Source organism: Streptomyces sp. WM6378 (assembly GCF_001279695.1).
GTDB lineage: Bacteria > Actinomycetota > Actinomycetes > Streptomycetales > Streptomycetaceae > Streptomyces.
This window is the reverse complement of the sequence record NZ_LGDD01000290.1, coordinates 1-57,671: the sequence shown is the minus strand read 5'-3', so window position 1 is coordinate 57,671 and position 57,671 is coordinate 1. Positions and strand designations below refer to the sequence as shown.

22 protein-coding genes and 3 pseudogenes (1 of these 25 running past the window's edge) are annotated in these 57,671 nt (G+C 72.1%); 22 read left to right on the top strand and 3 right to left on the bottom strand.

Translation table 11 applies throughout. The features are described 5' to 3' along the window. From ADK54_RS22440 to ADK54_RS22395, 10 genes are all read left to right on the top strand, one after another. A protein-coding gene (locus ADK54_RS22440; protein WP_053727524.1) for an LmbU family transcriptional regulator crosses the window boundary here: on the top strand, nt 1-482 show its 3' portion. 259 nt of this gene lie to the left of the window's left edge; 482 of the gene's 741 nt are visible here — the last part of the coding sequence; its start codon lies off the left edge, out of view; it ends in the stop codon at nt 480-482. 93 nt (nt 483-575) lie between these two features. Further along, on the top strand, nt 576-2,156 hold the full coding sequence (locus tag ADK54_RS22435) for an amino acid adenylation domain-containing protein (protein WP_053727471.1): 1,581 nt from the start codon (nt 576-578) through the stop codon (nt 2,154-2,156). 34 nt (nt 2,157-2,190) lie between these two features. Then, nucleotides 2,191-2,421, top strand: a complete 231-nt coding sequence (locus tag ADK54_RS22430) for an acyl carrier protein (protein WP_053727523.1) — start codon at nt 2,191-2,193, stop codon at nt 2,419-2,421. Nucleotides 2,422-2,652: 231 nt separating this feature from the next. Further along, complete coding sequence (locus ADK54_RS22425) at nt 2,653-3,840, top strand: NAD(P)/FAD-dependent oxidoreductase (protein WP_053727470.1); 1,188 nt, start codon at nt 2,653-2,655, stop codon at nt 3,838-3,840. Between the two features lie 39 nt (nt 3,841-3,879). Then, nucleotides 3,880-11,667, top strand: coding sequence for a non-ribosomal peptide synthetase (locus tag ADK54_RS22420; RefSeq protein ID WP_053727469.1), 7,788 nt, complete (start codon nt 3,880-3,882; stop codon nt 11,665-11,667). Then, complete coding sequence (locus ADK54_RS22415; RefSeq protein WP_053727468.1) at nt 11,664-19,331, top strand: non-ribosomal peptide synthetase; 7,668 nt, start codon at nt 11,664-11,666, stop codon at nt 19,329-19,331. Before ADK54_RS22420 ends, ADK54_RS22415 begins: the two co-directional genes overlap by 4 nt. Before the next feature lie 11 nt (nt 19,332-19,342). After that, nucleotides 19,343-23,155 carry a non-ribosomal peptide synthetase gene (locus ADK54_RS22410; protein WP_053727467.1) on the top strand — a complete coding sequence of 1,271 codons (3,813 nt, stop codon included), beginning with the start codon at nt 19,343-19,345 and terminating at the stop codon, nt 23,153-23,155. A gap of 79 nt (nt 23,156-23,234) precedes the next feature. After that, entirely contained in the window at nt 23,235-23,954 is a 720-nt protein-coding gene (locus ADK54_RS22405) for a thioesterase II family protein (protein WP_053727466.1), read from the top strand. Nucleotides 23,955-24,068: 114 nt separating this feature from the next. Next, nucleotides 24,069-25,022, top strand: coding sequence for an ATP-binding cassette domain-containing protein (locus ADK54_RS22400; protein WP_053727465.1), 954 nt, complete (start codon nt 24,069-24,071; stop codon nt 25,020-25,022). Next, nucleotides 25,019-25,783, top strand: a complete 765-nt coding sequence (locus ADK54_RS22395; RefSeq protein WP_053727464.1) for an ABC transporter permease — start codon at nt 25,019-25,021, stop codon at nt 25,781-25,783. The genes ADK54_RS22400 and ADK54_RS22395 overlap by 4 nt, the downstream gene beginning before the upstream one ends. A 262-nt stretch (nt 25,784-26,045) precedes the next feature. On the opposite strand, the gene ADK54_RS22390 is transcribed toward ADK54_RS22395, so the two are convergent. Continuing rightward, a complete protein-coding gene (locus ADK54_RS22390; protein WP_107090596.1) occupies nt 26,046-27,557 on the bottom strand; it encodes an FAD-dependent monooxygenase in 1,512 nt (503 codons plus the stop codon). A 398-nt stretch (nt 27,558-27,955) separates the two neighbouring features. Between ADK54_RS22390 and ADK54_RS22385 the strand changes: the two genes are divergently transcribed. From ADK54_RS22385 to ADK54_RS22335, 11 genes and pseudogenes are all read left to right on the top strand, one after another. Further along, nucleotides 27,956-28,270, top strand: coding sequence for an acyl carrier protein (locus ADK54_RS22385; RefSeq protein ID WP_053727463.1), 315 nt, complete (start codon nt 27,956-27,958; stop codon nt 28,268-28,270). Then, a complete protein-coding gene (locus ADK54_RS22380; RefSeq protein WP_053727462.1) occupies nt 28,267-29,517 on the top strand; it encodes a cytochrome P450 in 1,251 nt (416 codons plus the stop codon). Before ADK54_RS22385 ends, ADK54_RS22380 begins: the two co-directional genes overlap by 4 nt. Next, nucleotides 29,514-30,251 (top strand): thioesterase II family protein, encoded by a 738-nt coding sequence (locus ADK54_RS22375; RefSeq protein WP_053727461.1) that lies wholly within the window; start codon nt 29,514-29,516, stop codon nt 30,249-30,251. Before ADK54_RS22380 ends, ADK54_RS22375 begins: the two co-directional genes overlap by 4 nt. Nucleotides 30,252-30,303: 52 nt before the next feature. After that, complete coding sequence (locus ADK54_RS22370; RefSeq protein WP_234392160.1) at nt 30,304-33,399, top strand: type I polyketide synthase; 3,096 nt, start codon at nt 30,304-30,306, stop codon at nt 33,397-33,399. Between the two features lie 45 nt (nt 33,400-33,444). Beyond that, nucleotides 33,445-38,964, top strand: a pseudogene (locus ADK54_RS22365) (SDR family NAD(P)-dependent oxidoreductase); the annotation flags it as partial. Between the two features lie 60 nt (nt 38,965-39,024). Continuing rightward, nucleotides 39,025-45,525, top strand: a complete 6,501-nt coding sequence (locus ADK54_RS22360) for a type I polyketide synthase (RefSeq protein WP_420717353.1) — start codon at nt 39,025-39,027, stop codon at nt 45,523-45,525. Between the two features lie 4 nt (nt 45,526-45,529). Further along, nucleotides 45,530-48,643 carry a type I polyketide synthase gene (locus ADK54_RS22355; RefSeq protein WP_053727458.1) on the top strand — a complete coding sequence of 1,038 codons (3,114 nt, stop codon included), beginning with the start codon at nt 45,530-45,532 and terminating at the stop codon, nt 48,641-48,643. A 128-nt stretch (nt 48,644-48,771) separates the two neighbouring features. Next, entirely contained in the window at nt 48,772-52,053 is a 3,282-nt protein-coding gene (locus ADK54_RS22350; RefSeq protein ID WP_324610192.1) for an amino acid adenylation domain-containing protein, read from the top strand. 55 nt (nt 52,054-52,108) lie between these two features. Further along, entirely contained in the window at nt 52,109-53,464 is a 1,356-nt protein-coding gene (ccrA, locus tag ADK54_RS22345) for a crotonyl-CoA carboxylase/reductase (RefSeq protein ID WP_053727457.1), read from the top strand. A gap of 1 nt (nt 53,465) precedes the next feature. Next, complete coding sequence (locus ADK54_RS22340) at nt 53,466-54,455, top strand: 3-oxoacyl-ACP synthase III family protein (RefSeq protein ID WP_053727456.1); 990 nt, start codon at nt 53,466-53,468, stop codon at nt 54,453-54,455. Beyond that, on the top strand, nt 54,452-55,336 hold the full coding sequence (locus tag ADK54_RS22335) for a 3-hydroxybutyryl-CoA dehydrogenase (RefSeq protein ID WP_053727455.1): 885 nt from the start codon (nt 54,452-54,454) through the stop codon (nt 55,334-55,336). The genes ADK54_RS22340 and ADK54_RS22335 overlap by 4 nt, the downstream gene beginning before the upstream one ends. 64 nt (nt 55,337-55,400) lie before the next feature. On the opposite strand, the gene ADK54_RS22330 is transcribed toward ADK54_RS22335, so the two are convergent. Both ADK54_RS22330 and ADK54_RS47640 read right to left on the bottom strand, forming a co-directional pair. Then, on the bottom strand, nt 55,401-56,162 hold the full coding sequence (locus ADK54_RS22330) for a thioesterase II family protein (RefSeq protein ID WP_053727454.1): 762 nt from the start codon (nt 56,160-56,162) through the stop codon (nt 55,401-55,403). Between the two features lie 304 nt (nt 56,163-56,466). Continuing rightward, nucleotides 56,467-56,961 (bottom strand): annotated as a pseudogene (locus ADK54_RS47640) (hypothetical protein); the annotation flags it as partial. Between the two features lie 482 nt (nt 56,962-57,443). Here ADK54_RS47640 and ADK54_RS22320 point away from each other — a divergent pair. Continuing rightward, nucleotides 57,444-57,671 (top strand): annotated as a pseudogene (locus ADK54_RS22320) (2-oxoglutarate ferredoxin oxidoreductase subunit alpha); the annotation flags it as partial.

Here is a 57,671-nt window from a genome sequence, read left to right as displayed (position 1 = left end):
GGCGCTACAAGGAGGCCATCGAGCGCACCGGGCTCGACTACCAGACCCTGCGCAACTACGCCTGGGTGGCCCGGCGGTTCGAGCACCACCGCAGGCGGGACAACCTCAGCTTCGCCCACCATGCCGAGGTCACCCGCCTCTCGCCTCCGGAGCAGGACTACTGGCTGCGCAAGGCCGAACAGCAGAAGTGGTCGCGCAACGAACTGCGCAGGGCGGTCCGCGCCAGCCTGGCCGTGCAGAGCGACACCACCGAACTCACCCCGGGCAGCGACGCCGAGCAGCGGGGGGTGCCCCAGCTCGCCAAGTCGGCGGCCGCCGAGCGGCGCCAGCAGAAGGTCACCCGGCTCACCATCGAACTGTCCGCGGGCCAACTGGAGTACTACTCGAAAGCGGCCGCCGCACACGGTCTGCCCGTCGACAAATGGGTGGCCCAGATGCTCGAAGCCGCCGATCAGCGAACCCCCGATCAGCGGACCGCCTAGCGGCGCATCGCCCGTACGTGCCGGCCCACTCCCGTCTCCCGAGGTGCGCCGGCGGCCCGTATGACCGGACACCTCTCACATCGGAGTCAGTTGATGATCCTTCAGGGAAAGCGGGTCGACCTGCCCTCGGCGCCCGTCGTCCACCAGCAGGTCGAGGCGCACGCGCGGAACACCCCCGACGCCATCGCCGTCTTCTATGCCGGGGAGCGGGTGACGTACGCGGAACTGAACGCCAGGGCCAACCGGTTCGCGCACCACCTCATCTCGCGCGGGCACGGCCGGGGCGCGAAGGTCGGTGTCTGCCTCGACTACTCGGTCGACCTGCTCGTCGCCATCCTCGGCACGCTGAAGGCGGGCGCGGCTTACGTACCCTTCGACCCGGCCTACCCCTCGGCGCGGCTCCAGCTGCTCCTCGGCCAGGTGCCCGACCTCGCCCTCATCGTCGCCTCCCCGGCGACGGCCCCCCTGGTGGAGTCGGCGGCCGTCGACGTCATCGACCTCGCGCCGCTGGCCGATCACCTCGCGGGCCTCCCGGACACCGACCCCGGCGTCCCGGTCACCGGGGACGACGTGTGTTACGCGGTCTTCACGTCCGGCTCGACCGGCACGCCGAAGCTGACCGCGGTGCGGCACGAGGGCTGGTTCAACCTGATGAACTGGCTGAAGCTCGAATACGGCCTGCACAGCGGGTCCAACAACCTGGTCGTCAGCGCGTTCGGCTTCGACCTGTCCCAGCGCGCCCTGATGACACCGCTGTTCTGCGGCGCCACCCAGCACCTGATGGCGACCCGCAACTTCGACGCCATGATGGCCTACCGGATGCTGAACGAGCACGACATCCGCGTCGTGCACTGCGCCTCCAGCACGCTGTACCTGCTGGTGGACTGGGAGACCGCACGGGGTGGAGACGCGCTCACCCGGCTCGACTACGTGCTGTTCGGCGGGGAGGCCCTGAAGGCCGAGCGGCTCACCAACTGGGCGCGGCGCGAGGGCAACACGTGCACCCTCCTGCACCAGTACGGCGTCGCCGAGTGCACGGACGTCGCCACCTCCTACGACCTCGCCGACTACCGGCCGGGCGAGCACGACATCGCACCGGTGGGCAGGCCGGCCTACAACACCGACATCCACCTCCTCGACGAGGACCTCAACGAGGTCGGTCCGGGGGAGCAGGGCGAGATCTGCATCTCCGGTCTCAGCGTCGGCGCGGGCTACCTGGGCGGATCTGGCCCCGAGAACGCGAAGTTCACGACGCTCGTGGTCGACGGCGTGGAGCGCAGGGTCTACCGCACGGGCGACCGCGGCCAGGTGAACGAGGCCGGCGAACTCGTCGTCCTCGGCCGGATGGACGCGCAGGTGAAGGTGCGCGGCATGCGCATCGACCCCACCGACATCGAGCGCGCGCTCGGCCGGCTCGTCGGCGTCCGGGAGGCCGCCGTGGTGGTCACCCACAACGACGCCGGCGAGGCCGAACTGACCGCGTTCGTCGTCCCGACCGGCGGCGACCTCGCCGAGGACGACCTGCGCACCCGCCTCCTGTGGACGCTGCCGCGGAACATGGTTCCGGCCCGGTTCGTGAACATCCTGCGCATTCCGCTCAGCCCGCACGGAAAAGTCGACCGCAAGGCGCTTGCCGAGGTGTGCCGCAACCAGTTCGCCGGCGCCGCGGCATAGTCGCCGGACCTTGATGAGAACCGAGAGGACTGTGATGATCGCCGACAGTGTGCGGGCCATTTGGTGCCGGGAATTCAAGCGCGACGACATATCCGACGACGATGATTTCTTCGCCCTGGGCGGCCAGTCCCTGATCATGGTCAGGATTCAGGGCGCCTTCTTCGAGGAACTGGGCGTCGAGGTCCCGATGGACCAGATGTTCCTCAACCCGACGGTGGCCTCGATCTCCGCGTACATCGAGTCCCTGACCGCGGTGGCCCAGTAACGACGGGCGAGTTGGCGCCGTGGTGTGTCCCGCCGGCGAGACACACCACAGCCCCGGCGCCGACTCCGCGCGGTGCCGAACGTGTTTTTCCCGCCGGTTCGCGCGGCTAGCATCATATTCGTGCTCCGCAGCATTCATTTCTTTCGCTGCGTCGATAGCGCGCCCCATTGCAATGGAATTTACGGCTGCAGCCGCATTGGCTCAAAAACTACCTGGTAAGAGAGGCGCGCCATGTACGACGTGATTGTCATAGGTGCCCGTTGTGCGGGTTCGCCGACGGCCATGCTCTTCGCGCAGCAGGGATACCGCGTCCTGCTCCTGGAGAAAGCACGATTCCCGCAGGACACGCTGTCCTCGCACTACATCCACATGCAGGGCGTGGCACTGCTCAACCGGTGGGGGCTGCTCGACAAGATCCGCGACACGGGCTGCACGCCGATCACCCACGAGAGCTACGAGGGCCCCGGCGTCCGCATCGACGGCTTCTCCCTGCCGATGGACGGCCAGACGACCACGTACGCGCCCAGGCGCTACGTGCTCGACCCGATCCTCGCGGCCGGTGCCGCGGCGGCCGGCGTGGAGTTCCGTGAGGGCTGCGCGGTCAACGACCTGCTGTGGGAGGACGACCGGGTCGTCGGCGTGCGGTACACGACGCCCGGCGGCGCCGAGGCGACGGACCGGGCACGCCTGGTCGTCGGCGCGGACGGCATGCGCTCGCTGGTGGCCCGCAAGGCCGGTGCGCCCTACGTCATCGAGCACCCGCGGGCGACCTGCGTCTACTACAGCTACTGGTCCGGGGTGCCCTCCAGCTTCGAGCTGTACGAGCGGCCGGGGCGCTGGGTCGCCGCCGTCCCCACCAACGACGACCTCAAGCTGATCATGACGTACTTCCCGCAGGCCGACTACAACGAGGTCCGCAAGGCCGTGGAGCCCGCCTACCTCGAAGCCGTCCGCACCACGGCCCCCGACCTGTACGAGCGGATGTCCGAGGGCACCCGCGAGGAGCAGATGTACGGCACCGGGCACCAGGAGAACTTCTTCCGCAAGGCTTACGGGCCCGGCTGGGTCCTGGTCGGCGACGCGGTGAACCACAAGGACTCCATCACGGCCCGCGGCATCACCGAGGCCTTCGTGCAGGCCCAGTCCCTCACCGACCACATCGGGCAGCGCCTGCACGAGGACGCGCCGCTCAAGACCGCGCTCAGGCGCTACGAGAACGACCTCAACGGCGAAGCCCTCAGCCACTACCAGGGCGCGCTCAACGTGGCCGAACTCAAGCCCGAGGGCCGCACCGACATGCTGCGCAAGCTCGTCGGCCACCAGGAGCACATCGACCGGTACTTCTCGACGCTGTCGGGGGCGTGCTCCATCGACGACTTCTACAACGAAGACCTCTTGACCCTGCTCGACCAGAGCTGACTTACGACCTGCTCCCTGGTTTGCCGATTTGGAGACACAATGATCCCGTTGTCCTTCGCGCAGCGCCGGCTGTGGTTCGTGGACCGGTTCGAAGGCCCTTCGCCGACCTACAACGGCGCTTTCGCCCTGCGGCTGACCGGTGAGTTGAACGTCGGAGCCCTTGAGGCGGCGCTCCGCGATGTCATCGAGCGGCACGAGGTCCTGCGCACGGTGATCGTCGAGGACCACGACGGCGTCCCGCACCAGCAGGTGCTCGCGGCCGGGGAGAAGCCGTTCGACCTGCCGGTCGTCGACGTCACGCAGGAGGAGCGGGCGGCGGCGGTCGACGCGGTGGCCAAGCAGACCTTCGACCTGGCCGTCGACGTGCCGATCCGCGCCGGCCTGGTGCGGACCGGACCGCGCGAGCACACCTTCGTGCTGGTGGTCCACCACATCGCCCTGGACGGGGAGTCGCTCGGGCCGCTGCTGCGTGATCTCACCGTGGCGTACGCGGCCCGCAAGGAGGGCGGGGCCCCGGTGTGGGAGCCGCTCCCGGTGCAGTACGCGGACTACACGCTGTGGCAGCAGGACGTGCTCGGCGACGAGTCCGACCCGGAGAGCCTGGCCGCCCGGCAACTGGCGTACTGGCGCGAGGCGTTGGCCGACATGGCGCAGCCGCTGGCCCTGCCGACGGACCGTCAGCGACCGCGGGTGACGAGCACCCGCGGCGACCTCGTCCAGTTCCCCGTCGCCCCCGACCTGCTCAGGGCCGTGGAGAAGCTGGCCGCCGAGCAGGACATCACGGTGTCGATGGTCATGCACTCGGCGCTCGCGGTGCTCCTGCACCACCTCGGGTGCGGTGACGACATACCCATCGGCGCGCCGATCGCGGGCCGCACCGACGAGGAGCTGCGCGACCTCGTCGGGTTCTTCGTCAACACCTGGGTGCTGCGCGTCGACCTCTCCGGCAACCCGACCTTCCACCAGCTGCTCCAGCGCGTGCGCGACCGGGCGCTGGCCGCCTACGACAACCAGGACATGCCGTTCGAGCGCCTGGTGGAGCTGCTCAACCCGGACCGGTCCACCTCCTACCACCCGTTCTTCCAGGTCATGCTCGCCTGGCAGGAGCCGCTGGGCGCGCTGGACTTCGCCGGCCTCGAAGCCGAGTCCGAGACGCTTGAGACCAAGACGGCCAAGTTCGACCTCTTCTTCAACATGATCCCGGACGGTTCCGGCGGGGCCGGAGTGCGTCTGGAGTACTCCACCGACCTGTTCGACCGGCGCACCGTCGAGAGCCTCGCGCAGCGGTTCGTGCGCGTTCTGGGCGAGCTCGTGGCCGACTCGGCACGTGCCATCGGCGGCATCGACGTGCTCGACCCGGCCGAACGGCACCTCCTGCTCGACCGGTTCAACGACAACGCCACGGCGCCGTCCGAGCTGACCGTTCCGGACCTCTTCGAGGCCCAGGTGGCCAGGACCCCCGACGCGCCGGCGATCGAGTGCGACGGACGGACGCTGACCTACCGGGAACTCGACGACCGGTCCAACGCCGTCGCCTGGGAGCTGCTGAGGCGCGGCGCCCGGCCGGAGGACCTGGTGGTGCTCGCGCTTCCGCGCACCGAGGACCTCGTGGCCGGCCTGCTCGGCATCCTCAAGTCCGGTGCCGGATACGTGCCGATGGACCCGCAGTACCTCGCCGGACGCGCGCAGACCGTGCTGTCCGAAGCACGCCCGCGCTTCGTGGTCACCGACACCGCGACCGGTCAGGAGCTGCCGCCGCACGACCTGGCGAGCATCAACCTCGACCTCCGCGCCGAATGGGACACGCCCGCGGGAGCGCCCGACGACGCCGCCCGCCTCGCGCCGCTCGGCCCGGACAACCTCGCCTACGTGATGTACACCTCCGGCTCCACGGGCAAGCCCAAGGGCGCGGCGATCACCCACCGGGGCGTCGTCAACGGCGTGCGGGAACTGGTCCGCGTCCTCGACGCGCAGCCCGGCTGGAGGATGCTGGCCGGCACCTCGGTCAACTTCGACGTCTCCGTCTTCGAGCTGCTGACCGCCCTGTCCACCGGCGGCACCGCCGAAGTGGTGCCCAACGCGCTGGCGCTCGCCGAGCGCGACAGCTGGGACGGCCAGGTCATCAGCGGGGTCCCCTCGGTCCTCGGCGAACTGGTGGGCCACCTCGACAGGACGACCGACGTGCGCACGATCGTCTTCGCGGGCGACGTGCTCCCGGCCCGGCTGGTGCGCCAGGTGCGCGAAGCCCTGCCCGGCGTGCAGATCGTCAACTCCTACGGCCAGAGCGAGAGTTTCTACGCCACCACCTTCTCCCTCGCCCCGTCCCAGGAGTGGGCGCAGAGCGACGTGGCACCCATCGGCACCCCGCTGGGGAACATGCGCGCCTACGTCCTCGGTCCGGGCCTCGCCCCGGTTCCGCAGGGCGTGATCGGTGAGCTGTACGTGGTCGGCACCTGCCTCGGCCGCGGCTACCAGGGGCGCGCGGGCCTGACCGCCGAGCGCTACGTGGCGAGCCCGTTCGGCACCGGCGAGCGGATGTACCGCACGGGCGACCTCGCCCGCTGGAACGAGGACGGCCAACTGGAGTGCGTGGGCCGCGGAGACGGCCAGGTCAAGGTGCGCGGCTTCCGCATCGAGACGTCCGAGGTCGAGGCGGCGCTCACCGCGCACCCCGGCATCAGCGAGGCCGTGGTGATCAGCCGCGAGGTGCCCTCGGGCGGCAAGCGGCTCGTCGCGTACGTGGTGCACATCGGCGAGGGAGCCGTCGGTGACGACGGCGCCGGCGGCATCGGCGACGTGGACGTGCAGGCCGGAGCCTCCTCCGCCGAGCTGCGCAAGTTCGTCTCGGCCCGGCTGCCCGACTACATGGTGCCGTCCGCGTTCGTGGCCGTCAGCCGGCTGCCGCTGGGACCGACCGGCAAGCTGGACCGCTCGGCGCTGCCCGAGCCGGAGTTCCTGGGCGAGGCCTACCGGGAGCCGCGTACCGAGGCCGAGAAGATCGTCACCGCGGCCTACGCCGACGTGCTCGGCGTGGACCGCGTCGGCATCGACGACGACTTCTTCGCCGTCGGCGGCGACAGCCTGCGATCCATCCAGGTCGTGGCGCGCGCCCGCGCCCGGGGCCTGAACCTCACCACCCGCGAGATCTTCGAGTGCCGCACGGCGGCCCGCCTCGCCGAGGTGGCCGCCGACCGGCGCGACCAGGTGCCCGCGCTCGCCGAGCTCGAAGGCGGCGGCGTCGGAGAGCTGGCGCTGCAGCCGGTGGCGCGGCACGTGTTCGAACACGGCGGCGGGATGAACCGGTTCGCCATGTCGATGGTCCTCGAACTGCCCACGGGCATCGACGCCGACGGCCTGGCCGCGACGCTGGACGCCGTGCTCGACCGGCACGACCTGCTGCGCGCCCGGCTGGTGCGCGGCGCCGAACTCGCCCTCGACGTGCGCCCGCAGGGCGCCGTGCGGGCGGCCGACCTGATCCGCCGGGTCGACTGCGACGGCCGGTGGGACGAGTCGTCCTCGCTGGAGGCGGCGCAGGCGGAGCTGTACGACGCGGTGGGCCGGCTCGACCCTCAGGCCGGGACCATGGCGGACTTCGTCTGGTTCGCGGCGCCCTCCGGAGAGGGCCGACTGCTCGTGGTGCTGCACCACCTGGCGGTGGACGGCGTCTCCTGGCGCATCCTCATGTCGGACTTCGCCGAGGCGTGGCAACAGGTCCGCTCCGGCACGACCCCCGAGCTGCCCGCGGTGGGCACATCGGCCCGCCGCTGGGCGTCGGCGCTCCAGGACGAGGCGTTCTCGCCCGAGCGGGAGGCGGAACTGGCGTACTGGCGCGACCTGCTGGAAGCGCCGGACCCCCTGCTGGGCACGCGGGCGTTGGACCCCGCGGTGGACGTGTGGTCCACGATCGACACCGTACGCGTGGAGCTGCCCGCCGAGGTCACCGAGGCGGTGCTGACCAAGCTGCCCACCGCGTTCCGGGGCACCGCGAACGACGTGCTGCTCGCCGCGCTCGCCCTGGCGGTGAACCGGTGGCGCGACGCGGACGGCTCGACCCTGGTCCGTCTGGAGGGCCACGGCCGTGAGGAGGACATCGTCCCCGGGGCCGACCTCTCCCGGACCGTCGGCTGGTTCACCAGCATGTACCCGGCCCGGGTCGACGTGCGGGGAGTGGACCTGGCCGACGCGCTGGCCGGCGGCCCCGCCGCCGGGAAGGCGATCAAGCTGGTCAAGGAGCAGCTGCGCGGCATCCCGGACAAGGGCATGGGGTACGGACTGCTGCGCTACCTCAACCCGGAGACCGCCGAACAGCTCGCCGAGTACGCGGCGCCGCAGATCGGATTCAACTACCTCGGCCGGATCTCCGACGCCGACGTGCCCGAGCACCTGCGCGCGCAGGGGTGGGGACCGGCGTCCTGGTCCGCCGAGCTGATCGCGCTGCCCGACCCGGACCTGCCCGCGCTGTCCGCCCTTGAGGTCAACTCGGTCGCCACGGACACCGCCGACGGCACCCGGTTGCAGACGGTCTTCATGTTCCCCACCGGACTGCTGTCCCGCGAGCGGACCGTCGAACTGGCCGACCTGTGGGTGGAGGCGCTGCACGGCCTGGCCGCGCACGCCGCACGGCCGGGGATCGGTGGCCTCACCCCCTCCGACGCCCCGCTGGTCTCGGTCGGGCAGGACGAGATCGACGGCTGGGAGGAGCGCTACGGCAAGCTCGTCCAGGTGTGGCCGCAGGCCCCGGGACAGTCCGGCATCCAGTTCCAGGCGGCGCTCGCCGAGGACACCTTCGACGTCTACCACATGCAGTTCCTGCTGCACCTGTCCGGACACGTGGACCCGGAGCGCATGCGGGCGGCCGGACAGGCGCTCCTGGAGCGCTACCCCAATCTGCGCTCCGCGTTCGTCGCCGGCGCCGACGGCGACCCGGTCCAGATCGTGGCCGAGCACGTCCCCGTGCCCTGGCGGCACATCGACCTGACCGGGCTCGGTGAGGCCGAGCAGACCGCGGCCGTCGACCAGGCGCTCGCCGACGACCGGGCCGACCGGCTCGACCCGTCCCGGCCGCCGCTGATCCGCCTGGCCCTGCTCACCTGCGGGCCCCAGAAGGCCAAGCTCATCCTCACGGCGCACCACACGCTGTTCGACGGCTGGTCGTCGCCACTGGTCATCAAGGACCTGGTCCGGCTGTACGCCGGGGACGAGGAGCTCGCTCCGGTCCGCAGCTACGGCGACTACCTGGGCTGGCTGTCCCAGCAGGACCGGGACGCCTCCGCCGCCCGGTGGAAGGACGAGCTCGCCGACTTCGAGCAGCCGACGCTCATGGCCGCGGACCTCGCCGAACAGGGCGAGGCGAAGGCACTCGGCCGCGTCGAGGTGCCGCTGTCCATCGACAAGGGCCGCGAACTGTCCCGGCGCGCCGCGGAACTCGGCGTCACCCTCAACACGCTCCTCCAGGGCGCGTGGGCCATCCTCCTGTCGAAGCTGACCGGACAGCAGGACGTCGTGTTCGGCGCCGCCGTCAACGGCCGCCCGGCGGACCTGATCGGTTCGGACGAAATGGTCGGCCTGTTCATCAACACCCTGCCGACCAGGGTGCGTTGCCGGGCCGAGCACACCGTGGGCGACGTCATCACCGACCTCCAGGACCGGCAGATCTCGCTGCTCGACCACCACTACTACGGGCTGGCCGACATCCAGCGCGGCGTCGGGCTGCCCTCCCTGTTCGACACGATCGTCGTCTTCGAGAACTACCCGATCGACCGCGAGGGCATCGTCGAGGCCAACGAGTCGGCGGGCATCACGATCGACGCCATCCGGCCGTTCGCGGGCTCGCACTACCCGCTCACCCTCAACTCCTCCGACCCCTACCTGCGCCTGTCCCTCGACTACCAGACCACCCTGTTCACCCGCGACGCGGCCGAGGTGATCGCCGCCCGGCTCGTCCAGGTCCTGGAGCAGGTGCTCGAAGACCCGAAGACGAGCGTCGGGGCCATGGAGGTGCTGTCGGCAGAGGAGCGCGACTGGCTGGTGAGGGGGATCAATGACACCGCGCATCCCGTGGCGGCGGACACTCTGCCGGGTGCGTTCGAGGCTCAGGCGGACCGTGAGCCCGACCGCCTGGCGCTGATCGGCGAGCAGGAGAGGCTGACGTACGGCGAGTTCAACCGCCGCGCCAACCGGCTGGCCCACTGGCTCGTCGAGCAGGGCGCCGGCCCCGAGCAGCTGGTCGCCGTCCGCATCCCGCGCTCCGTGGACCTGATGGTCGCCCTCTACGCGGTGGTCAAGGCCGGCGCGGCCTACGTGCCGATCGACACCGAACTGCCCGAGGACCGGGTGCGCCACGTGCTCGACGCCGCCCAGCCGCTGCTCGTGCTCGACGCGGACCTGCCGGACGTCCTCGGCTACCCGGAGACGAACCCCGAGCGCGCCCTGACGCCGGACAACGCCGCGTACGCCATCTTCACCTCCGGGTCCACCGGCCGCCCCAAGGGCGTTCAGGTGGCCCACCGTTCGATCATGAACCGCCTGAAGTGGGGCCTGGCGCACTTCGACGTCGGCGTCGAGGACCGCGTCCTGCTCAGCACGACGGCGAGCTTCGACGTGTCGGTGCCGGAGATCTTCGCGCCGCTCCAGGTCGGCGCCGCCGTGGTCATCGCGCGCCCGGACGGCCGTCGCGACCCCGCCTACCTCGCCGACCTGATCCAGCGCGAGGGCGTGACCGGCGCGGACTTCGTGCCCTCTCTCCTTGAGGCCTTCGTCAACGAGCCCTCGGCCAAGGAGTGCGACAGCCTGCGCTGGATCGAGGTCGCCGGCGAGGCGTTCCCGCCCGCGCTCGCCAACCGCTTCGCCGAACTCCTTCCGGGCTGCGGGGTGCACAACCTCTACGGGCCCACCGAGGCCTCCGTCGAGGTCACCGCCCACCAGCACGTGCCGGGCGCGGACCGGGTGCCGATCGGCGCCCCGGTGTGGAACACCCAGGTGTACGTCCTGGACGCAGCGCTGCGTCCGGTGGCGCCCGGCGTCGCCGGCGAGCTGTACCTGGCCGGTGCCGGGCTCGCCCGGGGCTACCTCGGCCAGACCGGGCTGACCTCCAACCGCTTCGTCGCCTGCCCCTTCGGCGAGCCGGGCTCCCGGATGTACCGCACCGGGGACCTGGTGCGGTGGAACCGGGAAGGCCAGGTCGAGTACATCGGCCGGACCGACTTCCAGGTCAAGATCCGCGGCTTCCGCATCGAACTGGGCGAGATCGAGACCGTACTGGCCAAGCACCCCGACGTCGACGGCGCCGTGGCCCTGGTGCGCGAGGACCGCCCCGGTGACCAGCGCCTGGTCGGCTACGTGGTGGCGGGCAACGGCAAGAATCCGGCCCAGCTGGACCTCACCGCCCTGACGGACCTGGCCCGGCAGAACCTGCCGGAGTACATGGTCCCCTCGGCCCTCGTGCCGCTCGCCGAGCTCCCCTCGACGCCGAGCGGGAAGCTCGACCGCAAGGCGCTCCCCGCCCCGGAGTACACCGAAGCCGCGGTCGGACGAGAGCCGCGCACCCCCAGGGAAGAAGTCCTGTGCCGGCTGTTCGCCGAGCTGCTGGGTGTGGCGGAGGTCGGCATCGACGTCGACTTCTTCGACCACGGCGGGCATTCGCTGCTGGCCACCCGGCTGATCGGCCGCATCCGCAACGAGCTCAATGTCGACGTGAAGGTCACCACGGTGTTCCGCAACCCGACCGTCGCCCAGCTGGCGGTCGAGATCGAGGAACTGGCCACGTCGAACCGGCCCCAACTGCGCCCCAAGCTGGGCCAGATGACCGTTCAGGAGACGCGTCGATGATTCCGCTGTCCTTCGCCCAGCGCCGGATGTGGTTCCTCCACCATCTGGAAGGGCCGACCTCGACCTACAACATCCCGTTCGTGCTGCGCCTGGAGGGGCCGCTCGACACGGCGGCCCTGGCCGCGGCCGTGACGGACGTCGCCAACCGGCACGACAGCCTGCGCACGCTGATCGCCGAGGACGCGGACGGCACGCCGGAACAGCTGATCCTGCCCCCGCAGGACACGGCCTCCCAGTTCCAGGTGGTCGACGTGGCCGCGGACGCGGTGGACGCCGCCCTGGACGAGGAGGTGTCCCGGGGCTTCGACCTGGAGACGGAACTCCCGCTGCGGACCACCGTCTTCCGCGTCTCCCCGCAGGAGCACGTCCTGGCGTTCGTGTTCCACCACATCGCCGCGGACGGCTCGTCGATGGCACCGTTCCTGCGCGACCTGGTGTCGGCGTACACGGCCCGCCAGAACCAGAGCGCCCCGCAGTGGACGCCGCTGCCGGTGCAGTACAAGGACTACACCCTGTGGCAGCGCCAGCTGCTCGGCGAGGACGGCGGCGAGGACGGCGTCGCCGCTCCCCAACTCGCTTACTGGCAGCGGGAGTTGGACGGTGTGCCGCAGCCGGTGGAGCTGCCGCTCGACCGGCCGCGGCCGCGGGTGATCAGCCACCGCGGCGGCCACGTCGAATTCCTCCTGGAGACCGACGTGGTCACCGGGCTCGGGAAGCTGGCCGCCGAGCACGGCGCCACCCTGCCGATGGTGGCCCAGGCCGCCCTCGCCGTGCTCCTGAACAAGCTCGGCGCCGGCGAGGACGTCACGATCGGCAGCCCCATCGCCGGGCGCACCGACGAGGCCCTGGCCGATCTGATCGGGTTCTTCGTCAACACCTGGGTGCTGCGTGCCGACCTCTCCAGGAACCCGTCGTTCGGCGACGTACTGGAGCAGGTGCGCGACAAGGCGCTGGCCGCCTACGACAACCAGGACGTCCAGTTCGAGCGGCTGGTGGAGCTCCTCGACCTGGAGCGCTCCACCGCCTACACCCCGCTGTTCCAGGTGATGCTGGCCTGGCAGTTCGTGTGGCCGGAGATCGAGATCCCGGGGCTGCGGGTCACCCCCGTCGCGCTGGGCACCGACACCGCCAAGTACGACCTGTACTTCAACATCGTGCCGGACGCCTCCGGCCGCGCCCACGGGCGGCTCGAATACGCGGCGGACCTGTTCGACCCCGCCACCGCCGCCGCCGTCGTCGACCGGTTCGTGCGCATCGTGGAGCAGGTCGTCGCCGAGCCGGACGCCCGGCTCGGCGACGTCGACGTGCTCGACGAGGACGAGCACACCTGGCTGCTGCGTACCGCGAACGACACGGTCGAGCCCACGCTGGAGACCGGCCTGGTGGAGTCGGTGTCCCGACGGGCCCGGCAGACGCCGCAGGCGCTCGCCGTCGCCGCCGAGGACAGGTCGCTGACCTACGGCGAGCTGGAGACGCAGGCGAACCGGCTCGCGCACTGGCTGATCGACCGCGGTGTGGGCCCCGAGTCGCTGGTGGCGGTCCGCCTGCCGCGGTCCGCGGACCTGGTGGTCGCCCTGCTGGCCGTGCTGAAGGCGGGCGCGGCCTATCTCCCGATCGACCCGGACCACCCCGGTTCCCGGATCGACTACATCCTGGCCGACGCCCGTCCCGCGCTCGTCCTCGACCCCGACGTGCTGGCCGGCGCGGACCGCTCCGGCTGCCCGGACTCGGCGCCGGCCCCGCGCGTCACGCCCGACAACACCGCGTACGTCATCTACACCTCGGGCTCGACCGGAAACCCCAAGGGCGTGGCGATCCCGCGCGGCGCGCTGGCGAACTTCCTGGCCACGATGGGCCGGCGGGTCCCGCTCTCGCCCGCCGACCGCTGGCTCGCGGTGACGACGGTCTCGTTCGACATCGCCGCACTTGAGCTGTACCTGCCCCTGATCTCAGGAGCGGCGGTGGTGCTCGCGGGCAAGGACACCGTCACCGACCCCTCGGCCGTAGTCGAGGTGCTGCGCCGTCACGAGGTCACCGTCGTCCAGGCGACCCCCGCCTTCTGGCAGATCCTGGCGATGCACGCGCCGGACGCCGCCAAGGGCCTGCGGGTCCTGGTCGGCGGCGAGGCGCTGCCGCCCCGGCTCGCCGAGACCCTGGCCGACCGGGCCGCCGACGTGCTCAACGTCTACGGCCCGACCGAGACGACGATCTGGTCGACCATGGCGCCCGTGCGCGCGGGCACCGGTGTGGCCATCGGCGCGCCGATCGGCAACACCCAGGTGTACGTGCTCGACGCCGCCCTGAAGCCGGTCCCGCGCGGGGTGCAGGGCGAGCTGTACATCGCCGGCGACGGACTGGCCCGCGGCTACTTCGGCCGCCCCGAGCTGACCTCGGAGCGGTTCGTGGCCTGCCCCTTCGGCCCGGCCGGCGCTCGGATGTACCGCACCGGAGACCTGGTGCGCTGGGGCAAGGACGGCCGCCTGGAGTACGTCGGGCGCACCGACTTCCAGGTGAAGGTCCGGGGCTTCCGGATCGAACTGGGCGAGATCGAGCACGCGTTGGCCGGGCACCCCGGGGTGGCTCAGGCCGTCGTCGTCGTACGCGACGAACCGGACGGCAAGCGCATCGTGGGCTACGTGGTCCCCGAGTCCGACGACCCGGACGCCGTGGCCGCGCTGCTCGCCGAGCTGCCCGCCCACCTGCGCGGACGGCTGCCGGACTACATGGTGCCCACCGCCATCGTGCCGCTCGCCGAGATGCCGCTGTCGCCGGCCGGAAAGGTCAACCGCCGGGCGCTGCCGGCCCCCGACTACGCCCGGCCCTCGGCCGGCCGGGCACCGCGCAACCAGCGCGAGGAGGACTTCTGCGCGCTGTTCGCCGACGTGCTCGGCCGGGCCGCGGTCGGCGTCGACGACGACTTCTTCTCCATCGGTGGAGACAGCATCCGTTCCATCCAGGTCGTCGTGCGCGCCAGGGCGCTCGGCTACCCGGTCAGCACCCGCGAGGTCTTCGAGCACCGCACGGTGGCCCGGCTCGCGGAACTGGTCGAAGGACGCAGCGAGGAGCGCGTCACCCTGGCCGAGCTGCCCGGCGGCGGCGTCGGCTGGGCCCCGCTGCCGCCGATGGCGGCCCACGTCCTCGCCCTGGGCGGCGGCATCGGCCGCTTCTCCATGGCCGGCCTGCTGCGCCTGCCCGAGGGCATCGACCGCGCGGAACTGCTCGCCACCGTGCAGGCCGTACTGGACCGGCACGACGTGCTGCGCTCCCGGCTCGACCGGCCGGTGCCCGGCCTGCAGATCGCGGCGCCCGGCACCGTGGACGCCCGCGCACTGCTGCGGGAGGTCCCCGCCGACAGTGACGTACAGACCGAACTGGACGCGGCCGCAGGCCGGTTGGACCCCGACGCGGGTGTCATGGCGCAGTTCGTGCGGTTCACCTCCGACACGGACCCGGACCGGCTCCTGATCGTGCTGCACCACTTGGCCGTCGACGGCGTGTCCTGGCGCATCCTGCTGCCGGACCTCGTCTCGGCCTGGCAGCGGATCCGGCAGGGCAGGCAGCCCGAACCGGACCGCGCGGGCACCTCGCTGCGCCGGTGGACGCACGCCCTCGTGGACGCCGCGGCCGACCCGGAGCGGGTGGCGCGCGAACTGCCGCTGTGGCAGGAGATCCTGCGCGGGGACGAACCCGCGCTCGGGGCCCGTGAGTTGGACCCGGCGCGCGATGTCGCCTCCACCGTGGACACGGTGCGGGTCGACGTCCCGGCCGAGGTCACCCGGACCCTGCTGACCACGCTGCCCGCGGTGTTCCGCGGGGGCGCCGAGGACGCGTTGCTGGCCGGGCTCGCGCTGGCGCTGGCCCGCTGGCGGCACACCCGCGGCGTGCCCGGGGCCTCGACGCTGGTGCGGATGGAGGGCCACGGCCGCGAAGAGCACCTGGTGCCCGGCGCGGACCTGTCGCGCACGCTCGGATGGTTCACCTCGCTGTACCCGGTGCGCCTGGACCTGGCCGGCCTGGACCTGGCCGACGCGTTCGCCGGCGGCCCCGCCGCCGGACGGGCGGTCAAGGCCGTCAAGGAGCAGCTGCGGGCGGTGCCGGACAAGGGCATCGGCTACGGCCTGCTGCGCCACCTCAACCCCGAGACGGCCGCCGCCCTGGCCGCCGGGCGGGCCCCCCAGATCGGGTTCAACTACCTCGGCCGGACCTCCCTGGCCGACCTCCCCCAGGACCTGCGCGGCCTGGGCTGGGCAGCGGACACCACCCACCGCGACCTGGTCGCCGCGCCGGACGGCGACATGCCGGTGCTGTCCGCGCTGGAGATCAACGCGGTGTGCACCAGTGCCCCTGACGGCGACCGGCTGACCGCCTCCTTCGGCTTCCCCACCGGGGTGCTCTCCCGCACCGAGGTGACCGAGCTGGCCGGGCTCTGGGTCCAGGCGCTCACCGCCCTGGCCCAGCACGCGGCGACCCCCGGGGCGGGCGGCCTGACTCCGAGCGACGCACCCCTGGTCGACGTGAGCCAGCAGGAGATCGACACCTGGGAGGCCCGGTTCGGCAAGCTGACCGGGATATGGCCGACGACCCCGGCGCAGTCCGGGATGCTCTTCCACACGATGCTCGCCGGGACGGCGTTCGACCCATACCACATGCAGATGGTGTTCCACCTCTCCGGCGACGTCGACCCCGAGCGGATGCGCCGCGCCGGGCAGGCGCTCCTCGGGCGCTACGCCAACCTGCGCGCCGCGTTCGTCGACCGGGCCGACGGCGACGTCGTACAGGTGGTGACGGCGGACGGCATGACGCTGCCCTGGCGGCACCTCGACCTGACCGGCGACGCGGAGCGGACCGAGACGTTCGAGCGGTTCCTCACCGAGGACCGCGCCGCCCACTTCGACACCGCCGCCCCACCGCTGATCCGCCTGGCGCTCGCCGTCCTGGAGCCCGGCCGCGCGGAACTCGTGATGACCTGTCACCACGTGCTGCTCGACGGCTGGTCCATGCCGCTCCTGATGCGGGACCTGCTGCTGCTCTACGCCTCCCACGGCGACCCGGCCCCGCTGCCCGCCACCCGCGACTACGGCGACTTCCTGACCTGGCGCGCCCAGCAGGACGCGGCGGAGTCCGCACGGGTGTGGACGGCCGAGCTCGCCGGAGTCGAGGAGGCGACGCTGCTCGCTCCCGGCGCCGAGGACGCGGGCGAGCAGGGCGTCGGCGAGGTCGAGGTCGCGCTTCCCGTCGACCAGGCGCACGAACTGGCCCGCCGGGCCGCCGAGTTGGGCATCACCGTCAACACCCTGGTCCAGGGTGCCTGGGGGCTGCTGCTCGGCCGGCTCACCGGCCGGTCGGACGTGGTGTTCGGCGCCACCGTCTCCGGGCGCCCGCCCGCGGTGACGGACGTCGACTCGATGGTCGGCAACTTCATCAACACCCTTCCCGTACGCGTCGAGTACGCGCCCGGCGACACCCTCGCCGAGGTCCTGGGCCGGCTCCAGAACCGGCAGGCCGCACTCCTGGAGCACCACCACTACGGGCTCAGCCAGATCCAGCAGGCCGTCGGCCTGCCGTCGCTCTTCGACACGCTGGTCGTCTTCGAGTCGTACCCGATCGACCGGGAGGGCCTCGGCGCCGCAACCGAAGCCGCGGACGGGATCGCCTTCACGGGCCTGCGCCCGTCCACCGCCACCAACTACCCGCTGGCCCTGATGGCGGCGGCCGACCCGCACCTCCAGCTCGTCTTCCAGTACGCGCCGGGCGTCTTCGACCGGGACACCGTCGAGGTGATCGCGGCCCGTCTCGTGCGCGTCCTGCGGCAGTTGGCGGCCGAGCCCGAGCTGTCGCTCGCGCGCCTCGACATCCTGGAGCCGGCCGAGCGCGAGCGGCTGCTCGCCGAGTTCAACGACACGGCCGTCCCCACCCCCGACGTCACGGTCAACGGGCTCGTCGAGGCACAGGCGGCGCGGACCCCCGACGCGGTCGCCCTCGTCACCGACGGCGAGTCGCTCACCTACCGCGAGGTCAACGCGCGGGCCGACCACCTGGCGCGCGAACTCGCCGGACGCGGCGTGGGCCCGGAGTCGGTCGTCGCGGTGTCGCTGCCGCGCACCGCCAACCTGGTGGTCGCCCTGCTCGCGGTCCTCAAGGCGGGCGGCGCGTATCTGCCGGTCGACCCCAAGTACCCCAGCCACCGACTCGCGGCCATCTTCGAAGAGGCACGGCCGCACCTGGTCCTGACCGACGCGCAGACGCTCGCGGCGCTGCCGGAGCACGGGGCGCCGGACGTCCTCCTCGACACGCTCGACCTGTCCGGGGACGATGCCTCTCCCCAACTGCCGCTCCACGCCCATCAGTTGGCGTACGTGATGTACACCTCCGGCTCCACCGGCAAACCCAAGGGCGTCGCCATCACCCACGCCAACGTGGTCAACGGCGTGCTGGAGCTGGCCTTGCGGGTGGGCCTGGAGCCGGGCAAGCGGCTCCTGGCGGGCACCTCGATCAACTTCGACGTCTCGGTGTTCGAGATCTTCACGACCCTCGCCACCGGCGGCGTCGTCGAACTGGTCCGTGACGTCCTGGTCCTGGGCGAGCGCAAGGCCTGGAGCGGCGGCGTCATCTCCACCGTGCCCTCCGCCTTCGCCGAACTCGTCGACGACATCAGCGGCCGCACCGAGGTGGAGACCCTCGTCTTCGCGGGCGAGGCCCTGCCCTCGTCGCTCATCGCGAAGGTGCGGGACGCCTTCCCGGGCGTACGGGTCGTCAACGCCTACGGGCAGAGCGAGTCGTTCTACGCCACCACCTTCACCGTCGGCGCGACACCGGGCCCCGACGGCAGCGCGCCCGTCGGCACCCCGCTCGGCAACATGCGCGCCTACGTCCTGGACTCCGCCCTCGCTCCGGTACCCCCGGGCACGGTCGGCGAGCTGTACGTCGGCGGGAACGTGGGCCGCGGCTACCACGGCCGCCCCGACCTGACCGCCGACCGCTTCGTCGCCGACCCCTACGGCCCGGCCGGCTCGCGCATGTACCGCACCGGCGACCTGGCCCGCTGGAACGACGCGGGCCAACTGGAGTACGCGGGCCGCGGCGACGCGCAGGTCAAGGTGCGCGGCTTCCGCATCGAGCCCGGCGAGGTCGAGGCCGCGCTCACCGCGCACCCCCAGGTCACCCAGGCCGTCGTCGTCGCCCGCCAGGCCGCGGGCAACGGCAAGCAGCTCCTCGCGTACGTGGTGACGTCGGGCGGGACCGACGCGGCGCAGATCCGCCGGTTCGTCGCCGAGCGGCTGCCCGAGTTCATGGTGCCGTCCGCCCTGGTGCTCCTGGACCGGCTGCCGCTGATGCCCAACGGCAAGCTGGACCGGGCCGCGCTGCCCGAGCCGGAGTTCACCGGCGCCCCCTACCGGGCGCCGCGCACCCCCCGCGAGGAGACCCTGGCCCAGCTGTTCGCCGAGGTGCTCGGCCTGGACCGGGTCGGCATCGACGACAGCTTCTTCGAGCTGGGGGGACACTCCCTGCTCGCCACCCGGCTGATCAGCCGGGCCCGCACCGAGTTGGGGACCGAGATCCCCATCCGCAAGGTCTTCGATCTGCCGACGGTGGCCGCGCTCGCAGCGTGGCACGAGGAATCCGCCGTGCCCCGTCGCCCCAGTCTCCGCCAGATGTTCGTTTGAGGAGTGAAGCAATGATTCCGCTGTCCTTTGTGCAACGTCGTACGTGGTTCCTGCACCAGCTGGAGGGTGCGGAGACCTGGAACATCTCGGCGGCGTTCCGGCTGACCGGCCACCTGGACGAGGCCGCCCTGGTCGCCGCGCTCCGCGACGTCGTCGAGCGGCACGAGATCCTTCGCACCACGTATCTGACGGACGACGACGGTGAGCCCTACCAGCAGATCCTGCCGATGGCGGACGCGTGGGAGCAGGTGCGGGTGCCGGTGGTCGAGGTGACGCCCGAGAGCGAGTCGGCCGCGGTCGACGAGGCCGTCGCCCACTGGTTCGACCTGACGGCCGAAATCCCGCTGCGGGCGCGCCTGTTGCGCTCCGGACCCCAGGAGCACGTCCTGGTCCTGGTCATCCACCACATCGCCTCGGACGGCAGCTCCGGCGCGCCCCTCGCGCGTGACCTGGCCGCGGCCTACAACGCCCGCCTCGACGGCCGCGCGCCGCAGTGGGAGCCGCTGCCCGTGCAGTACAAGGACTTCACGATGTGGCAGCGCGAGGTGCTCGGCGACCTGGCCGACCCGGGCAGCCTCGGCGCGCAGCAGGTCGAGTACTGGCGCAAGGAACTGGACGGGGTGCCGCAGCCGCTCAACCTGCCGCTGGACCGCCCGCGTTCGGTGGAGACGAGCACGGACGGCGACGCGGTCGCCATCCCGGTGGCCGCCGAGGTGATGACCGGCCTGCAGAAGCTGGCCGACGGGCGCGGTCTGACCATGTCGATGGTCATGCAGGCCGCACTCGGAGTGCTCCTCAGCAAGCTCGGCGGCGGCGAGGACATCCCGATCGGGACCCCGATCGCCGGCCGGACCGACGAGGCCCTCAACGACCTGATCGGCTGCTTCGTCAACAACCTGGTCATCCGCATGGACCTGTCCGGCGACCCGACGTTCGCCGACCTGCTCGCCCAGGTGCGCAACAAGGCGCTGACGGCCTACGAGCACCAGGACGTCCCGTTCGAGGTGCTGGTCGAGCAGCTCAACCCCGACCGCTCGGCCGCGTACCGGCCGTTCTTCCAGGTGATGTGCGGCTGGCAGAACACCGAGAAGTGGTCCCTCGAACTCGCCGGGCTCGACGTCGAGTACCGCCAGGCCCTCCTGGCGACCACCCAGGTCGACGTGTTCTTCAGCATGACCACGGACGAGTCGGGGGCGCTGCGGGGCGACATCTCGTACGCGACCCAGCTGTTCGACCGGGACACCATGCAGGACATGGCCGCCCGCTACGCGCGGGTTCTTGAGCAGCTGGCCGCCAACCCGGACGTGCCCGTCGGCGACGTCGACGTGCTGATCGCCGGCGAGCGCGAGCAGCTCGTCGAGGACGTCAACGACACCGCGGAGCCGACCCTGGAGGGCGGGCTCGTGGCGGCCGTGCGCCGCCAGGCCGAGGCGGTCCCGGAGGCCCTCGCCATCATCTCCGAGCAGGAGTCGCTCACCTACCGGGAGCTGGAGGCGCGCTCGAACCGGCTGGCGCACTGGCTGGCCGACCGCGGTGTGGGCCCCGAGTCGCTGGTCGCCGTCTGCCTGCCCCGCACCGTGAACCTGCTGGTGGCGCTGCTCGCGGTGCTGAAGTCCGGCGGAGCCTACGTGCCGATCGACCCCGACCACCCGCGCTCCCGGATCGACTTCGTCCTCGACCAGGCCAAGCCCGCGCTGGTGCTCGACGCCGACACGCTGGACGCCGCCGACTACGCGAACTACCCGGACTCGGCGCCCGAGGTGGCCGTCCGCCCGGAGAACACCCAGTACGTCATCTACACCTCGGGCTCGACGGGCACCCCCAAGGGCGTGACGATCCCGCGCGGCGCGGTGGCCAACTTCCTGGCCGCGACGCGGCGCCGGTTCCCCCTGTCGGCGTCCGACCGGATGCTGTTCAGCACGACCGTGTCGTTCGACATGGCCAACACCGAGCTGTACCTCCCCTTCGTCTGCGGCGCGACGATGGTCCTGGCGCAGAAGGACACCGTCACCGACCCGTCGGCCATGGTGGAGCTGCTGCGCCGCCACGAGGTCACCGTGGTGCAGGCCACGCCCGGCTTCTGGCAGCTGCTGCTCACCCACGAGCCGCAGGCCGCGAAGGGCCTGCGGATCATCACCGGCGCGGAGGCCGTGCCGGTCCGGCTGGCCGAGACGCTGGCCGAGCAGGCCGCCGAAGTGGGCAACTGGTACGGCCCGTCCGAGACGACGACCTGGTCGACCATGGCACCCGTGAAGGCGGGCGCGGGCGTCGCGATCGGCTCCCCGATCGGGAACACCCAGGTGTACGTGCTCGACGCGCGGCTGCACCCGGTGCCACGCGGCGTGCAGGGCGAGCTGTACATCGCCGGCGCCGGAGTGGCCCGCGGCTACCAGGACCGGCCGGAGCTGACCGCCGAGCGGTTCGTGGCGAGCCCGTTCGGCCCGGCCGGCACGCGGATGTACCGCACCGGAGACCTGGTGCGGTGGAACAAGGAAGGCCACCTGGAGTACCTCGCGCGCACCGACCACCAGGTGAAGGTCCGCGGCTTCCGGATCGAACTGGGCGAGATCGAGCACGTGCTGGCCGGGCACCCCGGAGTGGCGCAGGCGGCGGTCGTGGTGCGCGAGAACCAGCAGGGCGACAAGCGCATCGTCGGCTACGTCGTGCCCGAGGCCGGTGCCGAGGCTCCCGCCGACGACCTGCTCGCCGAGCTGTCCGAGCACCTGCGCGGCCGGCTGCCCGAGTACATGGTGCCGTCCTCGCTGATTCCGCTCGCACAGATCCCGCTGACGCCGAACGGCAAGCTCGACCGCCAGGCACTGCCGTCGGAGCACACCCCCGCCGTGACCGGCCAGGCGCCGCGCAACTCCTTCGAGGAGAAGCTGTGCGCCGTCTTCCGCGAACTGCTCGACAAGGAACACGTCGGTGTCGACGACGACTTCTTCGCGCTCGGCGGCCACTCGCTCCTGGCCACCCGGCTCAGCGTCCGCATCCGCAAGGAGTTCGAGGTCGACCTGCCGCTCAGGACGATCATCAAGTTTCCCACGGTGGCCGAGCTGGCCGCGCTGCTGCTCGCCGGCGCCGTCCCCGACGAGGTCGCCAACCCGTTCGGCGTCGTCCTGCCGCTGAACAGCGACCCCGGCACCGGCAAGAAGCCGCTGTGGTTCTTCCACGGCGGAGGCGGCCTGGGCTGGGCGTACTTCAGCTTCGTGACGCACGTGAAGGACCGTCAGGCCTACGCCCTGCAGTCCCGCGGCGCCGACGGCACCGCCCCGCTGGTGGAGTCCGTCGACGAGATGGTCGACCACTTCATCGAGGAGATGCTGAAGGTCCAGCCGGAAGGCCCCTTCAACCTGGTGGGCTGGTCCTACGGCGGCACACTCGTACAGGCCATCGCGGAGGGACTCGACCGGCGCGGCCACGAGATCGCCATCACGGCCATCCTGGACTCCCAGCCCGGCGGCCAGGGATGGTCGGAGATCCACCGCAACAAGACGGTGGACGACTACCGGGACGAGCTGGAGGACTTCTTCGGCCAGTACATCGGCACCGGGAACCAGCAGGACTTCCTGGACAACATGTCCAAGGTCCTCGCCAACAACACGAACCTCATGATGGATTGGGAATCGCCGGTCTACCGCGGCGACGTGGTGTTCTTCCACGCGACGCTCAAGGACGAGATGTACGCCCACCTGTGGAAGCCGTACATCCTCGGCACCATCGAGGAACACGACGTGGCCGCCACGCACCACGAGATGAACCTGCCCGGCCCCGTGGCCGAGGTCTTCGAGGTCCTCAACCGCAAGCTGGCGGACCTGGCGTGAGCCGCATCCGGATGCCCGGAGCCAGTGCAACGAACCGTCGAATGGATGATTGGGGTTGGTCGGGGTGACAGAGCCCGGCATGTCCGAGGAACACGGGGACCAGGCAACGCTGTTGTGCGTGCCGTTCGCGGGAGCGGGTCCTTCGTTCTTCCACCCGTGGCGGGACCTGGCCGGAGACCGGTGGCGGCTGGCCTCGGTCGAACTGCCGGGCAGGGAGCGGCGGATCCTGGAGGAGCCGTACCGCAACGTCTTCGAGGCGGCCAAGGGCTCGGTCGACGACGTCGTCGCGGAGCTCGGCGAAGGGGCCCGCACCGTGCTGTTCGGGCACAGCCTGGGCGCGGTGCTCGCCTACGAGCTGGTGCACCTGCTGACCGAGCGCGGCGTGCACGTCGAGCGGCTCGTCGTCAGCGGTTCGCCGGGTCCCTGGACCCAGCGCGAGCGGCGGGCGGCGGGGCTCCCGGACGAGGAATTCCTCGCCAGGGTCGAGGAGTTCGCGGGGTTCCGGCACGAGGCCCTCGACCACCCGGAGATGCGGGAACTGATCCTCCCCACCCTGCAGGCCGACTGCGAGATGCACGAGAGCTATGTGCCGAGCACCGACGTGCCGGTGTCGGTGCCGATCTGCTCGCTGCGCGGCAGCGTCGACGGTCTGGTCACCGCCGAAGAGGCACAGCAGTGGCAGGCGGCGACCACGGCCGACTTCACCTATGTGGAGTTCCCCGGCGACCACATGTACCTGGTCGACGCGGGCCGCGAGGTGCTGGACGTGATCGAGGCACAGGCCACCCGCTCGCGCTAGTGCGGGGGCCGGTCGCCGACCGGAGGGGCGCCGCGCCGGCCGGGAGCGATGCGGTCGAGCGCGGTGTCAGGGGTGTGACAGGTGGGCGACAGGCCCGATGAAGAAGGTGGAGGCATGAGAACTTCGGCGATCGCAGTTTCAGGGCTGCGCAAGGCATATGGGGACAAGGTCGTGCTCGACGGCATCGACTTCGATGTCGCCGCAGGATCGATCTTCTCCCTGCTCGGCCCGAACGGGGCCGGCAAGACGACGACGGTCAACGTCCTGACGACGTTGATGAAGGCCGACGCCGGCACGGTGAGCGTCGCCGGGCACGACGTGGTGACCGCGACCAAGCAGGTGCGCGCGGCCATCGGCGTGACCGGCCAGTTCGCCGCGGTGGACGAGCTGCTGTCGGGCCGGGAGAACCTGCAGCTGATGGCGGACCTGAAGCGCGTGCGCTCCGGCAACCAGGTGGTCACGCGGCTGCTTGAGCAGTTCGACCTGGTGGAGTCGGCGGACAAGATGGCGTCGACCTACTCCGGCGGTATGCGCCGCAAGCTGGACCTGGCGATGACGCTGGTCGGCAACCCGCAGATCATCTTCCTGGACGAGCCGACGACGGGTCTCGACCCGCGCAGCCGGCGCACGATGTGGGGGATCGTCCGCGAGCTGGTGGCCGACGGCACCACCATCTTCCTCACCACCCAGTACCTGGAGGAAGCCGACCAGCTCGCCGACCAGATCGCGGTGCTCAACCAGGGCAGCCTGGTCGCCCAGGGCACCCCCGAGGAGCTCAAGCGCCGGATCCCCGGCACCCACGTGCGGCTGCGCTTCACCGACCTGTACGAACTCGACACGGCGGCGCGGGTCCTGACCGGGGCCACCCGGGACGACCAGGAGCTGACCCTGCGGGTGCCCAGCGACGGTGAGTCGAGGTCGCTGCTGGCCCTGCTGAGCCGGCTCGACGACCACATGATCAACGCCCAGGAGTTCTCCGTGCACACACCGGACCTCGACGACGTCTTCCTCGCCCTGACCGGGCGTGCGAACACGGAGCACACCAGCAAGGAGGCGATCGCGCGATGAGCACCGTCTCCACGTCGTTCGGCGACTCGACGATCATGCTGCGCCGCAACTTCAAGCACACGCTCCGCAATCCGGTCACGGTGTTCAACGCGGTCCTGTTCCCCATCGTCCTGATGCTCATGTTCGTCTACGTCTTCGGCGGCGCCTTCAAGGTCCAGGGCGAATACGTCGACTACGCGGTGCCCGGCCTGATCGTCATGGCCATCACCTACGGGCTCGGCCCGACCGCGGCGGCCGTGAACGGCGACATGACGAAGGGCATCATCAACCGGTTCAAGACCATGGACGTCTCGCACGGCGCGGTCCTCGCCGGTCATGTCGTCGCCACGACGGTGCGCGCACTGATCGCGGACACGGCCATCATCGCCGTCGGCTTCGCCATGGGCTTCCGCCCGCATGCCAACTTCGTGCAGTGGCTCGGCGCGATCGGCATCATGCTGCTGCTCGCCTTCGCGACCAGCTGGCTCACCGTCGCCATGGGCCTGGGCGCCAAGACCGTCGAGTCGGCGGGTCTGGCCACCGTGCCGCTGATCATGCTGCCGTTCCTGAGCAGCGCGTTCGTGCCCGCCGACACCATGGGCACCGGCGTGCGGCAGTTCGCCGAGTACCAGCCCTTCACGCCGATCATCGAGACGCTGCGCGGACTCCTCGCGGGCCACAACCCGTCGAGCGGCGACGCGATCGCGGCCGTCGCCTGGTCCCTCGGGCTCGCGCTCGTCGGGTACGTGTGGGCGGTCTCCACCTTCAAGAAGCGGGCCTGACTCCGACGTCAGGACACCCGCGTGACATCGGCCGGCCCGACCGGCCGGCCCCAGCCCCCTCCCGAGCCGCCTCGGCCAGCCGCGCCGAGGCGGCTCCGCGCTGTCCGCCGAAGGGAGCTCGAAGTCCCCTCCGTACCCGCCGCTGTGGCTTCGGCGGGTACGACGACGGCGGCCGCCAGGACCACTACAGGTCCTGACGGCCGCCGTCGTGCGAGCCCCCCAACTGCCAACACCGGCTCGCGAGCCGGTAGTTGGGGGTGTCTCACCCCTGTGCGGCGGGGCCGCACCAGGTGGTGAGGGCACCGCGGAGCGCGGAGGTGTCGGGCGTATCCGCGGCCGCCCAGGCGACATGGCCGTCGGGGCGGACGAGGAGCGCGGTGGGAGCGGGGATCTCGCCCATGGCCGGCACGGTCCAGAAGTCGTCCTCGGCGCGCGCCTCGACGACGTCGACGCGATCGGCCCAGCCCGCGGCGGCCGCCGCGACCTCCGCGCCGCCGCCCAGGTCGAGCAGGACCGGACGCCCGGCGTGCAGCAGCTCGTAGACGCGGGTGGCGTCGCCGGTCGTCTTGAGGTCGGCGTCGGGGACCCGGCGGCCCACCAGCGGGTGGTCGCCGTCGATCGGGTAGCGGATGTCCAGCGCGGTCAGCATGCCGCGCAGGTACCGGTTGACGTCGTCGAACACCATGAGCGAGCCGAACACCTCGCGCAGCGCGTCCGTCTGCGCGCCGGGCCGGGCCAGGGCCGACTGCGCCCGGGTGTTGTCCAGTACGCGCTCCCCGACGGGGTGGCGCTCGTCGTGGTAGCTGTCCAGCAGGCTCTCCGGCGCCTGGCCGCGCACGACCGAGGCGAGCTTCCAACCCAGGTTGACGGCGTCCTGCACGCCCATGTTCAGGCCCTGCCCGCCGGCCGGGAAGTGGATGTGCGCCGCGTCGCCCGCGAGCAGCACCCGGCCCTGCCGGTACTGCGCGGCCTGTCGCGCGGCGTCGTTGAACCGGGACACCCAGCGCGGGCTGTGCATGCCGTAGTCGGTGCCCGCCAGCCTGACCAGCGACTCCCGGAGCTGCTCGAACGTCACGGGTTCGTCGCGGTCCACGACGCGGTCGTACTCGGAGGTGATCACCCGGAACCAGCCCGGCTCGAAGGCGATCGCCGAGAAGTCACCGCCCGCGCAGCGCCGCACCCAGATGTAGTCCTCGGTCAGCTCGGGGAGTTCGACGTCGCCGATCAGCGCGGTCATCGTCGCCGCGGTGCCGGGGAAGTCGAAGCCCGCCAGCTTGCGCACGGTGCTGCGGCCGCCGTCGCAGCCCACGAGGTAGCGGGCGCGCAGCGTCGCGGGCGACGTCAGCGCCGTACCCAGTTCGACCGTCACGCCCGCCTCGTCCTGGTGCACTCCGCGCACCTCGGACGACCGGAGCACCCGCACGCCGAGTTCGGCGGCCCGCTCCTCCAGGAGCCGCTCGATGGCGGACTGCAGGATCATCAGCGGGTAGGGGTGCCTTGACTCCGACTCGTCGAACTCTAGATAAAGACCGGAGAAATGACCCACCGGCTGCAGTTCACCGGCCGCGAGAAAGCGATCCAGAATTCCGCGCTGGTCCAGCACCTCAAGGGTGCGGGAATGTATTCCGCCGGCGCGCGACTCGCCCGTCCGTTCCGCGAGCCGCTCGACCACCACCACGTCGACGCCCGCCAGCCGCAGCTCACAGGCGAGCATCAGGCCTGTCGGCCCGGCGCCCGCGATCACCACGTCCGTATCGATGCCGCTGTGCCCCACGTCGTTCCCCCTCGCTCCACTGAACCTCTAACGTCCTTGAACCACCCCCACGTTCACCGAACGTGGAACGGCCGGTCAAGGAACGCCGGGGCCGGGGCGGGGCGGGTCGAACCCGCCTGTCCCGCCGGCGGGACACGCCGAATGCCGCGGCGGCGCCGGCGTGCAGGTTCGCCGGTCGGCGCTCAACCCCACCGGCCGCCGAGCACCGTCGCACCGCACCTGCGGTGTGCGCGGATCCGAATTCGGGCGACACTCCATTCGGCCATTCAGAGAATTTGTCTCGCCGGCGGGACTGCGTAAAAAGTTCCCCAGCGGTCGTCATGGCGGTGGTGGCCCCGAGAAGGGCCTAAAGGGACGCGAACGGGATTCCCGGTCGGCGGAGGAAGGAAAGACTGGCAATGGAATCGTCGCCGCAGGTGCTTCACCCGCGAGGTGGACAGGACGAGACGTCGCAGCGGCAGGACGCGCCCTCGGGCGCGCCGGTGTCGCTGGCGCAGGAAATCGCGCAGCTGTGGGCTCACCACCTCAACCTCGGCGAGGTCGCGGTGGACGCCGACTTCTTCGGGATCGGCGGTAATTCGCTGACCGGAATCAAGATCATCGAGCAGGTGGCGGAGGACTACGGAGTCCAGCTGTCGGTGCGCGACTTCTACCTGGCGCAGACCCCGGTCCGAGTCGCCGAGCTGGTCGCGCAGGGGAGGGCGGCGGCGTGAGGCTGACGCCTGGTCCCGGGCGCGACATCGACCTCGACGGCATCAACCTGTTCGACCTCGACCTCTACACCTCGGGCGATCCGCACCCGATCTGGGACGTGATGCGGGCCAAGGCGCCGCTGCACCACCAAGTCCTGCCGGACGGACGCGAGTTCTGGTCGGTGACCCGCTACGAGGACGTCCACCGCGTGCTCGCGAACCACCGCGAGTTCACCTCGGAACGCGGCACGGTCCCCACCCACCTCGGGACGGACGACGTCGCGGCCGGCGTGCTGATGACGTCCACCGACCCGCCGCGGCACACCGAGGTCCGCCGGCCGCTCGGCGCCAAGCTCACGGCGCGGGCGGTGAAGTCCTGGGAGGACTCGATCCGCGCCACGGTCGTGCGCTTCCTGGAGCCCGCGCTCGACGGTGAGGTCTTCGACCTCGCCGAGAAGGCGCTGCTCCTGCCGGCGATGGTCACCGGCCCGCTCCTCGGCATCCCGGAGCAGGACTGGGCGGAACTCGTCCAGCTGACCGCGATGGTGACGGCTCCCTCGGACCCGCACTTCCAGCTGGGCAGCGAAGCCGCGACCCTGGCCATCTCCCACCACGAGCTCGTCACCTACGTCAAGGAATGGGTCAAGACCCGGCGGGCGACCGGTGAAGAGGGCGAGAGCCTGCTCCACCACCTCATGAGCGTGCGCCCGGGCGGCGAGGCGCTGAGCGACGAGGAGATCGCCCTCGACGGCTACAGCATCCTGCTCGGCGCCAACGTGACGACGCCGCACACCGTCTCCGGCACCGTGCAGGCGCTCATCGAGCGGCCCGAGCAGTTCGACAAGGCGGCGGCCGACCTGACGCTGGTCCCGGGCCTAGTCGAGGAAGGGCTGCGCTGGACGTCGGCCGCCTGCAACTTCATGCGGTACGCGGTGGACGACGTCGAGATCGCCGGGGGCACCATCCCGGCCCGCGGCGCGGTCGTGGCGTGGATCGGATCGGCCAACCGGGACGAGTCCCTCTTCCCCGACCCGCACACCTTCGACATCACCCGGGCCGGTGCCAAGCGCCAGGCCGCGTTCGGCTTCGGCACGCACTTCTGCATCGGCGCGCCGCTGGCCCGGATGACGCTGCGCATCTTCTTCGAGGAGCTGCTCCAGCGCTTCGAATCGATCGAGCTCGCCGGCGAACCGGAGCACCTGCGCTCGTACTTCATCGCCGGGATGACCCACCTCCCCGTCCTCGGCAAGAAACGACACACGCCATGACAACCGGCTCCACCATCGCCCCCTCGCCGTGGTTCGTCCGGCCGCTGTCCGACGACCACCCGGCCCGGCTCTTCTGCCTGCCCTTCTCCGGGTCCGGGGCCTCGGCCTTCAGCGCCTGGCCCGCCGCGATCGGCGACGCCGAGGTCTGCCCGGTGCAGTTCCCCGGCCGCGAGAACCGGCTTGCCCACCCCCACTACGGCACCTACGAGAACCTGGCCGACAGCCTGGCCGACGAGCTGGAGCCGCTCCTGGACCGGCCGTACGCGCTGTTCGCGCACTGCGCGGGCGCCATGCCCGCGTACGAGACCGTGCTGCGGCTCGCCGAGCGCGGCCTGCCCGGCCCGGAGCGCCTGTTCGTGTCGGGCCAGCCGGCCCCGCACGACGCCTCGCGCGACCGGATGCTCACCATGACCGAGCCCGAACTGCGCGCCGAGCTGGAGTCGTTCATCCGCGGCCGCGGGATCGAGCCCCGGCCGGACATGATCGACCTGGGCATGTACGTGCTGCTCCGCGACCACGCCGCCGCGGGCGCCTACCGGCGGCCGGAGCCGGTCAAGGTGGACTGCCCCGTCGTCGTCCTGCACTGGCGCGACGACCCGGACGTCAGCCTCGAAGAACTCCAGGGGTGGCGGCAGTACTCGGATGCGGTCGAGATCCAGGTGGTCGAGGGCGGCCACTACGACTTCATGGACGCGCCGGACGAACTGCTCGCCCTGTTGACCCGCCGGCGGTGAAAGCGGTGCCGCCCCCAAGAGCCCTATGCCGAGGGAACCGGAAGGAATTCGTATGAGTGGCGCAGCCGCCGGCATCGCCGTCATCGGGATGGCGTGCCGCTTTCCCGGTGTGCACGACCTGGACGCGTTCTGGCGCTTGCTGTCCGACGGGGAGTCGACCGTCGGACAGTTCCCCGAGCGCCGGGCGGCCGACTCCAACCACCTGTCCCACCCGGACGCCGCCACCTTGAACACGGGCTCGTTCCTCGACTCCATCGACACGTTCGACGCGGAGTTCTTCGGCACGGGCCCGGCGGAGACGGCCGCCATGGATCCCGTGCAGCGGCTGGGACTCGAACTCGCCTGGGAGGCCGTCGAGGACGCCCGGGTCCCGGCGAGCGCGCTCGCGGGCCGCGAGATCGACGTCGTGGTGGGCACCGCGCCCTCCGGGTACGAGCTGCTGCGCAAGCTGTCCGGCAGCGACCAGGACGACCACTACGCCGCGCTCGGCACGAACGGCGCGCTGATCGCCAACCGGATCTCCAGCCTCTTCGACGTCCGCGGCATGAGCTTCTGCGCGGACTCGGGCCAGTCGTCCTCCCTGGTGTCGCTGGCGCTGACCTGCGAACGCATCCGCAGCGGCGCGGTCGACATGGCGATCGCGGGCGGCGTGCACCTGATCGCCGACCCGGCGGCGGGAGCCGCCCTGGCGAACCTGGGCGCCCTGTCGCCCGACGGGCGCTGCTTCACCTTCGACGAGCGGGCCAGCGGCTTCGCCCGCGGCGAGGGCGGCGCGTTCGTCGTCCTGAAGCGGCTCGACCTCGCCGTCGCCGACGGCGACCACATCTACGCCGTGGTGCGCGGCTGGGGCGTCGGCAGCGGTGGCGCGTCCACCCGGATGCCCGACCCCAGCCCCAGCGGTCAGGCGGCGGCCGTGCTTGCCGCGCTCGACAGCGCGGCCGTCGACTTCGACAGCGTCGACTACGTGGAGGCCCACGGCACCGGCACCCGCATGGGCGACCCGGCCGAAATAGCCGGTCTGCGCGAGGTGTTCGGGGCGACCGGCCGCGGCCGTCCCCTGGTCGTCGGCTCGGCGAAGACGAACGTCGGGCACCTGGAGCCAGCCGCGGGCATGGTCGGCTTCGTGAAGGCGGCGCTCTGCGTGGACCGCGCCCACCTGGTGCCGAGCCTCAACTTCCGCTCCCCGAACCCCGACATCCCCGAATTCCACCGGGACTTCGAGGTCGTCCGGGCCGCGCGGCCCTGGCCGGGCGAGCCCGGCCGGCCGCGCCGCGCCGGGGTGTCGGCGTTCGGCATGGGCGGCACCAACGCGCACGTGATCCTCGAACAGGCCCCCCGGGAGCGGACGCTTCCCGGTGCCGCGGGCGAGGACGCGAGCTCTGCGGACGCTCCCCGGGTACTGCCGTGGGTCCTGTCCGCGCACTCGGAGCCGGCCCTGCGCGAGCAGGCGGCACGGCTGCGCGACCGCGTGGCCGCGGACGCGTCGCTGTCGGCGGCCGACGTGGGGCACTCGCTGGCCTCGACCCGCTCCTCGTTCGACCACCGGGCGGTCGTGCTCGGCGGTGACCGCGAGGAGTCGCTGGCCGCCCTCGAACTGCTGGCCGCGGGCGCCGACTCGCCGAAGGTGGTCCGCGGGAGCGCCACCGCGGGAGCCGGCCCGGTCGTCTTCGTGTTCCCCGGCCAGGGCTCGCAGTGGCTCGGCATGGGCAAGCAGCTGTACGCGGAGTCGGAGGTTTTCGCGCGCTCGATCGACGAGTGCGCCGAGGCTCTGGCGCCGTGGGTGGACTGGTCCCTGGTGGACGTGGTGACCGGCGCCGAATCGGCCGCGTCGCTGGAGCGGACCGACGTCGTCCAGCCGGCGCTGTTCGCGATGCTGGTGTCGCTGGCGCGGGTGTGGCGTTCGCTGGGGGTGACCCCGGACGCGGTGATCGGCCACTCCCAGGGCGAGATCGCCGCGGCCTACGACGCGGGCGCCCTGACCCTCGCGGACGCGGCCAAGATCGTGGCCCTGCGGTCCCGCCTGCTGGCGACGGTCGCCGGGCAGGGCAGCATGGCAGGCATCCTGCTGCCCGAACACCGGGTGCGGGAGCTGCTCGGCACGTGGGGCTCCCGGGTCGGGATCGCCGCGGTCAACGGACCGAACTCGACCACCGTCTCGGGCGAGACCTCGGCCGTCGAGGAACTGGTCGCGGCCTGCGAGGCCCAGGGGGCCCGCGCGCGGCTGATCAAGTCGAACGTTCCCGGGCACTCGCCGCTGCTCGACCAGTTCGAGGAGCGGCTCACGGCCGGGCTCGGCGAGATCACCCCCATGCCCGCGCAGGTACCGATCTACTCGACGGTGACCGGCGACCTGATCGACCCGGCGCGCCTTGACACGGCCTACTGGTTCCGCAACCTGCGCGAAACCGTCCGGTTCGAGGCGGCCATGAGCCGTGTCATCGAGCAGGGGCACGGCACGGTCGTCGAGATCAGTCCGCATCCGGTGCTCCAGGTGGCGGTCGAGGAGACCGCCGACGCGCTGGCCGCCTCACCGGTGGTGGTGGGCACCCTGCGCAAGCAGGACGGCGGTGCGGGCAAGGTCCTGGCGTCGCTGGCCGAGCTGTACGTGCGCGGCGTACCGGTGACCTGGGAGGCGGCCTTCGCCGCCGACCGGCCGCGCCGGATCGCCCTGCCGACGTACGCGTTCCAGCGCCGGCGGTACTGGCTGACGGCACCCGACGACGGCCCTGCCGCGAACGGCTCCGCCGAGCGGGCGGGCGGACCGGGCGCGAGCGCCGCGGCCGCGGACCTGGGCTCACCAGCGGCGGTCCTCACGCTCGTGTGCGCCGAAGTGGCGGCGCTGCTCAACGCGAAGGAAGCGGATCTGACGGGCGCCGACCTGGAGGCGAGGTCGACCGAGAGCTTCAAGGTCCTCGGGTTCGACTCCTCGATGGCGGTGGCGCTGCGCAACCGGCTCGCCGCAGCGGCCGGCGTACGGCTCCCGGCCACCGTCGCGTTCACCTACCCCACTCCGCAGGCGCTCGCCCGCCACCTGTTCTCCCTCGTCGAGCCGGAGGAGCCCGATGCCCCGGAAGCGGTGGAGGAAGAGGTTCTGGAAATCCGCAGCGATGACGATTTGTACGCATTGATCGACCGCGGATACGTGTAGCAACACCGTTCGTCCAAACGACTTTTGGGGGAGGCCCTGGTGGAGGATGTCGACAAGCTCCGTTCCTACTTGCGACGCGCCGTCGGCGACGCGCAGGAACTGCGCGACCGCGTGCGCGAGTTGGAGGAGTCCGCACGCGAACCGATCGCGGTCGTCGGTGTGGGGTGTCGCTTCCCCGGCGGGGTGACGTCCCCCGAGGGTCTGTGGGGCGTCGTGGCCGACGGCGTGGACACGATCAGCGACTTCCCCCAGGACCGCGGATGGGACCTGGAGGCGCTGTACAACCCGGACCCCGAGGCACCCGGACGCACCAACACGCGCTCCGGCGGGTTCCTGCACGATCTCGCGGAGTTCGACGCGCCGTTCTTCGGCATCAGCCCGCGCGAGGCGCTGGCGATGGATCCGCAGCAGCGGCTGATGCTGGAGACGACGTGGGAAGCCCTTGAGCGGGCGGGCATCGACCCGGCCGCGCTGCGCGGCTCGGCGACCGGAGTGTTCACCGGGCTCTACGCCGTCGACTACGGCCCCAGGGTGGGCGGCCGGGCCGCCGCCGAGGTGGAGGGCTTCGCGCTCACCGGCACGTACACCAGCGTGGCCTCGGGCCGGGTGGCGTACGTGCTGGGTCTGGAGGGCCCGGCGGTGTCGACCGACACCGCGTGCTCCTCCTCGCTCGTCGCCGTCCACCAGGCCGTGCGGTCCCTGCGTGCCGGGGAGTGCACCCTCGCGCTCGCCGGCGGCGTCTCGACCATGCCGACCCCGGGACTTCTCGTGGAGCTCGGCCGGCAGGGCGGCCTGTCGGACGACGCGCGGTGCAAGGCGTTCGCGGACGCCGCGGACGGCACCGGCTTCTCCGAGGGCGCGGGTGTGCTCGTCCTGGAGCGGCTCTCCGACGCGCGGCGCAACGGACACCGTGTCTGGGCCGTGATCCGCGGCTCGGCCACCAACCAGGACGGCGCCTCCAACGGCCTGACCGCGCCCAACGAACTGGCCCAGCGCCGGGTCATCACGGCGGCCCTGGCCGATGCCGGGCTGCACACGAACGACGTGGACGCGGTCGAGGCGCACGGGACCGGCACCAGGCTGGGCGACCCCATGGAGGCCGAGGCCCTCCTTGCCACCTACGGCCAGGGCCGGGACCCGAAGAGCCCGCTGTGGCTGGGCTCCCTGAAGTCGAACATCGGCCACACCCAGGCGGCCGCGGGCGTCGGCGCCATGATCAAGATGATCATGGCGATGCGGCACGGCGTGCTGCCCAGGACGCTGCACGTGGACCGCCCCTCGACGCACGTGGACTGGTCGGCCGGAGCCGTGGAACTGCTGACCGAGGCCCGCGAGTGGACCAGCGCGCCGGGACGCCCCCGCCGGGCCGGCATCTCCGCCTTCGGGATCAGCGGCACCAACGCGCACCTCATCCTCGAACAGGCCCCCGAGGCCCCCGAGATCCCCGAGGCGCAGGACGCCCCGGCCCCTACGACGGTGCCGTGGGTGCTGTCGGCGCGGTCGGAGCAGGCACTGCGCGAGCAGGCGCTGCGGCTGCGGGACCATCTGGCCGCGGACGCGGACCTGCCGCTCGCAGGCGTGGGCCACGCCCTGCTGACCACGCGCTCGCTCTTCGACCACCGCCAGGTGGTCATCGGCGCCGGCCGCGACGAACTGCTCACCGCCCTGACCGCCGCGGCCACGGGCGACGGGAGCGGCTCCTCGGACGTGGTGTCCGGAGTCGCGAAGCCGGCGGGCAGGACCGTGTTCGTCTTCCCCGGCCAGGGCTCGCAGTGGGTCGAGATGGGCCGCGAACTGTGGGAGTCCTCACCGGTGTTCGCGCGCCGGATGCGGGAGTGCGCCGACGCGCTGGCGCCGTACGTCGACTGGTCCCTCCACGACGTCCTCGGGGACGCCGACGCGCTGGAGCGGGTCGACGTCGTCCAGCCCGTGCTGTGGGCCGTGATGGTCTCGCTGGCCGAGGTGTGGCGTTCGTACGGGGTGGAGCCCGAGGCCGTGGTGGGCCACTCGCAGGGTGAGATCGCCGCGGCGTGTGTCGCGGGCGCCCTCTCGGTCGAGGACGCCGCCAAGGTGGTGGCGCTCCGGTCGAAGGCGATCCTGGCGCTGTCCGGGCGCGGCGGCATGGTGTCGGTCGCACTCCCCGTCGAGGACGTGCGTGCGCGTCTGACGGACGGCCTGTCGGTCGCGGCGGTCAACGGGCCTTCGTCCGTCGTCGTGTCCGGCGACGTGGCCGAGCTCGACGCACTGCTGGCCGCCTGCGCCGCGGACGAGGTGCGAGCCCGCCGGGTCCCGGTGGACTACGCCTCGCACTCCCGGCACGTGGAGGCCATCCACGACGAACTGGGCCGGGTACTGGCCGGACTTGAGCCGCGTACGGCCGACGTCCCGTTCTTCTCGACCGTCACCGCCGACTGGCTGGACACGACGGTGATGGACGCCGAGTACTGGTACACCAACCTGCGCGGCACGGTCCGCTTCGAGGAGGCGACCCGGGCCCTGGCCGCCCAGGACTTCCGCACCTTCATCGAGGCGTCCGCCCACCCGGTCCTGACGATCGGTGTGGAACAGACCCTGGACAGCGCGGGCGTCGAGGCCGCCGCCGTGGGCACGCTGCGCCGCGGCGAGGGCGGCCTCGCGCGCTTCTACCGGTCGGCCGCCGAAGCCTTCGTGGCAGGCGTCGAGGTGCGATGGCAGACGGCGCTCCCGGCCCTGGAGGGCCCGGCGGTCGAACTGCCCACGTACGCCTTCCAGCGGCAGCGCTACTGGCTGAACACCCCCCACGAGACCACCGGCGAGAGCACGTCGGACCACCCGCTGCTCGACGCGGTGATCGATCTGCCCGACGACGGGGAGACCGGCGGCGTGGTGGGCAGCGGGCGCCTCTCCATCGAGCGCCACCCGTGGCTGGCCGACCACGTCGTCCACGGCGCCGTCCTCGTGCCGGCCGCGGTACTCCTGGAGATGGCCCTGTGGGCGGCCCGCAGGACGGGCTGCGACGTCGTCGACGAACTCACCCTGGAAACCCCGCTGGTCCTGTCCCGCACGGCCGGCCGCGAGATCCGCGTCGTCGTCGACGGCAAGCGCGTGGTCGGCGTGCACTCCCGGGGCGAGGGCGAATCCGAGTGGACGCGCAACGCCGTCGGCGTCGTCGGGTCCGACACCGGACGCACCCGTGCCGAGGAAAGCCTCGCCGCCTGGCCCCCCGCGGGCGCGGCCGAGGTGCCCTTCGAGGACGAGTACGACCGGCTGGCCGCCCTCGGACACGGCCACGGGCCCCTGCTCCGCGGTCTGCGCAAGGTGTGGCGCCGCGACGAGGACCTCTTCGCCGAGGTCGAACTGCCCGCCGCCGACGGCGCGGGCGGCCGCTACCGGCTCCACCCCGCCCTGCTCCACGCCGCGCTGCTGCCGGTGGGCCTCGGCGCATTCGTCGACAACGCCCGGCCCGAGGGCTGGCTGCCGTTCCGCTGCACGGGCCTGCGCGTCGACTCCGCCCAGCCGGCCGTCCTGCGCGTCCGGCTGGCGCCCGCGGGGGACGACACACTGTCCGTGACCCTCGCGGACCAGGACGGAGCCCCCGTCGGCGGCGTCGCATCGCTGAGCCTGCGGCCCGCCGACGTCTCGCAGCTGACCGCGCTGAGCTTCGACCACCAGGACGCCCTGTTCCAGGTGGACTGGGCCCCCCTCGCGGTCCCCTCCGGACGCCCGCTCCGGTACGCGGTCCTGGGAGCACCCGAGGCGGTCCCCGCGGCCCTGGCCGAAGGCGCGGACGTCTTCGCCGACCTCGAACAACTCGGCGCCGCCGACGGCGGGATACCCCCGCTCGTCATCGCCCGCGCCGACCTGAGCGGCGCGGACGGCGCCGACGCGGCCGCCGCCGTCGAGCTCGGCCTCCGCCGTGTGCTGCGGTGGACGCGGGCCTGGCTCGGCGACGACCGGTTCGCCGACTCCCGCCTCGTCATCGTGACGCGGGACGCCGTCCACGACGACCAGGTGCGCCGCACCGACCCCGCGGCCGCCGCGATCTGGGGATTCGTGCGCACCGCGCAGACCGAGAACCCGGACCGCTTCACGCTCGTGGACACGGACGGCCGGGCCGAATCCTGGGCCCGCCTACCGGCGGCGGCCGACACCGCGGAACCCCAGCTCAAGATCCGCTCCGGCGAGGTGACCACTCCTGAACTGTCCCGCACCCAGGGCGAGTTGACCGGTCCCGGATCCCCCGGGGCGGAAGAACGTCCCGCTTTCGGATCCGGGACGGTGCTGATCACGGGAGGCACCAGCGGCCTGGGCGCGATGCTGGCCCGGCACCTCGTGGCGCGCCACGGCGTGCGCAGGCTGGTCCTGAGCAGCAGGCGCGGCCCGAACGCCCCGGAGGCGGCGGCGCTGCGGGAGGAACTGACCGCGGCGGGAGCCCGGGTCGAGATCGTGTCCTGCGACGTCGCCGACCGCGACGCCGTCTCGGCGCTGATCACCGCCATCGGGTCCGAGCACCCGCTGACCGCGGTGATCCACTGCGCGGGCGTACTCGCCGACGGAGTCGTCGCGGCGATGACCGAGGACCGCCTGAACACGGTCCTCGCACCCAAGGCGGCCGGAGCCTGGCACCTGCACGAGCTGACCCGGCACCTGGACCTGTCCGCGTTCGTCCTGTTCTCCTCGATCGCGAGCGTGCTCGGCACGGCGGGCCAGGCCAACTACGCGGCGGCCAACGGATTCCTCAACGGCCTCGCCCAGGCCCGCCGGGCCGAGGGACTGCCGGCCACCTCGCTGTGCTGGGGCTTCTGGGCCGAACGCAGCGAGATGGTCGCCGACATCGGCGACACCGACGTCGTACGCCTGCAACGGCAGGGCGTGCTGCCGATGGCGTCCGAGGAGGGCCTCGCCCTCTTCGACCTCGCGGTCTCGCTGGACGAGCCGGTGCTGGTGCCCGCGCGGCTCAACCTCGCGGCACCGGGCGCGGCCTCGCCACTGCTGCGCGCTCTGACCGGCGCCACCGCGGGACCGGCCGGCCGGATCGGCCGGGAGTCCACCGACCCCGGCCTCGCGCAGCAGCTGAGGTCGCTGCCCGCGGCCGAGGCCGAAGCGGCGCTGCTCGGCGTGATCCGCACGCAGACCGCGATCGTGCTCGGCCACCCGGACACCACGAAGATCGGCCCGGCCACGACGTTCAGGAAGCTGGGGATCGACTCGCTCACGGCGCTGGAACTGCGCAAACAGCTGGCCGCGGTGACCGGCCTGAAGCTGCCCGCCACGCTCGTCTTCGACCATCCGAACCCGAGCGACCTCGCGCGGTTCCTGACCGCGAGCATCACACCCGAATCGACCACACCCCCATCTCCGGCCGACCACCTGGCCAAGGAGATCGAAGTACTGGGCGCCCGGCTTGAGGACGCGTTCCTCCAGCTCGCCGAGGACGACCAGACCACCATTTCCACTCTGCTCGGCACGCTGCAGGGCCGAGTCCGTTCGCTGGTGAGCGCCGGTTCTCCGGTCGCCATCGTCGACCAGATCAGTTCGGCCTCGGCGGGAGACCTTCTCGCCCTGCTGGACAAAGAGCTCGGCTAGGGGAGCGCGATGACAAACGACAACAACGCCGAAGTTCTTGACTACCTCAAGCGGACTTCGATCGAACTGATCGAGACGCGCAAGCGTCTCAAGGAGCTGACGGACGCGGCCGCCGAACCCATCGCCGTGGTGGGCGTCGCCTGCCGCTTCCCGGGCGGAGCCACCTCACCGGAGGCGCTGTGGGACCTGGTGCGGGCGGGCACGGACGCCGTGTCGGACTTCCCCGAGGACCGCAACTGGGACCTGGAAGCCCTGCACGACCCGGACCCGGACCGGCCCGGCACCTGCTACACCCGCTCGGGCGGCTTCCTGGACGACGCGGGCGACTTCGACGCCGAGTTCTTCGAGATCAACCCGCGCGAGGCGCTGGCCGCCGACCCGCAGCAGCGGCTGCTCCTGGAGACCGCGTGGGAGTCCCTGGAACGCGCCGGCATCGACCCGGCGACCCTGCGCGGCAGCAACACCGGCGTCTTCGCCGGTCTCGCCTACTTCGGGTACGGGAACCACTTCGTCACCCCCGAGGCCATCTCGGGCTACGCGCAGACCGGTTCGCTGCTCAGCGTGGCGTCCGGGCGCGTGTCGTACGCACTGGGCCTGGAGGGCCCGGCCGTCTCGGTCGACACCGCGTGCTCGTCGTCGCTGGTGACGGTGCATCAGGCGGTGCAGTCGCTGCGGCAGGACGAATGCGGGCTCGCCCTGGCCGGCGGCGTCACCGTCATGGCGATGCCGCAGGTGTTCCGGGAGTTCGCGCGCCAGCGGGGCCTGGCCGCCGACGGCCGCTGCAAGGCGTTCGCGGACGCGGCGGACGGCACCGGCTTCTCCGAGGGCGTCGGCATGCTCGTCCTGGAGCGGCTCTCCGACGCCCGGCGCAACGGGCGCCGGATCTGGGCGGTGATCCGCGGCTCCGCGATCAACCAGGACGGCGCCTCCAACGGCCTGACCGCACCGAGCGGACCGGCCCAGCAGCGCGTGATCCGGGCGGCGCTGGCCAACGCCCGGGTGCAGCCGGACGAAGTGGACGCGGTCGAGGCGCACGGGACCGGCACCACGCTCGGCGACCCCATCGAGGCGCAGGCGCTCCTCGCCACGTACGGCCAGGGCCGGGACCCGAAGAGCCCGCTGTGGCTGGGCTCCCTGAAGTCGAACATCGGCCACACCCAGGCGGCCGGCGGTGTCGGCGGCATCATCAAGATGATCATGGCGATGCGGCACGGCGTGCTGCCCAGGACGCTGCACGTCGACCGCCCCTCGACGCACGTGGACTGGTCGGCCGGAGCGGTCGAGCTGCTGACCGAGGCCCGCGAGTGGACCAGCGCGCCGGGACGCCCCCGCCGGGCCGGTATCTCCAGCTTCGGGGCCAGCGGCACCAACGCACACCTCATCCTGGAGCAGGCACCCGAGGAGGAGACGGCGCCCGACGCCGCCGACCACGGGCCGGCCGGCTTCGCGGGCCCGGTGCCGTGGGTGCTGTCGGCCCGGTCCGAGCAGGCGCTGCACGCGCAGGCGGAGAAGCTGCGCGACTTCGTCGCCGCCGACCCGCAGGCCGACCTCGCCGACATCGGCGCCTCGCTCGTGTCGAGCCGGTCGCTGTTCGAACACCGCGCGGTGGCGCTGGGAGGCGACCGCGACGAACTCCTGAGCGCGCTGACGGCACTGAGCGAGGGCTCTGAAGTTCCCGCGGTGGTCCGCGGCACGGCCGGTGAACTCGGCGGTTCCGTCTTCATGTTCCCGGGCCAGGGCGCCAAGTGGACCGGTGTGGCACGGGAGTTGTACGACACCTTCCCCGTCTTCGCGCAAAGCCTCGACGAGGTCTGCGAACGCTTCGACGCGCACCTGCCCTTCGCCCTGAAGCCCCTGCTCCTGGCCGACGAGCCCGAGGGACACGAGCGCACCGACGTCATGCAGCCCGCGCTGTTCGCCCTCCAGGTCAGCCTGTACCGGCTCCTCGCGCGGCACTGCCCGCGGCCCGACCACCTGATCGGCCACTCCGTCGGCGAGATCGCCGCCGCCCACGTCTCCGGAGTCTTCGACCTGGACACCGCGACCAGGCTGGTCGCCGCCCGCGGACGGGTCATGCAGAGCGTCACCGAGCCCGGCGCCATGCTGGCCGTCCGCGCCTCGCAGGCCGAGGTCGAGGCGCTGCTCGGCACGTACACCCGCGTCGGTGTCGCCGCCGTCAACGGCCCCGAGTCGGTGGTGGTCTCGGGCCTTCGCGACGAGGTCCACGACCTGCGGGACCGCCTGGTGGCCGACGGCAGGTCGGCGAAGCTGCTCCCGGTCGACCACGCCTTCCACTCCCCGCTCATGGACCCGGTCCTGGAGGAGTTCGCGACGGCGCTCCAGTCGCTCCCCGGCGGCGGCGAGCTGTCGATCCCGATCGTCTCGACCAGGACCGGCCGCGAGGCCACGCTCCAGGAGCTGACCTCCGTCGAGCACTGGGTGGACCACGTCCGCGAACCCGTGCGCTTCCACGACGCGGTGGAGCGCGCCCGCGCGGCCGGAGCCACCGTCTTCCTCGAAGTCGGCCCCGGCTCGACGCTCGCAGGCCTCGTCAAGGACGCCTTCGCCGCCCAGGACGTGAGCGACGCGGTGGTCCTGTCGACGTCGCGGCGCGGCCGCGCCGCCGCCGAGGCGCTGACCGGCGCGCTGGCCGAACTGCACGTCCGCGGCGGGTCGGTGGACTGGAACGCCCTGTTCGGCACCCGCCGCCCGGTGGACCTGCCGACGTACGCGTTCCAGCGCCGGCGCTACTGGATGGACTTCCTGACCGGCACTCAGTCGGCGGACGTGGCCTCCGCCGGTCTGACGGCCCCCGGACACCCGCTCCTCGGCGCCCTGGTGGACCACCCCGCCACCGACGAGGTGGTGTTCACCGACCTGTGGTCCCTGCGGACCCACGACTGGCTCGCCGACCACACCGTGTTCGACTCGGTCGTCGTCCCGGCGACCGCCTACCTGGACCTGGCTCTGTCGGTGGGCGAGCACGTCGGATGCGCCGCCGTCGAGGAACTCTCCCTGGAAGTCCCCCTGATCCTGCCCGAGACGGGCGACGTACAGGTGCGGATCGCCGTCGGCGCCGCGGACGAGGCGGGCCGCCGCTCCCTGGACGTGTACGCGCGCCCCGCCGAGGACGCCGCGGCCCTGGGCGGCTGGACCCGTCACGCGATGGGCACCCTGGCAGCGGGCGCCCCGCGCCCCGCCGAGCGTGCCGACGACCCGCGCGCGCTCGCCGCGTGGCCGCCGCCCGGAGCCGAACGGCTCGACTTCGACGGCCTCTACGACTCCCTCGTGGACGGCGGCTTCGACTACGGCCCCACCTTCCGCGGGCTGCGCGAGGTCTGGCGGCGGGGCGAGGACCTCTTCGCCCTGGCCACCCTCCCGGAGGGCGCGGACGGCGAGTTCGCCCTGCACCCGGCGCTGATCGACACCGTGCTCCACGCGGTCGTGGTCGGCGACGTCATCACGGTGACGGACGACCGGGGCTGGATGCCCTTCTCGTGGTCCGGCGTGCACCTCGCCGGGCAGTGCGGCCCCACCGTGCGGGTCCGGCTCACCCCCACCGGCGAAGGCGTGGTGGCGCTGGCCATTGCCGACGAGCACGGCCGCGAGATCGCCCGGGTCGACGCGCTGACGTTCCGGCCGGCGACGGCCGAGCAGGTGCGCTCGGCGCGCGGCGGCCGCGAACAGTCGCTGTACGAACTGCAATGGCGGCCGGCCCCGCAGGCCACGCCGGAAACCGGCCGTGGACCGTGGGCCGTGCTCGGCGCGCACGACGGCCAGGCCGCCCGGCTCGCCGGGGCGGGCGACGGCACCGCCGCGCTCCACACCTGCCTGGACGACGCGCTCGCGGGGGACGCGCCCCGCCACGTCGTCCTGTGCCTGGACGACGCCGTCACCGCCGGACCCGACCCCCTCACCACCGTCGCCACCGCCGACAAGCACGTCCTGGACCTGGTCCAGCGGTTCCTCGCCGAGGAGCGGTTCGGCGCGGCCACGCTGGTGGTGCTCACCCGCGGGGCGCTCGACACCGGCGCGGGCGAGAACGTCGAAAGCCTGCCCGGCGCGTCCGTATGGGGCCTGATCCGGTCCGCCCAGACCGAACACCCCGGCAGGTTCCGCCTGGTGGACATCGACGACGAGCAGACCTCCTGGGCCGGCTTCGCGGACGCGCTCGCCCTCGCCGAGGACCAGGTGGCGCTGCGCGACGGCGCCTGCCTCGTGCCCCGCATGGCACCGGCCGCACCCGCGGACCACCAGCTGGAGCCCCCGGCGGACGGCGCGCACCGGCTGGACATCCCGAAGAAGGGCACGCTGGAGAACCTGACCTGGGTGCCGTGCCCCGAAGCGGAAGCGCCCCTGTCCGACGGGCAGGTCCGCATCGCCGTCGAGGCCGCCGGCCTCAACTTCCGCGACGTCACGATCGCCCTGGGACTCATCGACCGGACGGCCGTCGACGCCGGCCTCGGCACGGAGGGCGCCGGCGTCGTCCTGGAGGTGGCCGACGACGTGACCGGCCTCGCCCCCGGCGACCGGGTGACCGGCATCTTCACCGGCGCCTTCGGCCGCGTGGCCGTGGCGGACCACCGCCTGCTCACGACCGTCCCCGAGGGGTGGAGTTACGCCGAGGCGGCGTCGATGCCGAGCACCTTCCTCACGGCCTACTACGCGCTGTTCCACGTGATGCGGCTCAAGAAGGGCCAGCGGATCCTCATCCACGCCGCGGCCGGCGGCGTCGGCATGGCCGCCGTCCAGCTGGCCAGGCACGTCGGCGCCGAGATCTACGCCACCGCGAGCCCCGCCAAGTGGCCCACCCTGCGCGCCCTTGGCCTGGACGACGCGCACCTGGCCTCCTCGCGCGATCTGGAGTTCGCCCAGAAGTTCCTCGACGCCACGGGCGGCCGAGGCGTGGACGTCGTCCTCAACTCCCTCGCCCACACCTTCGTCGACGCCTCGCTGAAGCTGCTCCCGCAGGGCGGCGACTTCGTCGAGATGGGCAAGACCGACATCCGCGACCCCCAGCGGGTGGCGGCCGAACACCCCGGCGTCACCTACGCGGCCTTCGACCTCTACGCGGCCGGCCCGGACGTGATCCACTCGATGTTCCGCGACGTCATGGCGCTGTTCGCCGACGGACGGATACGGCTGAGCCCGATCTCCATCCGGAACATCCGGGACGCGCGCAGGACGTTCCGCGAGATGAGCCAGGGCCGCCACGTCGGCAAGCTGGTCTTCGAGCTCGGCGACGGCCTCGGCGGCGGAACCGTGCTGATCACCGGCGGGACCGGGGGAGTGGGCTCCCTCGTGGCCAGGCACCTGGTCGCCGAACACGGCGTACGGAGCCTGCTCCTCGCGAGCCGCCGCGGAACGGCCGCCGAAGGCGTCGCCGAACTGGTCGCGGACCTGGAGAGCGCGGGCGCCGCCGTCCGCGTCGCGGCCTGCGACGTCGCCGACCGCGCATCCCTGGCGGCCGTACTCGCGGACATGCCCCCGCACCAGCCGCTGACGGCGGTCGTGCACGCGGCGGGTGTGCTGGCGGACGGCACCGTCGAGTCGCTGACCGCGCAGAGCATCGACCACGTACTGCGCGCCAAGGTCGGCGGTGCGGTCAACCTGCACGAGCTGACCCGGGACCACAACCTGTCGGCGTTCATCCAGTTCTCCGCCCTGGCCGGCACCCTCGGCACCGCAGGACAGGCCAACTACGCCGCGGCCAACGGGTTCCTGGACGGACTGGCGGCGCAGCGCAAGGCCTCCGGCCTGCCCGGCACCTCGCTGTGCTGGGGCTGGTGGGAGCAGAGCAGCGGCATGACCGAGGACCTGGACCAGGCCGACCTCTCCCGGCTGCGGCGCATGGGCATCGAAGCGATGCCGACGGCCGAGGCCCTGGCCCTGTTCGACGCGGCGTGCGCCTTCGACAAGCCCGTCCTCATCCCGGCCCGGGTGGACGTCGCCGGGCTGCGCGGCAAGAGCGCTGACGAACTGCCGCTGCTCCTGCGCGGCCTCGCCGAGGGCGGCCGCCCCCGCCGCAACAAGGCGGGCACGGCCAAGGACGGCGGCTCCTCGGGGCTGTTCGCCCAGCTGGTCACCCTGCCCGCCGACGAGGCGGAGGCAGCCCTCCTGGACTGGGTCCGTGACCAGGTCGCGGTCGTCCTCGGACACCCCTCCGGCGCGGTCGTCGACGCCGACCAGGCGTTCACCCAGCTCGGCTTCGACTCGCTGACCGCGGTCGAGCTGTGCAACCGCCTGGCCGCGGCCACCGGACTGCGCCTGGCATCCACCCTCGTCTTCAGCTACCCCACCCCCCGCGAGCTGGGCCGGCACCTGCTCGGCCTGCTGCGTCCCGAGGCGGACCCGCACCCGGACGAGGACGCGCAGATCCGCGAAGCACTGCGGAACGTCTCGATCGAAAGCCTGCGCAGTGCGGGCCTCCTGGAGCTGGTCCTGGCCTGCGCCGACCCGTCCGGGCCGGGCGCCGCGACGGACGCGGACGCCGGCGCGGAGGAACTGTCGGACATGGACCTGGACGCGCTGCTCGACCTGGCGCTGGATGAGAAGAGGTAGTGACATGACGAACTCCGCGGATCAGACGGCGGAGGGCGCGGACCGGGTCCAGCGGGCGCTCCGTACCCTGCTGGAGGAACGCGACCGCCTGCGCCAGGAGAACGACGCCCTGAAGGCCGGCCGCGGCGAGCCGATCGCCGTGGTGGCCATGGCGTGCCGGTACCCGGGAGGCGCCTCCTCGCCCGAGGAGCTGTGGGACGTCATCCGCAGCGGCCGGGACGTCGTGGGCGAGTTCCCGACGGACCGCGGCTGGCGCGACGTGTACGACCCGGACCCCGACGCCGTCGGCCGGGCCTACGTGCGCCAGGGCGGCTTCCTGGACGACGTGGCCGGCTTCGACGCCGACTTCTTCGGCATCAGCCCGCGCGAGGCGCTGGCCACCGACCCGCAGCAGCGCCTGCTCCTGGAGACCTCCTGGGAGGCCTTCGAGCGGGCCGGCATGGTCCCCGCCGACGTACGCGGCACCGACGTCGGCGTCTTCGCCGGGGTCAGCTCGACCGAGTACGGCTGGCGCTTCCTGGAGGCCGGGCAGAGCGAACTGGAGGGCTACCTGCTGTACGGCAGCTCGCTGAGCGTCGCCTCCGGCCGGGTGGCCTACGAGCTGGGCCTGACCGGGCCCGCGGTGTCCCTGGACACGGCGTGCTCGTCGTCGCTGGTCGCCCTGCACCTGGCGGTGCAGTCCCTGCGGGCCGGGGAGTGCTCCCTGGCCCTGGCGGGCGGCGCGTTGGTGATGTCGACGCCCGCCGCCTTCGTCGAGTTCGCCCGCCAGGGCGCACTGTCGGCGGATGGCCGGTGCAAGGCGTTCGCGGACGGAGCCGACGGAACCGGCTGGGCCGAGGGCGTGGGCGTGCTGCTCCTTGAGCGGCTCTCCGACGCCCAACGCAACGGCCACCCGGTGCTCGCCGTCGTACGCGGCTCCGCGGTCAACCAGGACGGCGCCAGCAACGGGCTGACCGCACCCAACGGCCGCGCCCAGGAAGAGGTGATCCGGCGGGCGTTGGCGAACGCGGGCGTCGCGGCCGGCGACATCGACCTGATCGAGGCCCACGGCACCGGCACCACCCTGGGCGACCCCATCGAGGCGGGCGCCCTGCTCGCCACGTACGGCAAGGGCCGGGCGAAGGACAAGCCGCTGTGGCTGGGCTCCCTGAAGTCGAACATGGGGCACGCCCAGGCCGCCGCCGGAGTCGGCGGGGTCATCAAGGCCGTGCAGGCCATGCGCCACGGATACCTGCCCAAGACCCTGCACGTGGACGCGCCCTCGCGGCACGTCGACTGGTCGTCGGGCGGCATCGAACTGCTGGCGGAGGGCCGCGAGTGGCCCCGTGGGGACGGCCCGCGCCGGGCCGGCGTGTCCTCGTTCGGCGTCAGCGGCACCAACGCGCACGTCATCCTCGAAGAGGCGCCGCCGCAGGAGCGTGCAGAGGCGGACGGACAAGAGCCGGGCGTCGTCGGCGGCCTGGTGCCGTGGGTGCTGTCGGGCAAGACCGCGGCCGCCGTGGAGCGGCAGGCGGAGAAGCTGCGCGACTTCGTCGCCGCCGACACGGGGGCGGACCTCGCCGGCATCGGCGCGTCGCTGGTGTCGAGCCGGTCGCGGTTCGAGCACCGCGCGGTGGTCCTCGGCCACGACCGGGACGAACTGCTGGGCGCGCTCAGCTCGTTGAGCGAGGGCGCGGAATCCCCCGCGGTGGTGCGCGGCAGGTCCGCGAACCGCGGCGGGACCGCCTTCGTCTTCCCCGGCCAGGGCTCCCAGTGGGTCGGCATGGGCCGGCAGCTGTACGACACCTTCCCCGTCTTCGCGCAGAGCCTCGACGCCTGCGCGGCCGCCCTGGAGGAGTGGGTCGACTGGTCGCTGCTCGACGTGGTGCGCACCGCGCCGGGCGCGGCGTCCCTGGACCGGGTGGACGTCGTCCAGCCCGCGCTGTTCTCGGTGATGGTGTCCATGGCCGCACTGTGGCGTTCCTGGGGCGTGGAGCCGGCCGCCGTGGTGGGACACAGCCAGGGCGAGATCGCCGCCGCCTACGTGTGCGGCGCCCTGTCACTGCGGGACGCCACCAAGGTCGTGGCGCTGCGCAGCAAGGCACTGGTCGATCTGATCGGCCACGGCGGGATGGCATCGGTCGCCGAGTCCGCGGACGTCGTGGCGGAACGCCTTGTTCCGTGGGACGGCCGGGTGAGCATCGCCGTCGTCAACGGCCCCCGCTCGGTGGTGGTGTCCGGGGAGCCGGACGCCCTCGACGAGTTCGTCGAGAAGATGAAGGCCGACGGCGCCCAGGCCCGCAGGATCTCGGTCGACTACGCCTCGCACTCGCACCACGTGACGCGGGTCCGCGACGACGTGCTCGGCGCGCTGAAGGACGTGACCCCCACGACGTCGGCGCTGCCCTTCTACTCGACGCTGTACGGCGAAGTCATCGACACCGCCCGCCTGAACGGCGACTACTGGTACGACAACCTGCGGGAAAAGGTCGTCTTCGAGACGTCCGTCCGGCGCCTGGCCGACGACGGCTACCGGGTGTTCATCGAGATGAGCCCGCACCCCGTCCTGACCGTCCCGGTGCAGGAGATCGTCGAGGACGTCGAGGACGCGGTGGTCCTGTCGTCGACGCGGCGGCACCGCGACGAAGTGGCGGCCGTCATCGGCTCGCTCGCCGAACTCCACGTCCGGGGCGGGTCGGTGGACTGGGACGCCCTGTTCGGCCCGCGCCGCCCGGTGGACCTGCCGACGTACGCGTTCCAGCGGCAGCGCTACTGGCTGACCGCCTCGCACACGGCCGTGGCGGCGGAACTCCTCCCGACCGAGGCGCCTGCGGCCGACGACGACGTCCCCCTGCCGGAGCGGCTCTCCGCCCTGGCCGACGACGACGCCAAGGCACTCGTCCTCGACCACGTCCTGGAGAAGGTCGCCGTCGTACTCGGCCACCCCACCAGCGCCTCCATCAACCCTGACCAGGAATTCAAGGAGATCGGATTCGACTCGCTGCTCTCGATGGAGCTGAGCAAGCGCCTGACCGCCTCGACCGGACTCAAACTGAGGGCCAACCTGGTGCTGCGACACCCGTCACCGCGGCTGATCGCCGGTCACGTCATGACCTCGATGGCCAAGCTCGGCCAGTGAACCGACCGTGCTGCGCGCGCACTCGGGCGCCGCAGGACCGTCCCGCCGGCGGGACACCGCAAGCGCGACCGCGGCCTGTCCCGCCCGGCGTCCAAGGTGCCTTGAAGGGCTGACCCACTTCCCTGAAGGTGGGGGTGATCTGCGAATTCCTCCGATTCTCGGGCCTGTTTGTTGAGGGGTTGATCTGTGTGTCTTCGTTCGGTGCGTCGTCTGCGCATAAGGGCATGTGGCGGGCGCAGGAAATGGCTCCTGACACGCCGAACCACGCGCTGACCATGTGGGATGTGGACGGTGAGCTGGACGCGGCGGTCGTGGAAGCCGCGTTCCTGCACGTGATGGGCGAGGCGGAGGTGCTGCGCGTCAACTTCGTCGACGACGGCAGCGGACTGCGCCTGGTTCCAAGGGAGTTGGGCGACTGGCGGCCGTTCTCCCTGGACCTCAGCGCCGAGGTCGACCCCGAGCAGGCGGCCCGCGACGCGCTGGCCGACCTGGTGCGGCAGCCCTTCGACCTGGCTCGGGACCTGCTGTTCCGCCTGGGCGTCGTCAAGCTCGCGCCCACCCGCTCCCTCCTGGTGATCGCCTACCACCACCTCATATCGGACGGATTCGGCGCGGGCGGCCTGCTGTCGCGCCGCCTCGCCGAGGTGTACACGGCGCTGGTGCGCGGCGAGCAGGTGCCAGAGATGGCGTACCCGTGGGACACCGAGTCGTTCGCGGCCGAGGCCGTCGAGTACCTCGCCTCCCCGAAGTTCACCGAGGACACCGCCTTCTGGAGCGCCTACCTGCGCGATGCGCCCGCGCCCGCGCAGGTTCCCCGCGTGGCCCTGTCCGACGACCAGCGAGCCGCCCTCAGCGAGCCCCTGAGCAGCGCCGACCGCTGGTCGGAGGTGGCCGAGACCATCGGCATGGTGAGCCGCACCCTGACCGTCGAGCGCGCCGAGGCGGACGAGTGGACCGACACCGCGCAGGCCCTGGGCCTGTGGATGTCGCAGCTGCTGACCGCGGCCGCCGCCGTGTTCTTCCGGCACCGCTGCGACCGGCCCGAGTTCCTCCTCTCGCTGGCCGTGAGCAACCGCGTCGGCGTGGCGAGCCGCACGCCCGGCCTGGCCGTCAACGTGGTGCCGGTGCGCGTACGGGTGCCGCTGGGCGCGACGTTCACCGAGTTCGCCGACACCCTCGTCGACGAGACGTACGAGGTCCTCGGCCACGCCGCCTGCCACTACTCCGACATCCAGCGTGCGAGCGGCACCGCCCTGAGCGGCCGCGGCAGCTTCGGTGCCGTCGTCAACGTCGTCGAGTTCGCCGAGCAGCTCCACTTCGCCGACAGCCCGGCACGCTACTCCGGCGCGACGACCGGCACCTTCGAGGAACTGTCGATCGGCGTCTACACCGACGGCAGCGCCGACAGCGACCTCTACATCCGGCTCGACGCCCCCGCGAGCCTCTACCACCGGGCCGAACTGCGCTTCATCGGCGAGGAGTTGATCGCCCACATCCGTGCGGTGGTGGCCGCCGGCGAACAGCCGGTCGGCGCCCTGGACGTGGTGGGCGCCGCCGAGCCGGACCAGGTGGCGACGCTGGCCGACGACACGGACGCGCCGGTGCCGGCCTTGACCGTCGCGGAACTCTTCGCCCGCCAGGTGGCGCGCAAGCCCGACGCCGTCGCGCTGACCTCCGGCGACGTGGCCCTCTCCTACCGGGAGCTGGACGAGCGCTCCAGCCGTCTCGCCCAGGCCCTGCGCCGGCGCGACATCGGACCCGAGACGGTCGTGGCGGTGGCCATGCCCCGCTCCGTGGACCTCGCCGTCGCCCTGCTCGGCGTGGTCAAGGCGGGCGGAGCCTACCTTTCGATCGACCCGGCGGCCCCGGCGCAGCGCATCACCTCGCAGCTCGGCGACGCCGCGGCGCGCGCCCTGCTCACCGACGCGGCGACCGCCCGAACACTCTCCGCGGACCTCGGCGTTCCCACCCTCGTGTTCGACGACCTCTACGCCGAGAGCGCCGACGGCGACAGCGAGGGAGTGCCGCAGGCACCGCTCCCCTCGCACCCGGACAACCTGCTTGCCGTGCTGTACGGCTCCGGACCGGCCGGTGCGGACACGGCCGTGGCCGTCACCCACCGCAACATGGCGCAGGCCGTAACGGACGGCCACGGGCAGGCCGGTCACAGCACCGTGCTGTGGCACGCGCCGCACACCTGCGACGCGTTCGCCCTCGACGTGTGGGTGCCCCTGCTCGGCGGCGGCCACGTCGTCGTCGCCCCGCCGGGAGAGCTGGACGCCGACGCACTGGCCCAGGCGCGCGCCGCACACGACATCTCCACCGTGTGGCTGCCCGCCGGCCTGTTCTCGACGATCGCGGCCGCACACCCCGAGCGCCTCGCCGGGCTGCGCGAGGTGTGGACCGGCGGGGACCGCGTGCCCGCGGCCGCACTGCGCCGCGTGCGCGAGGCCTGCCCCGACCTGACCATCGTCAACGGCCACGGTGCCACCGAGACCACCGGGTTCGCCGCCCGCCACCGCCTGGCCGTCGACGAACCGGTCCGCCACGCGGGCGCGATCGGCCACCCCGTGGCCAACACCACCCTCCACGTGCTGGGCCCCGGCCTCGCGCCGGTCCCCGTCGGCGTGACCGGCGAGCTGTACGTGGCCGGGCCCGGCGTGGCGCGCGGCTACCTCGGCCGGCCCGGACGGACCGCCGAGCGCTTCGTGCCCTCCCCGTTCGGCGCGGCCGGCGGGCTCATGTACCGCACCGGAGACCGGGTGCGCTGGGGCACCGGCGGCCGGCTCGAATACGTCGGCCGTGCCGACGCCCAGGTCGATGTCCGGGGCGTACGCGTCGAGTTGGCCGAGGTCGAGGAGGTGCTGGCCGAACACACGGGCCTGGCCCAGTCGGTGGTGGCCGTCCGCACGGACGGCTCCGGGCAGCAGCGCCTTGTGGCCTACGTGGTCCCGGTGGCCGGCCGGACCGTCTCCGGTGACGAACTGCGCCGGTTCGCCGCGGGATGGCTGCCGGAGTCCATGGTGCCGACGCTGTTCACCGTCCTGGAACGTCTGCCGCTGACGGCCGACGGCCGGGTGGACCGGGCCGCGCTGCCGCAGCCCGAGTTCGACGACGGCAAGTACCGGGCGCCGCGCAACGACACCGAGCGGATCTTGGCCGCGGCCTTCGCCGACGTGCTCGAACTGGACCGGGTGGGCATCGACGAGGACTTCTTCGACCTCGGTGGCAACTCGCTGCGGGCGATCCGGCTGGTCGGCCTGATCCGGGCGGAGCTGAAGCAGGAGGTGTCGATCCGCCGCCTGTTCGCGGCCCGCACCATCACCGGTCTGTCGGACATGTGGAAGGACCTCGCCCAGTCCAGCAGGCCGACTCTGAGCCGGAGGACGAGGCAGGGCGCGGTCCTCTGACCGCCGTCCCCTCGACCGACCGCGGAGTTTGGCCACTCAAGGGAGTAACGGAATCATGGATTCATTGACCGAGGCCCTGCTGGGTGGGGCCGGCCCGGACGAGCTCGAAAGACACGAACTTCCACCGGACTACGAGGCCGCGCACCTGATGGCTTGCGACGTCGGCATGTTCAACGGCGTGGCGGACAAGGACGTCCGCAAGTCGTTGCACGTCGGGCGGGTCCCCATGCCGGACATCGCGCCGGACGAGGTGGTCGTCGCCGTCATGGCGAGCTCCATCAACTACAACACCGTGTGGTCGGCGACGTTCGAGCCGGTGCCCACGTTCGAGTTCCTCAAGCGCTACGCCAAGGAGGGCGGTTACGCTGCCCGGCACGATCTGCCGCACCAGGTGGTGGGGTCGGACGCGTCCGGCGTCGTCGTGCGTGTCGGCTCCGGCGTGCGGCACTGGAAGGTGGGCGACCACGTCGTCGCCAGCTGCGTCCAGGTCGACGAGCAGGAGCCGGCGACCCACGCCGACGCGATGCTCGGAGCGGGACAGCGGATCTGGGGCTACGAGACGAACTTCGGCGGGCTCGCCCACTACTCGGTGGTCCGCGCCAGCCAGCTCCTGCCCAAGCCGGCGCACCTGACCTGGGAGGAGTCGGCGGGCGTCCTGCTCACCGCGGCGACCTCGTACCGGATGCTCGTCAGTGACAACGGCGCGCGGATCAAGCAGGGCGACGTGGTGCTCATCTGGGGCGCGACGGGCGGACTCGGCGCGTTCGCGGTGCAGATGGTGAAGAACGCGGGCGGCATCGCCGTCGGTGTGGTCAGCTCCGAGCACAAGGCCGAGGCGCTGCGCCGGCTCGGCTGCGACGTCGTGATCAACCGCAACGACATCGGCATGGGCGGGGACGCCGCGCTCACCCCGGAGCGGACGATCGAGCTGGGCAAGCGGCTCGGCCGGGAGATCCGGCGGCAGGTCGGCGAGGACCCGCACGTCGTGTTCGACTACGTCGGCCGGGCGACCTTCGGGATCTCCGTGTTCGTCGTGCGCAAGGGCGGAGTGGTCGTCACCTGCGGGTCGAGCACCGGCTACGACCACCACTTCGACAACCGCTACCTCTGGATGAACCTCAAGCGCATCGTGGGCAGCCACGCGGCGAACCTCCAGGAGCAGGCCGAGTGCAACCGGCTCTTCCGGCTCGGCCACCTCTCGCCCGTCCTTTCCGAGGTGTTCCCGCTCAAGGAAGTGGGCGAGGCCGCCCGGCTGGTCCAGCAGAACAGGCACATCGGCAAGGTCGGCGTGCTCTGCCTGGCCCCCGAGGAAGGGCTCGGCGTCACCGACCCCGCACTGCGGGAGAAGATCGGCGCGGCGCGGCTCAACCCGCTGCGCGGCTCCGCTCTCCCCGCCGCCGAGGTGTCCTGACATGGGCATCGGCATCCTCTCCACCGGCTCCTACCTGCCCAAGGACGAGGTGGGCAACGAGGAGGTCGCCGAGCGCGTCGGCGTCACCGCGGAGTGGATCGAGCGCAAGACGCAGATCCGCTCGCGGCGCTACGCAGCCCCGCACGAGGCCACCTCCGACCTCGCGGTGAAGGCCGCCGAACGGGCGCTGGCGCAGGCGGAACTGACCGCGGAGCAGATCGACTACATCATCGTCTCGACCTCCACCGGCGACTTCCCGCAGCCGCCCACCTCGTATCTGGTGCAGCACGGTCTCGGCGCCTACGGCGCGGCCTGCTTCGACGTCAACGTCGTGTGCAGCGGCTTCGTCTACGCGCTGACGCTGGCCCACAGCCTGGTCACCGTGCGGCCCGACGCCCGGGTCCTGGTGATCGGGGCGGACGTGTACTCGCGGATCCTGGACTTCACCGACCACAGGACGGCGATCCTGTTCGCCGACGGCGCCGGAGCCGCGGTCGTCGGCGCGGTGCCGGAGCCGTACGGAATCATCGCCAACGACCTGACCAGCCGCGGCGACGCCCATCACCTGATCCGGGTCGAGGCGGGCGGCAGCCGCAATCCGGCGTCGGCGGCCACCGTCGCCGAGGGCGGCCACTTCTTCAAGATGGACGGCCGCGGGGTACGGGACTTCGTCGCCGAGCACGTGCCGCCGGCGCTGCTCGCGCTGACCCGCAAGGCCGGGGTGGACATCGCCGCGGTCGACCACTTCGTACCCCACCAGGCCAACGGCGTGATGCTCGGCGAGGTCGTCGAGCGTACGGGCCTCGGCGCCGCACAGACGCACCGCACGCTGATCAAGTACGGAAACGTCGGCAGTGCCTCGGTGCCCATCGCACTCGACGAGGCCAACCGCACGGGAGCGCTGGAGCCGGGGGACCTGGTGCTGCTCGCCGGGTTCGGCGGCGGCATGTCGATCGGAGCGTCACTTCTGACCTGGGGAGCCCACGCATGACCACGTCCACGCAGAGCACCGGTACCGGCATCGACCGGGTGGGTGTCGTCGGCAGCGGCATCATGGGCACCGGCATCGCCGAACTGTGCGCCAAGGCCGGGCTGAACGTGACGGTCGCGGTGTTCTCCGAGTCGTCCCTCGTGACGGCGCCGCAGCGGCTGGCCGCGTCCCTCGACCGGGGCGTGGCCAAGGGCAAACTGACCGAGCTGGAACGCGACGCGGCCCTCGCCCGGGTGTCGTTCACCCATGACCTCGGAGAACTGGCGGACCGTCAGCTCGTGATCGAGGCGGTCAAGGAGGACGAGCAGATCAAGCTGGACCTGTTCGCCACCCTCGACAAGATCATCGAGGACCCGGACGCGATCCTGGCGACCAACACGTCCTCCATCCCGGTCGTACGGCTGGCCGCCGCGACCGGGCGCCCCGGCCACGTGCTCGGCATGCACTTCTTCAACCCGGTGCCGGCGCTGCCGCTCGTCGAGCTCGTCGACTCGGTGCTCACGGACGAAGCGGTGAGCGCGCGGGCGCTGGTCTTCGTCCGCGACGTCCTGGGCAAGAAGCCGGTCGCCTCGCCGGACCGCGCGGGCTTCCTCGTCAACGCGCTGCTGTTCCCCTACCTGCTGTCCGCGGTCCGGATGGTCGAGTCGGGCCTGGCCACCGCCGAGGTCGTCGACCAGGCCATGGTGCAGGGCTGTTCGCACCCGATGGGCCCGCTGCGGCTTGCCGACCTGATCGGCCTGGACACCACCGTGTCCATCGCCCAGGCCATGTACGAGGAGTTCAAGGAACCGCTGTACGCGCCTTCGCCGCTGCTGCTGCGCATGGTCGAGGGCGGCCTGCTGGGCAAGAAGTCCGGCCGCGGTTTCTACGCGTACGCCTGACGACCCCGCCGCGGCGGCACGGAGCAGTCCGTGTCGCCGCGGTTCGGGTTTTCCGGGCGGCCGGTCAGGAAGCGGCGGCGCCGACGAGGAGCCCGTCGGTGATGGTCGCGGCGATGTCGTCGAGGTGGTCGGCGAGGTAGAAGTGGCCGCCGGAGAAGACCTTCAGGGCGAAGTCGCCCGTGGTGTGCCGCCGCCAGGTCCGAGCCTCCTGGACCGTCACCATCGGGTCGCTGTCCCCGACCAGGGCGGTCACCGGAGTGGCGAGCGGCTCGCCCCCGCGCCAGCGGTAGGTGCCGAGGGCCTTGTAGTCCGCTCGCAGCCCGGGCAGCACCATCTCCAGGACATCGGGGTTTTCCAGCATGGCCTGATCGGTGCCGCCCAGCTTGCGCACGTCGGCCAGCACATCGGCGTCGTCGTAGAGGTCGTAACCGGTGGTGTCGTGGATGTCCGGGGCGCCCCGGCCGGAGAGGAACAGCCTTATGGGGCCGGGCAGTTCGGTCTCGGCGAGCAGCCGGGCCGTCTCGAACGCGACGAGCGCGCCCATGCTGTGGCCGAACAGGGCGTACGGCCGTCCGGGGTCCGCGGCGAGCTCAGGGGCCAGCTGCTCGGCCACCGCCTCGACGAGCGACGTCAGGGACGTGAACGGCGCCTCCTGGTACCGGTCCTGACGCCCCGGGTACTGCACGGCCAGTACGTCGAACTCGGCGGGCAGTGTGTGCGACAGGTGTGTGTACGCCGTGGCGGAGCCCCCCGCGTGCGGGAAGCACACGAGCCTCGGCCCGTCCCCCGCGGCCGTGGTGTAGCGCCGGAACCAAGTGCTGTTCACTGTTGGTGTGTCCCTTCGTCTGTGCCGGCCGCCCGGCCCCCGGGCCCCGGTCTGACCGGTCAACTGCCCGATTCGGACCGGCAGTTCGAGCGCATCGATGACAGCGCTGCGGTCGTTCGGGGCAGCCCGCCTCGCCGGGGCGGGCGGCGCCCCGGCGCCGGCCGACCTCCCCAGCCTGCCGAGCGTAGCCAACCGGGCCGCACCCGGCGCTGGACACTTGAACACCCCGACTGCCGCCCGCAGCAGGCCACTTGACGATGGCCTGTGCCGGGACATGCACGGTGGTCGAGGGCACCGGCGAGAACGCGGTCGAGGCAGCGGGCGAGGCAGCGGGTGACGAAGCGGGCGCGGGCCGGACGGTGTCGACGGCCTGCGAGCGGTTCCGCGCGAAGACGACGAGGCGCAGCACCGCGAACCGCGCGAGGCCCGCGAAGGCGGAGGAGGACAGGTAGACGACCTGCTCAAGTACCGCACCGGGCGCCGCCACCAACTGCTGCAGCACCATCATCGCGACGCAGGTCACCACGTACGCGGCCGCCGCTGACCCGGCCGACTGCGCATGCTGGCGCCAGGTCGCGCGCCCGCCCGAGCCGAAGGTGAAGCGGGCGTGCAGCTCGGTGGCGAGGAGCGTGGACAGTACGGTGATCAGGGCGTTGGCCAGGCTCCAGGGCATCCACGAGGCGAGGCTCGCCACGGCGAAGCTGGAGGCGAGCCCCACTCCGCCGCCGCAGAGCACGAAGCGGGCGAACGCGGCGAAGGCGCCGGATGCCGCCTGCGGTTGGCTCTGCGCTGTCTCCATGATCCGGCCCCCTCGATCGCTCACTCCGCGAAACGCGCGCCTCCCGATGTGCGAGGCTCTCGATCCATCGTTTCTGATGATGGAAACGCTACGTTGCATTCATGTGGTTGGCAACATGCTTGTTGCGCACTGCGTTCATTGGCGCAGGTGGACGGCCTGAAATCGTTGCAATGGTTTTGAAAATAACGCAATGATCTCCCCTCTCGTCGTTGCAATGAAGTGAAGGTGAATGCTCTGCCGCGGACGGGATCCGGCAGGGCGACGACGTGAAGCGGCGGCATCGGGCCGGAGCCATTCGACCCCATTCACCCGCCTGCTCAAGCTGCGGCTGGGTCGCGGCACAAGCGCCTCTCTACCGGTCAGTGCATAGGCTCCTGGGAGGCGTACGACCCCCGCACCGCAACGCGTGTGCACCGCAACGCGTGTCCGCCGAAGTGTCCGCCTGCGCACGCGGAACAGCACCGACAGGAGCCGATACACCTATGTCCGTGGAAACCATTGCCCCCGGTGTGACGGGGGCGTACGAAAAAGAAGTCCGGCGTCTCGATCGTGTGATCATTCGTTTTGCGGGTGATTCGGGTGATGGTATGCAGCTCACCGGGGATCGGTTTACGTCGGAGACGGCGTCGTTCGGCAATGATTTGTCGACGTTGCCGAACTTTCCGGCGGAGATCCGGGCGCCTGCCGGGACGTTGCCGGGTGTGTCGAGC

Coding starts and splice junctions, on each gene's coding strand:
- ADK54_RS22435 (WP_053727471.1), top strand. CDS start 576: ATGATCCTTCAGGGAAAGCGGGTCGACCTGCCCTCGGCGCCCGTCGTC.
- ADK54_RS22430 (WP_053727523.1), top strand. CDS start 2,191: ATGATCGCCGACAGTGTGCGGGCCATTTGGTGCCGGGAATTCAAGCGC.
- ADK54_RS22425 (WP_053727470.1), top strand. CDS start 2,653: ATGTACGACGTGATTGTCATAGGTGCCCGTTGTGCGGGTTCGCCGACG.
- ADK54_RS22420 (WP_053727469.1), top strand. CDS start 3,880: ATGATCCCGTTGTCCTTCGCGCAGCGCCGGCTGTGGTTCGTGGACCGG.
- ADK54_RS22415 (WP_053727468.1), top strand. CDS start 11,664: ATGATTCCGCTGTCCTTCGCCCAGCGCCGGATGTGGTTCCTCCACCAT.
- ADK54_RS22410 (WP_053727467.1), top strand. CDS start 19,343: ATGATTCCGCTGTCCTTTGTGCAACGTCGTACGTGGTTCCTGCACCAG.
- ADK54_RS22405 (WP_053727466.1), top strand. CDS start 23,235: ATGTCCGAGGAACACGGGGACCAGGCAACGCTGTTGTGCGTGCCGTTC.
- ADK54_RS22400 (WP_053727465.1), top strand. CDS start 24,069: ATGAGAACTTCGGCGATCGCAGTTTCAGGGCTGCGCAAGGCATATGGG.
- ADK54_RS22395 (WP_053727464.1), top strand. CDS start 25,019: ATGAGCACCGTCTCCACGTCGTTCGGCGACTCGACGATCATGCTGCGC.
- ADK54_RS22385 (WP_053727463.1), top strand. CDS start 27,956: ATGGAATCGTCGCCGCAGGTGCTTCACCCGCGAGGTGGACAGGACGAG.
- ADK54_RS22375 (WP_053727461.1), top strand. CDS start 29,514: ATGACAACCGGCTCCACCATCGCCCCCTCGCCGTGGTTCGTCCGGCCG.
- ADK54_RS22370 (WP_234392160.1), top strand. CDS start 30,304: ATGAGTGGCGCAGCCGCCGGCATCGCCGTCATCGGGATGGCGTGCCGC.
- ADK54_RS22355 (WP_053727458.1), top strand. CDS start 45,530: ATGACGAACTCCGCGGATCAGACGGCGGAGGGCGCGGACCGGGTCCAG.
- ccrA (WP_053727457.1), top strand. CDS start 52,109: ATGGATTCATTGACCGAGGCCCTGCTGGGTGGGGCCGGCCCGGACGAG.
- ADK54_RS22340 (WP_053727456.1), top strand. CDS start 53,466: ATGGGCATCGGCATCCTCTCCACCGGCTCCTACCTGCCCAAGGACGAG.
- ADK54_RS22335 (WP_053727455.1), top strand. CDS start 54,452: ATGACCACGTCCACGCAGAGCACCGGTACCGGCATCGACCGGGTGGGT.